The organism is Carnobacterium sp. AT7 (assembly GCF_000171855.1).
Classification (GTDB): domain Bacteria; phylum Bacillota; class Bacilli; order Lactobacillales; family Carnobacteriaceae; genus Carnobacterium_B; species Carnobacterium_B jeotgali.
Genome location: NZ_ABHH01000015.1, coordinates 1 through 57,671 on the forward strand (window position 1 = coordinate 1; position 57,671 = coordinate 57,671).

Here is a 57,671-nt window from a genome sequence, read left to right on the forward strand (position 1 = left end):
CCGTTCATATTGCCTTTAGACATTTGACTCATCATTTTTTTAGATTCATTGAATTGTTTGATCATTCGATTTACTTCAGCAATCGGACGAGCAGATCCTCGAGCGATTCTACGACGTCTGCTTTGAGATAAGATATCTGGATTCTCTCTCTCTTGCGGTGTCATAGACAACACGATAGCTTTCATTCGAGCCGTATCTTTTGGATCGATTTGAAGTTTATCTAATCCCGGGACATTATTCATACCTGGAATCATTTTTAGAATGTCTTCAATTGGTCCCATATTGCTGACTTGATCCATTTGTTCAATAAAGTCATTGAAATCAAAACTATTCTCACGTAGCTTCGTGATCATTTCTTCCGATTTCTTTTCATCAAAATCTTGTTGAGCCTTTTCAATTAACGTTAACATGTCTCCCATACCTAAAATACGGTTAGCCATGCGATCTGGATAGAATGGTTCTAAAGCATCTAGTTTTTCACCAGACCCTGTAAATTTGATTGGTTTCCCGGTAACTGCACGGATGGAAAGTGCAGCTCCTCCACGAGTATCACCATCTAATTTTGTCAAGATAACTCCAGTGATATCTAATTGTTCATCAAAAGAAGCAGCAACATTGGCAGCTTCTTGCCCAGTCATTGCATCAACAACCAAGAAGATTTCCGTTGGTTGTGTAGTTTCTTTGATATCACTTAATTCTTGCATCAACGTTTCGTCAATCTGCAAACGTCCAGCAGTATCAATCAGTACAAAGTCTAAATGTTCTGCTTTAGCTTTTTCAATCCCTTGTCTGGCAATTTCAACAGGACTTACTTGATCTCCCATAGAAAAAACGGGTACATCTAATTGTTTCCCAATCGTTTCCAATTGTTGGATAGCAGCTGGACGATAGATATCAGCAGCTACCAGTAAAGGGCGCTTGTTTTGATTTTTGCGTAAATAGCTAGCTAACTTACCAGCTGTAGTGGTTTTACCGGCTCCTTGTAGCCCTACCATCATGACAACGGTTGGTGCTTTTGCTGCCGTTTGGATGGTAGCTTGTTCTCCACCCATTAATTCTGTTAATTCTTCGCTAACAATTTTAATGATTTGTTGTCCTGGAGAAAGGCTCTCCAACACTTCTGCTCCTACTGCTCGGGCACTAACCGTTTTCACAAAATCTTTTACAACTTTGAAGTTAACGTCAGCTTCTAGTAAAGCTAAGCGTACTTCTCTCATCATTTCTTTTACATCAGCTTCAGTAACTTTCCCTTTGCGACGCATTTTCGTCATCGCACTTTGGAGACGTTCTGTTAAACCTTCAAATGCCATTACACTTCACCATTCCTTTATTTCTCGTCTCTATCTTTTTTTAATAATTGAATAAACTGTTCTAACGACTCATCTTTTGGATAATGACTTTTAATGTAACGCGACATATCCTCTACGACTGCCTTTGTTGTGTTGAAATCTTCTAATAAATGCAATTTCCGTTCATATTCCATTAAACTATTTTCAGTGCGCCTTATGTTATCATAAATTGCTTGACGACTCACTTCAAATTCTTCTGCAATTTCGCCTAAAGAAAAATCATCTGCATAGTATAATTGCATGTAACTTTTTTGTTTCTCAGTCAATAAAGAGCCATAGAAATCGAATAAGGCGTTCATTTGATTCGTTTTTTCAATTTCCATTTTAACCCTTCTTTCTTCGCTTAACAACTGTCAAGGAAAACACGTTTACACACCTTAATAGCGTACCTATTTTTGCGTCAATAGTCAATAGTTTGTCATGTTTTTGCAAAACATTTATTTCTTCTAATACCTATTGCTAGCTGAATAGAAAAGAACACCTTCGCAGTTAATTAACCAGTAGCGAAGGTGTTCTTTTTAATTAAATTTGCTTAGTTTTTACCATTACGGTACTCTTCAATATTTGATTTGATATTTGAAACTTTTGGACCATAAATCACTTGAGCGTTATTCCCTTTTACAACAACTCCAGCTGCTCCAGTTGCTTTCAGTTGAACTTGATCAACTAATTGACCATCTTTTACGGTAACTCTCAAACGAGTTGCACAGTTATCTACATCAATCAAATTTGCTTCTCCACCAAGTCCTTCAATAATACTGATAGACATTTCATCAGCAGGATTAACTGATTTTGTAGAAGTAGCATCACTTGCAGTTGATGTGCTAGCTAAATATTCATCAATATTTGATTTAATGTTCGAAACTTTTGGACCATAAATCACTTGAGCGTTATTCCCTTTTACTACCACTCCAGCTGCTCCAGTTGCTTTCAATTGAGCTTGATCAACCAATTTTCCATCTTTAATCGTAACTCTTAAACGAGTTGCACAGTTATCTACATCAATTAAATTATCTTTCCCACCTAGACCAGCAATAATGTCTTGTGACATTTCATCTTGAATGGGTTCGTTAGTTGCTTTTTCACCAGCTTTTTTAGCTTGGTAATCAGCTTTTGTATACATTTTTGACTCAGCCACTTCGTCTTCACGACCAGGCGTTTTTAAATCGAATTTCGTAATGAAGAAACGGAAAACGAAGTAATAAACAAGCGCATATACGATTCCTACTAGCACAACGGGTATCCAGTTTGTAATCCCTTGTCCTGGTAAAATACCATACAACACGAAGTCGAGTAAGCCACCTGAGAAGGTCAATCCTACTCCAACATTTAAGAAGTGCATAATCACAAATGAGAAGGCTGCTAATACACAATGTACTCCAAAGTATAAGAACGGTGAAGCAAATAAGAATGAAAATTCCAACGGTTCAGTAATACCAGTGAATATTGACGTTAAGGAAGAAGACATCATCAGTCCTTTAACATCTTTTTTACGTTCTGGTTTAGCCGTTTGATACATAGCATATGCTGCTGCTGGGAACCCAAAAATCATGAATGGGAACATTCCAGAGAAGAATTTAGCAGCTTCAGGATCTACTACTTGTCCATTAGCTAATTGTGAGAAGATAATATTTTGTGCTCCTTCTACTACTGTACCATTGATTTCAGCTGTTCCTCCAAGTGCTGTTTGCCAGAAGGGAAGATAAAACACGTGGTGCAATCCTAGTGGAATCAATGCACGGTAAATAAAGCCGTAAAGGAATGTTCCAACATATCCAAGATCTGCTACAACAGAACCTAACCATGCAATTGCTGCACCAGCGTATGGCCATGCAAAAGCTAAAATCATCCCAACGATTACAGCCGCAAACGCTGATACAATTGGTATGAAACGCGTTCCAGAAAAGAATGATAAAGCATCTGGTAATTCAATTTTATAATAACGATTGTGTAAAGTTGCAACCACTAGACCCATAATGATCCCACCAAATACCCCAGTGTTCATAGTTGTCTCAAAACCAAGCACAGATCCGATTAAACCGGGTGTTTGTTGCAATGTTTCAATACTTCCGAAGTTTGTTATGCTGCTTGTTAATGATGCATACATCATTAAGTAAGCTACAACAGCAGATAGAGCTGCTACTTCTTTAGCTGCCTTTGCCATTCCTAAAGCAACTCCAACAGCAAATAATAATGGCAGATTATCAAATATAATGGTTCCACAATCTTTAAGGACTGTTAAAATACCATACAAAATAGTACCTTCACCTAATAACCATTCTAAATCATATAGGCCAACAAATGATTCTCCTGTAAAAGAGGATCCTATTCCTAATAACAAACCTGCTACAGGAAGTAACGCAATCGGCAGCATAAATGTTTTACCCATTTTTTGCAAACCTTCAAATAATTTATCCTTCACTTCTTTTCCTCCTTGAATCTAAAATAATTGCTTGCATAGAACATGCATAAAGATGAATAATATCATACTGAACTATCCTATCACATTATTACGCTACATTCAAAATGAAAACGTACACATGTTCATTAAAAAAAACCTATCTCTAAAAATTGCTTTAGAGGTAGGTTTTTAAGTTAACTATTAAATAGAATTTTGAATTAATTCGCTGAATAAACCGTAGATGTATTCATTCGGATCGAATACTTGTAAGTCATCCATACTTTCACCTAAGCCAACGAATTTAACCGGAATATCTAATTCTTTACGAATGGCTAAAACAATTCCACCTTTTGCTGTGCCATCTAATTTAGTTAATACAATTCCTGTTACATCTGTTGTCTGTTTAAATTGTTTAGCTTGATTCATTGCATTTTGTCCAGTTGTTGCATCTAGCACTAACAATACTTCATGCGGTCCACCTGGAATTTCACGTTCAATGATTCGTTTCATTTTTTCTAATTCGTTCATCAAATTCACTTTATTTTGTAACCTTCCAGCCGTATCAACAAATAAAATATCCGCTTCTTTTTGTTTAGCTTCTTTTATAGCATCAAATACGACAGCTGCTGGATCTCCACCTGCCTTACCACTGACAACTTCTGCTCCAACACGATCACCCCAAACATGTAATTGTTCGATCGCTCCAGCTCTAAATGTATCTCCAGCTGCCAACATAACCTTTTTTCCTTCTTGTTGATACAGATGAGCCATTTTACCAATTGTGGTTGTTTTACCTACACCATTTACACCAACCAATAAAATTACTGTTAATCCTGCAGGGTTTATATTAATTTCAGGTTTATCAGTATTGCCTTTTTCATAAATTTCAACCATTTTTTCAATTATGACTTGCTGAACTTCATTTGAAGCTTTTGCATTTTTCAATTTCACTTCTTGACGTAAAGCATCAGTAATTTCCATTGTTGATTCAAAGCCAACATCTGCTCCAATCAACACTTCTTCGAGTTCATCAAAAAAATCTTCATCAACTGTTCTAAAATTTGCAAACAGTTCATTCATGCGTTGCGAAAATGTTTTTCTCGTTTTCTCTAAACCTTTTTCATATTTCTCCGTTACTTCTGTGGTCTCAACTTTTTCTTCACCGGTAAAAGCTTTCTTTATTTTATCAAATAATCCCATTTTACACCCTCTTCTCTTGGCATTGTTCCTATTTAATTAAGTACAAACTTTTGAATAGCATGTGCGACACCATGTTCTTCATTTGTTTTGGTGATGTATTGTGCCATAGCTTTGATTTCATCCGTTGCATTTCCCATTGCTACTCCCATACCAGCATATTCAATCATTGCTGCATCGTTAGCTTCATCACCTAAAGACATGACCTCAGAAGCTTCAAAGCCTAGCAAGTCAGCTAAAACGGCTATTCCGCTGCCTTTATCGACACCTTTAGGCATTAATTCTAGTAATACAGGTCGTGATTTCATAATAGTATACTTTTCATGGAAATGAACTGGAATTTTTTTAATGGCTTCGTCTAGACTAGTTTGTTCATAACAAAAAACGGTTTTATTGATTGCAATATCTTCAGACACATGTTCCATCTCAATTGGAACATACGGTAAGGCTCTCATAACCGTTGGGTAAAGTGAATCGCGACCTTCAGGATATGGTGGTTCATAAATTTTTTCTAAATCAATGAAGTTACAAGGAACATTGATTTCTTTACTTAGTGCAAAAATTTCTTCAATTTCAACTTTCGTTAATGTTTTTTTAGATAGGACTTCACCAGTATCCGTGCGTTGTACTAGTCCACCATTGTACGTAATGCCATAGTCTCCAACTTCTCTTAAGTTTAATTCTTCTAAATAAGAAATCATGCCTAATAAAGGTCTACCTGTACAAAGGACCACTTTAACGCCTTGTTCCTTTGCCTTCTTTATGACTTCTTTATTCTCATCTGATATGATGTGTTCTCTATTTAATAATGTACCATCTAAATCAATTGCAACTAATTTAATCATGATTTAACCCCAATCCTTTTTATTACTTGTTTAAAAAGAAAAAGATCGACACTTATCGACCTTTTTCTTTTTCCACTTGTCTAGTTTATCCCAGCGGGAACATCCGTTAATTCTTCCAAACGAACTGATACCACTTTAGAAACACCAGATTCTTGCATTGTTATGCCATAGAGCACATTTGCTTCTTCCATCGTTCCTTTACGGTGAGTGATGACGATAAATTGAGTATCCCCATCAAACTGTTTTAAGTACCTTCCAAACCTAACAACATTGGCTTCATCAAGTGCTGCTTCAACTTCGTCTAAAATACAAAATGGCACGGGACGAACTTGTATGATTGAAAACATTAAAGCAATCGCTGTAAATGCTCGTTCTCCTCCAGATAGTAAACTCAATTGTTGCAATTTTTTCCCTGGGGGCTGAGCAATAATTTCAATACCGGTTGTTAACAAGTTCTCAGGATCTGTTAAACGAAGTTCAGCAGATCCCCCACCAAACATTTGCGGGAAAACTTCAGAAAACTTCATGCGGATATCTTCAAATACTTCTGAAAAACGCACTTTAACTTCTTCATCCATTTCATTCATCGTAGTATACAAACTCGTTTTAGCTTCTAGTAAATCTTCACGTTGGTCAACAAGGAAAGTATAGCGCTCATTTACACGCTCAAATTCTTCAATGGCTCCAATATTAACAGAACCCAACTCTTGAATACTTTGTTTCAAAAGTTTCACTTTACGTGTTGCTTCTTCAATTGAAACATTAAGTAAATGACTCATTTCAGCAGCTTCAAATGTTAATTCATATTCTTCACTTAAATAACCCAAACGATTTTCAATGGCCACATCCGTCCGATTCATCGCAACTTCAGCTTTTGCTTTTTCTTCTAGCAGATAATGCTTTTGGTTATTCATTCTAGTAGTCAACTGTTCAATTTCATTCAATTGACTTTCTATCGTATTTTTTTCACTCTTTGTTTTAGATAATTGACTTTCTAAGTTGCGTTTTGTTTCGCTTAATTGTGCTAACTTATCGCTCAATTCTTGCTTAGTCATTTGATGAGTGCCATCAAATTGAGTCATTTGTTCCATGCGATTAGTGATGGATAAACTCTCTATTTGTTGATTCTCTAATTGACTAGATACCGTTTTTTGTTCTTTTTTCAATCCAACTAATTGCTCTTTTAAAGCAGCTAGCTTAGTTCGTAAATTTTGTTGTTTTTCATTGATTAATGTCTGGTTTTTTTCACGTTCTTCATTTTGAGAAGACGCTAATAAAATTTGATGGTTGATTTGTTCCATTTCATTTTTAATTTTTTGCAAAGATTCCATTAACTCCGTTTTTTTCAATTCATAGGATTCAACTTCTTCTTTAGCTTCTTGACATTCGTATTGCACTGCTTTTAATTCTCTAGTAAACCGTACTTGTTTTTCTTCTAACGTTTCAAATTGGTTTTTTAATTCTTGTTCTCTCAAGCGTTGTTTTTCACCAATTTCACGCAACTCGTTAAGTGTTGTTTCTTCTTTTTTAATTGCTTGTTTCATCGTACGAACTTCTATTTCTTTTTCGGTCAACGTTGCTTCCATTTGAGCGATTTGCTTCGCCAAATGAGTTAACTCATTCTTTCGAGCGAATAAACTCCCCTGATTGCCAGACTTACTTGCTCCACCAGTCATTGATCCACCTGCATTCATGACATCACCTTCAAGAGTCACAACCCGGTATTTAAATTGTATCTCACGAGCAATAGTGTTAGCAGAAGACAAGTCTTTCGCAACGATAGTTGTTCCTAACAAATTTTGAATGACCGTCGCAACCGTTTCAGGATAAGCAATCAATTGGCTCGCAATACCTAAGAAACCTTCACAATTACGGGCTTTAGTTTCTACAGATATTGGCAACTGCCGAGCTTTAATAGTTGTTAGCGGTAAGAACGTTGCTCTCCCAACTCTTTTTTGTTTCAAATATTGAATCCCTTTACGGCCACTTTGTTCATCTTGAACAATGATGTTTTGGCTTGCTGCACCAAGTGCTATGTCAATAGCCAGTTCAGCTTGTTTGGGTACTTCAATCAATTCAGCAACGGCTCCGATAATGCCGCCAATCTCTTTTTTTCGTTTTAAAACTTCTTTAACTCCTTGATAAAAGCCTGCATAGTCTTCATTTAGTTCTTTTAGACTTTCTTTTTTAGCTTTTGCTTGCTGTACCACTTTTAAAGCATCATACATGCGTGTTTCATTCGTTTCTAACGCTTGTCGTTTCATTTGTATACTGGCTTGTTGCTCTTGATAAAGCAATAATTTTTGAGCAATTTCTTGTTGAGTATCTGATAGCTCCTGAGCGATTTCCTTAAAATGGAGTGTTATTTCCGCTATATTTTTTTCGAGTTCAGTAACCGATGCATCTGATTTCAACGTTTTTTGTGCCAATTGATAAGAATTGCGTTCAAGGTAACTTTGCTCATTTCTTAAGCTAGTTTGTTTTTGCATCAAATCAACATATTCATCTCGCAAACTCTCAATCGTTTCTTTTGAATTCCCCGAAAGAGATAAAGCCTCTTTTTCTGCAGCTAGGAAGGCTATTTTTAATTGTTTTTCTTGTTCGCTTTTTACCACAAGCTCTTCATTGATTGTTTCTAATTCCTGCTCTAATTGAACGATTCTTTGATTTGATAGTTCTTTAGACGTTTCAAGTTGCTGAAGATTTTCGGTAGTGTATTTATTGCGCTCAGATAAAACATTTTTTTGGCCTTCCGTCTGTTCAAACAATTGAATCGCTTGGACTAATTGCAATTGAGTTTCTTCTATTGTTTCCGTCAAGTTCATCTTTTGTTCGCGTTTAACTTTTAATTGATTCTCACACTCTAATAAATTTTGCTTCTTTTCAGCCAATTGTTCTTCAAAAGAAAGCATTTCTTTTTTACTTTCATCCCAATCGACTTTCAATTGCTCAATCTCAACGACCATCAAAGCAATATCCATTTCAGACAATTGTTCTTTGTATAGTAAAAAGTCTTTAGCTACACTGCTTTGTTCTCTTAAAGGTTCAACTTGTCCTTCTAGTTCATAAACAATGTCTTGAACACGGTTTAAATTTTCTTCCGTTTCCGTTAACTTTTGTTCGGCCTTTTTTTTACGTGTTTTATACTTCAAAACACCAGCTGCTTCTTCAAATATAGACCGTCTCTCTTCAGGTTTGCTATTGAATATACTTTCAACTTTCCCTTGCGAGATGATTGAAAAAGACTCTTTGCCTAAGCCAGAATCCATAAATAGGTCTACAATGTCTTTTAACCGACAAGCTTGCTTGTTTAAATAAAATTCGCTTTCACCATTTCGATGCAAACGTCTAGTAATGCTTATTTCGCTAAATTCTAACGGTAAAAAATGATCTTCGTTTTCTAGTATCAAGGTAACTTCAGCTAAATTAACTGATTTCCTTGTATCTGATCCCGAAAAGATAATATCATTCATTTTTCCGCCACGTAAGTTCCTCGCTGATTGTTCACCCAAAACCCAGCGAATGGCTTCTGTTATATTGCTTTTTCCGCTTCCATTAGGTCCAACAACAGCTGTTACACCATCGTGAAACTCAATTGTCGTTTTATCTGCAAACGATTTGAAACCAGCGATGTCTATTCTTTTTAATTGCACAACTACTGGCTCCTTTCCCCTGTACTATTTTTCTTGTAAAGTAAGCAATGCATTTTCAGCTGCTACTTGTTCAGCCGCTTTTTTTGTTTTCCCTTGACCTTGGCCTAATAGTTGACCTTCAGCAAGTACTTCTACCACAAACGCTTTTTGATGTGCTGGACCTATTTCATCCACCAAATTATATTCAATTTCAATTTCACCTTTTTGTTGTAAAAATTCTTGTAAATTTGTTTTATGATCCATCACATGTGAGAAAGCACCGGACTTAATTTTTGGAAAGATTGTTTGTTCAAGAAAAAATAATACGCCGTCTAATCCTTGATCTAGGTATAATGCACCAACAAAAGATTCGAACAAATCGCAAAGCAAGGCAGGTCGTTTTCGGCCATTCATGCGTTCTTCACCTTTACCTAAACGAATAAATTGATCGAATTCGTACTCTTTTGCAAATTGACTAAAACTCGCTTCACAGACGATAGTCGCTCTCAATCGAGTTAATTTCCCTTCAGGTACATTAGGATATAATTCGTACAAAAATCTTGACACCGTTAATTCTAAAACAGCATCTCCTAAAAATTCAATTCTTTCATTATCTTTCAATTTAAGGTTCCTGTGCTCATTCACATATGATGAATGGGTAAATGCTTCTTCTAAATAAGAAAGGTCTTGAAAAACCAAACCAAATTTAGTTTTTAAATGTGTTAAAAATGCTTCATCCATTATATTCTCCCTTTCTTTAAATATTTCTTTACGCTTTATCATTATACTGTGTTTGTACACAAAAATAAACCATTTCTAGCTTAGTAGCGCTAACGAAGAAAATGCTTATTGAAAACTCAATCTTTTTTTTCGATAAAAAAAAGAGCCTCTGACTTATTGATAAGCTCAGGGGCTCTTGAAATTTCATTAATTTTTGTGTTCTTCGATGTAAGTTACTGCATCTCCAACTGTAGTAATTATTTCAGCATCTTCGTCAGATATTTCCGTTCCGAAAACATCTTCTAATTCCATAACCAATTCTACGATATCAAGCGAATCAGCACCAAGATCTTCTTTAAATGTAAGTTCTTTAGTAACTTTTTCTTCATCAATGCCAAATCTTTCAACAATAATTTTTTTTATTTTTTCGAAAGTTTCACTATTAGACAATATATATACCTCCGTTTTCAACTTTTTATATTTAAACACAAATTACGTCGCTTTATTTATTTTAACGATATTCACAGATATTGTCCAACTATTTTTTTTGAGCTGCCTTTTTCTTATAAAATAAGATTTAATCAGCAGATACTTGTTTCTCTTCAAAATGGTGAACTAAATCATCAATAACATGAGAATCTAACATTTCATGAATTTGTCTAATAGTATAATAGACCGCTTCTTTCTCCGTTGATCCATGTGTCTTAATCACTGGTGCTTTAACACCAAATAATACGGCTCCACCATGTGTAGAATAATCTAAGACATCCTTCATATTAGAAAAACTATCTTTTAATAACAAGCCACCTAATTTAGCTTTTGTCCCATTTTCATATACAGCATTTTTGATAAGTTTCATCATAGATAAAGCCGTACCTTCAATTGTCTTTAAGACAGCATTTCCAGTGTAACCATCTGTCACCACTACATCAGCTACACCACTAAGCAATTCACGAGCCTCTATGTTTCCAATAAAATTAATATCTGCATTGTTTGCTAAAAGTTGATAAGCTCTCTTAGTCACATCATTTCCTTTATTCTCTTCTGTTCCATTGTTTAACAAACCAACTCTTGGATTTTTTACTCCTCTAACAAATTGAGCATAATAACTACCTAATATTGCATATTGATTGATATTTTCAGGTTTGGTATCCGCATTTGCACCAACGTCCATTAAATTGAACGTTTCATCTTCTTTTCCAATTACAGGTAACGTCACCAATAAACCTGGACGATCAATCCCTTTGATTCTTCCGATAATCAATAAGCCCGCAGTCAATAATGCACCAGTGTTTCCCGCAGAAAATAGGGCATCTGCTTTTTTGTCTTTAACGGCTTGCGCAGCCAATACCATTGAAGCATTTTTTTTGCGGCGTACAGCGCGAACTGGGTCATCTTCACTCATAATTTTTTCATCTGTATGAACGATGGTAATGTTTGTTTCATCTGTTAAGTATTTTCTGATAGAGTCTTCTTTTCCATATAAAATAAATTCAATATCTTTATATTCTTTAACTGCCATCATAATACCTTCTACGATTGCTTTTGGAGCGTTATCTCCGCCCATAGCATCTACTGCAATTTTCAAATCATTTGCCTCCCTAGTGAACTTCCAATGTTTCTGAACTTTACGTTCTATTAAATTTTACCACTAATCATGATTGAATCTCAATTGAAATCTAATCCTTCTAATTCATTAAACCCAACCGCTTCTCTAAGTTGTTGGTACACTTCATTTGTAAGGAAATCTTTTTGATTAACCAGTTGATTCGCTTCTTGTCTTGCTGCTTCTAAAGCTCCAAAATCGCCTATAATATCTCCAATTTTAAAATCTGGCAAACCCGATTGTTTATTGCCAAATAAATCTCCAGGCCCTCTCAGCTCTAAATCTTTTTCACTGAGTATAAAACCATCAGTTGTTTCGGTCATTATTTTCATGCGTTCCATCCCATTTTCTGTTTTAGGATTTGCAACAAGAATACAATAAGATTCTTTATCTCCACGACCAACACGGCCTCTTAACTGATGCAATTGAGACAGTCCAAAACGATCGGCATCATAAATGATCATGGTCGTCGCATTAGGAACATTTACCCCTACTTCAATAACGGTTGTCGAAACAAGGACCTGTAGTTTTTTTTCTTTGAAATTTTCCATAGTGCTTTCTTTTTCGCTTGATTTCATTTTCCCATGCAACAACCCTACTTGAAAACGATCGCCATAATAAGCGGTTAGTTTTTCATAGATATCAGTCGCATTTTTAACATCCATGGTTTCTGATTCTTCAATCAAAGGACAAATAACATACGCTTGCGACCCTTTTCTTAACTGAAGTTCAATAAATTCTAACGTTTTTTCAAAATTTTGTGGTTTAATCCACGTGGTTTGAATTGGGATTCTTCCAGCAGGCATTTCATCAATAATTGATACATCCATTTCTCCATATGCTGTAATAGCTAATGTTCGAGGAATGGGAGTAGCCGTCATAAATAAGACATCCGCATCTTTACCCTTATCTCTTAATAATTTTCGTTGATTCACTCCAAAGCGATGTTGTTCATCTGTAATGACTAAACCTAATTTAGAAAAATAAACATCTTGTTGAATCAAGGCATGTGTACCGATTAGAACATCTAATTCGCCATTGGCCAATTGTTCTAAAATCAAACGCCGATCTTTTGTCTTCGTAGAACCCGTCAACAAAGCTATCCTGACTTCAAGAGGATTAAACAATTCCGACAAACTTTCCATATGTTGTTCAGCAAGAATTTCAGTCGGTACCATTAAGGCCGATTGGACACCGACGTTTGTAGCGGCGTATAACGCGATTGCAGCCACAATTGTCTTACCGCTCCCAACATCTCCTTGAAGCAGGCGATGCATATGAATAGGTTGTCTTAAGTCGCTACAGATTTCATTCACTACTCGTTTCTGGGCTTTTGTTAATTCAAAAGGCAATGTCTCAATAAAATTTCTCAAATCCGTTACATTGTAATTGAGTGTATTTCCTTTACCCATTGCTTTTTGTTTTTTACGTACAATTTGCATGCGCATTTGATACAATAAAAATTCTTCAAATACAACTTCTCTTCTAGCTTGTTTTTTTTGCTTCTCTGAAGCTGGAAAATGCATGGCATAAACGGCATCTCGATGAGAAATCAATCTGTATTTAATTCTTAATTCCGGTGGTACGACCTCCGGAATGTGATCTTGATAAAGGTTGTATGCTTCAGTAATCAACTGCAAAATAGTACTTTGCTTAATGTGTTTATTGGCGCTATATACGGATTCGAAATCTCCCTTTTCAGAATCTGAACGGGTTCCTAAGATTTTTATACCGGTTAAACTTTTTCTTTTTGCATCCCATTTACCAAAAACAGCTATTTCTTCTCCCGTCACGATTTTACTTTTCAAGTAAGCTTGATTAAAAAAAGTAACAGAAATCACAGCATGTTCAATTATTAAACGAAACGACAAACGATTCTTTTTAGGACCAAAGCGACTGACTACTGCTTCTGAAACAACATTTCCTTTTAACGTGACCTTTTCTTGATCTTCTATCTCTAATAAATCACGCTCTTGGATATCTTCATAGCGAATTGGATAATGAGACAGCAAATCATTGATTGTATGAATCCCTAATTGATGCAGAGCCTCTAAACGTTTTTCTCCAACGTAAGGGAGGACAGAAACAGAATCATAAATTGATTTAGTCATATATTTTCAACAGATTTAAAGCTATAAAATCTACGCTTAAATCTGTCTCTTACCTCCCTTATTGTATTCTTTTTGCACAGTAGACAACTACACATTAGTGTATGGAACAATCGAATCGATTTATCTACTACCACTAAAAAAGACAAAAATAGGAATGGAATAAAATCCCGATCTATTTTTGTCTTTTAATTATTCTACCGACAAGATATAAGGATAGACTGGTTGTTGACCATCATGAATTTCTACTTCTACTTCTTCAAATAGTTTTTCAATTTCAGCAGCGATTTCAGCAGCTTCACTTGCATCACTATCTTCTCCAAGTAAAATCGTCACAATTTCACTATCTTCTGATATCATTTGTTTCAAGGTTTCAATTGTAACAGTTTTACGGTTTGATTGAGAGACTTTGATTTTCCCTTCAATAATTCCCATAAAATCATCTTTTTTGATTTTCATGCCATCGATTTCTGTATCTCTTACAGCATTCGTAACTTGGCCACTAACAACATTAGCCAATTCATTCATCATTTCAGCCTTATTGGTATCTAAATCATTCAATTCATTGAATGCTAGCATAGCAGTCATGCCTTGTGACACTGTTTTACTAGGAATAACGACCACTGATAAGTCACTAACTTCAGCAGCTTGATCTGCTGCCATAAAGATATTTTTATTATTTGGTAAGATGATTACTTTTTCAGCATTCACTTCTTCAATCGCTTTAAGAATATCTTCTGTACTTGGATTCATTGTTTGTCCACCACTGATGACATAGTCCACGCCTAAACTTTTAAACAAGTTTTGAACGCCTTCTCCTGCAGCAACTGCAATAATGCCATAAGGTGTTTTAGCTGCTTTTACAACAGGTTGTTGCGACTCATTTTCAAGAATCGTTTCATGTTGAACACGCATATTATCAACTTTTATTTTGAGTAATGAACCAAATTTTTGACCATAATTCATAACTTCGCCTGGATGTTCTGTATGAACGTGAACTTTAATGATATCGTCATCAGAAACCACGAGTAAAGAATCGCCGATTTCGTTTAAATGGTTACGGAATGTATCATAGTCAAATTCGCTATCTACTGTTTCACCTTTGCCAATTTCAACCATGATTTCGGTACAATAACCAAATGTAATATCTTCAGTATGAATGTGATTTGAAACACTTTTATGGTGTTCAGCATTAACCAATTCTGACATTTCTTGAGCAGATGGTTGATGGATATCTTCTTCGATAACTTTTCCAGATAATACTTCTAAGAATCCTTCATAAATGAATAATAGTCCTTGTCCACCACTATCCACAACGCCAACTTCCTTTAGTACAGGTAGTAAATCAGGCGTTCTAGCTAAAGATTTCTTAGCTCCGCGTACAACTGCTTCCATTACCTCAACAACATCATCTGTTTCTTTTGCTTTCTTTTCACCAGCTTTAGCAGATTCACGAGCTACCGTTAAAATCGTACCTTCTACGGGTTTCATGACCGCTTTATATGCCGCTTCAACACCTCTAGTAAAGGCTTCAGACAAATCTTTAGAAGACAACGTTTCTTTATTTTCAATAGCTTTACCGAATCCTCTAAATAATTGAGACAAAATAACTCCAGAATTCCCACGAGCTCCCATTAATAAACCTTTAGATAGCGCCGCTGACAAATCGCCGACACTTTCAGAAGCTGTATTTGAAACTGCTTTTGCTCCACTAGCCAATGATAAATTCATATTTGTTCCTGTATCACCATCTGGAACTGGAAAAACATTTAATGAGTTTACATATTCCGCATTTTTATCTAAACGATTAGCTCCTGTTGCTATCATTAAGCGAAACTGTTTACCTTCTAATTTTGTAACTTTCACTACATATATCCTCCTAAGTTACTTTTCACTAACGTTATAGTAACTATTTCTTCTTTGATAATTCTTTATTAGTCATTTAATACACGAACACCTTGAACATAAACATTTACAGTATTAGCAGTAACACCTAACATGGTTTCTAAATTGTATTTTACAATCTCTTGCACATTACGGCTGACTTCAGAAATCTTTATTCCATAACTAACGATAATATAAATATCAACTGCTACACCATTATCTTCTTGTCGCACAATTACTCCACGTGAATAATTTTCTTTTTTTAATATATCATTTAAATTATCACGTATTTGGCTTTTACTTGCCATACCAACAATTCCAAAAATTTCGGTTGCTGCACCGCCGACAACAGTTGCTATAACTTCGTTTGAAATATCTATTGTTCCATATTGTGTTTTGATTTTAACTGCCATGTTAAAAATCCTCCTCTTGGCTAGCAAGCCATAAATTACTATTCTATATTTTATCATAGCAGACCGATTAAGAAAAGAAAAACTAAGTTTCCATAATTTAATCCTCATTTAAACGACAATAAGGAATTAAAAAAGACTGTCAAGTAAATTCCCTTGAAAGAAACTTGTTGCAAAGGCAAGTAAATTGTGATAAATTATTGAAGTATGAGTATTGATTGAAGCTTTGCTTCGATATATCGGCAAAGGAGGAAAGACTAATGGCTAAAGAATGTGCAATTACAGGACGTAAAGCAAGAAGCGGAAACAACCGCTCTCACGCTATGAACAAAACAAAACGTACTTGGGGTGCTAACTTACAAAAAGTTCGTATCATGGTTGATGGATCACCTAAAAAAGTTTGGGTATCTGCTCGAGCTCTTAAATCTGGTAAAGTTGCACGCGTATAATTTTACTGAAAAAAGAACCTTTCCCATCGTTATGGAGAAGGTTCTTTTTGTTTGGTTTTTTTCAACTATTTCATTCACTTAGAGCTCTTAGTCGTAGTGTTGCTACTTTAACTGCTTACAACCATGATAGATTTCGCCCTGAGTGCCCACAGGGCTAACCATCCTATTCCTCCAGAAATGTTGTGCATCAATTAAATTCATCTTTCTGCACTAAAAACACAGAGCCTCAATTTGTTACTCGTTATTCTTATGTTTCATTATCTTTACTTTGAATAACAGCTATTACTCCTGATTCAAAAGAAAAAGAAACTGTATTAGTGACAAATTCATTACTTGCCAAAGAAATCGGATGAACAAAATTTGTATTTGTTAAACGATACTTCGCATCTTTAATTGTCAATTGTTTCACTGGAGATAAACAGACAAACGCTAGATACTTTTTATCTTGTTCTTTCGTCAAACTATGTGTACCAGACGTAAAATAAGAAATCGTATTTTGGACGTCTAACAAGCGGATTTTAGAAGCATACTGGAAAAGTTTTGGCTGGAATATCATATAGATATTATTTAACAGATGATCCATTCTTCCACCAGTTGTTCCATAAATAGAGACACTTTCTGGTTTAAATTCATCAAAAGCAATTTGGACAGCCAATTCCGTATCAGTTTCATCTTTTTCAGCTTGGTAAATTCGAACATCAGCAATTTCTTTTTTTATGTGTTTTAATTCTTCTTTTGTAACAGAATCAAAATCTCCAAGTGCTATCTGTGGAACAATTCCTTGTTCTAATAAACGAACAGCTCCTCTGTCAACACCTATCCAAATGAGTTCTTTCGAATGGATGTCTTTTAGTGATGGAATTTGCTCACAAGGTCCACCTACCATAATAGCAAGATGTTGTCCCATTTTATTTTACCGCATCCCTTAGGATAGCCATTTGATTTGTCGGGTCTTCTGCATTATAAATGTAAGAACCAGCAACAAAAACAGATGCTCCCGCTTCTTTGCATTGCTTAGCAGTCTGTTCGGCTATCCCTCCGTCAACTTCGATTTCATAAGTATACCCTTCTCTATCCTTCAACTCTTTTGCTGCTTGTATTTTTTTAAGTGTTTCAAGAATAAAACTTTGTCCACCATAACCTGGATTAACAGTCATAACTAGTACCAAATCAACTAAACCTAATACATGAATCAATGATTCGATTGGTGTACCCGGATTAACTGCAATTCCGGCTTTAACACCTTGATCTTTTATCAATTGAAGCACCCGATGAATGTGAGGCGTACTTTCAGCATGTATCGTAATAATATCTGCGCCTGCTTTAGCGAAATTCTTAACGTGATTTTCTGGATATTCAACCATTAAATGACAATCTAAAGGTAGTTTAGTTACCGGACGAATAGCCGCTACTGTGTCAGCTCCAAACGTAATGTTTGGCACAAAATGCCCATCCATTACATCCACATGAATATAATCAGCCCCTCCGTCTTCTACTAAACGGATATCTCTTGCTAAATTTGCAAAGTCTGCACTTAAAATAGATGGTGCTAGTTTCATTATTTCATCCTCATTTCTTATCTTTATTATCATATCTTGGTTTTCGACTTTCAATTTCATTTAAAAATTGCAAATAATGCTGGTAGCGGTATTCTGGTATTGTATTTAATTCTACTTCTTTTTTCACCTGGCATCCAGGTTCCTTTTTGTGCATACATCCTCTGAATCGGCATTCATCTTGTACCTCAACAAATTCAGGAAAACAAGCAGAAAGTTCTTCTGGCTCAAGTTCTAAAAAATCGATTGAACTAAAACCAGGAGTATCTGCTACTAACCCGTTATATAAAGGCAATAATTCAACATGCCTTGTTGTATGTTTCCCACGTCCCAGAGAGCTTGAAATCTCAGCCGTTTTCAACAACAAATCCGGTGCGATGCTATTTAGCAGTGTCGATTTCCCTGCTCCTGATTGGCCCATAAAGACTGTTAATTTATCAGGAAAATAAGAAACCAATTCCTCTAATGATTTTTTATTGTCTTTTTGTTCCGGTACGACTATTGAATAGCCAATTTTTTCATATTCTCGTTGTTTTTCTTTTATTTGTTGCAACGTTTCATCTGTCAATAAATCAATTTTACTAATGTAGATAATGGCTTGGATTCTTTTACTTTCTAATGTGACCAAAAAGCGGTCTAATAAATTCGTTGAAAAATTGGGCTCAATAGCTGACATAACCACAACACCAATATCAACATTTGCTACAGGCGGGCGAACTAATTCATTTTTTCTAGGTAATAGTTCTTGCACGACACCTTCTTTTAAATTGCCACTTTCAAATAAAACATAATCGCCAACTAAAGGTGTTAGATCTCTTTTTCGAAAGTTCCCTCTCCCTCTAGTTTGATAGGTTTCACCTTTATAATATACATAATAAAATCCACTTAACGCTTTTCTAATTTGACCTTCCGGCAATAAAACCCCTCCTAATACGTGCTCTCAGTTCTACTCTACTGAATGAATCTCCAGAAAGCAAGATTTTAATCATACAAATTTCATTTATTTTAGACGAAAAAAAGATCAAAGAACTTGAAATCAGTTCTTTGATCTTTCGCATTTTAGTCAATTGTAACATTGGTATTTTCATCTATAACTTCTCCATCACGTTCAATCCGATACGTTCCAGTTTCACCTTCTTGGAGAATAAATGGAATGACAGTTTCAAAATTTTCAGTAATCGTAAATTTTTGAAATTCATTCTCTAAAGAGTGTTCTTTATCTTTGATGTAAATAACAATCTCATTTGGTATAGGAGCTGACTCTTGGGATTCGCTGCCAGATACCGCTGCTTCAGAATCTGTTTTTTTGGGTTTCGCGTAAGGAATCGTTACCGTTTTTGAAAATGTTTGTTCCGGTTCTTTACCCAATGAAATCACGACTGAGAACGAAGCGCCGCTAGACAACAGTTCTCCTGCTGCAGGGTCTTGCGAGATGACTTGTCCTTCTAAAATATCATTAGAATATTCTTCTTTAAAAGTTACAGACAACCCATTTTCATCTGCATAGACTTGTACACCTTTTTCAGAATAACCCGTTAGATCTTTCATTTCAAATCTAGCTTCGCCCGTGCTAACTGTTAATGTAACGGTTGTTTCACTTGGAACAACCTCTTCATCTTCAGCTATACTTTGTTCAATAATAGAGCCTTCTGGAACCGTATCACTGCTTTCATCAACTCGTTCAGTAGTAAAGCCTTGCTCCATCAGTTCAGCTCGAACTTCTTCATAAGGTTCACCTGTATAGTCTTTAAATGAAACAGTCTCTTTTCCAGAACTAATATATAAGTTAATATCCGTTTCCTCTTTAACAGTTGTACCGGTTTCAGGATCTGTTCTTGTTACAAGTCCTTCTTCGACATCTTCGCTTGTCTCTATGATAGTCTGGCTAACTTGCAAATTAGCGGTTGAAAGAGCCTCTTTGGCTTCCTTTTCGGACATTCCTATTACATCTGGTACAGAGATATCTTTTGGCGCTGAAAGAGCAAAAGCAACCATTCCACCTGTAACAATGAGTATGAGCAACAATACTGTAAGCCAAAATATCTTCCACTTCTTTTTCTTTGGCTTTTTATCTTTTTTTGTTTCTTTAGTTTGCTTTTCACTTTTAGACGGTTCTACTTTCTCTTCGGCTAAAGCAATAGGCGCTACAGGAACAATAGGTTCCAATATTTTTGTTTTCTCCATCAAACTGGCTGGGGAAAATTTTGATTCATTAATTCTTTTAGGCGATAAAGAGGTGGCTAAATCAGCAGCCATTTCTTGAGCGGAACGATATCTGTCAATCGTTTCTTTTGCCGTTGCTTTAAGAACAACATTTTCTAAAGACTGTGGAATACGATGATCAAAATCTTTCACTGATGGAAGGGATTCTTGGAAATGCTTTAAAGCAATCGACACAGCAGATTCGCCTTCAAAAGGAACATTTCCTGTTAACAATTCATATAAAATAATCCCTAATGAATAGATATCTGATTGGTTGGTTGCCATTCCTCCTCTTGCTTGTTCTGGCGAAAGATAATGGACTGATCCCAATAAAGAATTCGTTTGTGTAATAGACGTTTGTGATAACGCTACTGCTATACCAAAATCTGTTATTTTAACGACGCCTGACTCATCTATTAAAACATTTTGGGGTTTTAGATCCCTATGAATAATCCGATTATTATGAGCTTCTGCAACGGCTGCAAGAATTTGTCTCATAATATCTAGAACTTTTTGGTAGGGTATAGGAAAATTACTATGGATATAATGTTTTAAATCCATGCCTTTGATATACTCCATAACAATGTATTGGTTGTTTTCTTCTTCTCCTACATCATATACACTTACAATATTTGGATGAATCAATTCTGTTGCAGCTAATGCTTCCCGTTTAAATCGACGGATTGTATCTTGATCGTCTCTAAAGTCAAAGCGCAATACTTTAACCGCTACATCTCTTTCGAGAATAAGATCTCTTGCAAGATAAACATTTGCCATGCCACCAGAACCAACTGTTCCAATTATTTTGTAACGACCGTTTAGCTTTTTACCCATTTCCATGACTGCTGTCCCTCCCTTCTATTTTTGTCTGAACCAATATGATCGTTATGTTATCTAACCCTCCACGGTCATTAGCCACATCTATCAACGTATCTATTTTTTCTTCAGCCGATTTATTAGTGCTTAAAATATCTTTTATCTCTTGATCCTCAACCATATTTGTTAATCCATCTGAACAAAGTAACATTTGATCATTTGGCAAGGCCGGTAAAATCGTTACATCAATATCTATCTCATCTGTTACACCTAGAGAACGAGTCAAAACATTTTTTCTAGGATGATTTTCGGCATCTTTCAAAGAAATTTCGCCGCTTTTTACTAGTTCATTAACCAATGAATGATCTTCAGTTACTTGGTTAAAACGTCCGGCAGTGTAGTGGTACCCTCTGCTGTCGCCAATATTCGCAATCACAAATTCTTGATCGACCAATGCTGTTGCAACAAGCGTAGTCCCCATTCCTTCCAAATCAGAAAATTGACGTGATTTTTCTAAAATGCGTTTGTTTTCGCGACTAATTCTGGTCAACATCCATTGTGTGACTTGTTCAGCATTCTGAACAGTCGATTCCTCCCATGAATGTCCTAATTGAGATACGGCCATTTCACTTGCAACATCTCCGCCTCGATGCCCACCCATTCCATCACAAAGAATCGCTAGCATAATATTGTTTTTATTGATAAAGTAACCAGCAAAATCTTGATTATTCTTTCTCTTTTTACCAGTATCACTGCGAAATACAACTTCCATTGTTCCACCTCATACCTTTCACTAATTTGTTTCTTATTAAAATTTCGATTGGTTATTCACTCTCTGTATCATTTCACTACGGCTTGAATAAACAAGCCGTAGTGAAATGATACAGAAATAGACATACTCAACAATTACTTAAAAAACAAATCAAACGGGAAAAGAACTTCCCGTTTATTTGTTTTAACTTTTGAATCGCTTATTTCTGTACTTTTCTTAGACAGCTGATAAAAAAGCCATCTGTTCCAAAATCATGCGGATAAAGTTGAAGAGATCCATTTTTTATACATCTAGTTAGCGAGTCTTCAACTTTGACAGAAACTTGTTCAAAGTCAGTGTGTAACGATAAAAACTTGTCAACTGTATCTTTATTTTCCTCATTTGCTATTGTACACGTACTGTAAACTAAAAGTCCACCTACTTTTAGTTTTGGAGCGACTTGTTCTAAAATACCCAACTGAACTTTTTGCAAATTTAATAAGTCTTTTTCTTTTTTAGTATACTTAATATCTGGTTTACGTCTCATTAATCCTAGACCAGAACAAGGCGCATCAACTAATATGCGATCAAACTGTTCATCAGAAAACTCTTGGTCTACATTTCTAGCATCCAGTTTCATTGCTGTAACAACATCTTCAACATGCATTCTTTTGGCGTTTTCAGTAATCAAAGCTACTTTATGCTCATGCAGATCAAGTGCCGTTACTTTTCCGCCTTCTTCAGCAGATAAATATGAAGCAATATGAGTTGTTTTTCCACCTGGCGCAGCACAAGCATCTAAAACTTGATGATGTGGTTCTAGTTGTAAAGCAGGCGCAACTAGTTGAGAAGATTCATCTTGAATCGTTAATTGACCTGATTGAAATAAAGGAGAGGAAGCAAAATGTCCACCATCACTGACGATACCAACTGGTGAAATAGCACTTTTACGAACGTCAAATCCTTCTTCTTCCATAGCTTCTAAAGCTTCTTCCACTGTCAAAAACTTCTCATTTACTCGAGCGCTTGAATGGCTCGGACGAAGCAGAGATTCACCCATTTTTTTAGTTTCTTCTAAGCCAATGTCCTCAGTGAATTTTTCGACTAGCCATTTTGGCATGCTCAATTCAATGCTTAAACGTTCCATAGGATCCTTAATTGTTTCAATGCTAGAGAAACCTTTACGATCAGCGTTTCTTAAAACGCCGTTAATAAATTTACTGATTCCGATATGCCCTTTTTTCTTAGCTACTTCAACTGCTTCAAATAAAATCGCATGTACCGGTATTTTATCTAAATAAATCATTTGATAAATTGACAATCTTAATAGATTGCGAACCCAGATATCAATTTTTTTATCTTCAGCTAGAAATGAAGATAAATAAAAATCTAAAGTTAATTTCCGTTGCAAAACGCCATATACCAATTCGGTTAATAAGCGAGCATCAGCTGCACTCAACTTATTTTTTTGAATCGCCTCGTTAATAAGCAAATTAGAATATGAACCCGTTTTATCAGTCCGTTCTAAAATTGACATAGCTAAATAACGACTTGTTTTTTTGACATTTCTTTTTTGTGGCTCTTGATTAGTTTCCATATACCCCTACCATTTCTCCAACTTTTAGTTGGTTTCCTACTCCACTTAAGAAAGCCATAACAGTCATTTTACTTTTCCCAGCTGGTTGGACTTCGTTGATTTTTAAAACGGTTTGATTTCCACATGCCAAATAGATTGCCTCTTTTTCGATTCGTATAATCGTTCCAGGAGCAGCCGTTGTTACTTCTTCAGTAGGCGTTACATCCCATAATTTTAGTCTATTTCCTTCTAACTCCGTATACGCTACCGGCCAAGGACGCATGCCGCGAACTTGAAAATCTACTTCAGTTGCTGTTTTATTCCAATCTATCATCTCTTCTTCACGCTTAATATTGGGTGAAAAAGTAACTTTTGCTTCATCTTGTTTTACCGGTGTAATGTCTCCTGCTAATAATTTAGGCAAAGTATCCATTAATAATTCTTTACCTAACAGACTTAATCGATCAAATAATGTCCCAACATCATCATCTCTGGTAATTTCTAATGATTTTTGTGAAAGAATATCTCCTGCATCCATTTTTTTCTCCATATACATAATAGAAACGCCGGTCTCTTTTTCTCCTTGCATAAGAGCATAGTGAACAGGAGCTCCACCGCGATATTTAGGCAGTAATGAAGCATGCACATTAATCGCTCCGTATTTAGGAACTGATAATAATTTTTGCGGTAAAAATTGCCCAAATGCTGCAGTAACGATTAAATCTGGCTCTAGTGCAATTAGTGCATCCATTTCGGGTGAACCTGAAATTTTTTCTGGTTGAAAAATAGGCAATCCATGCTTAACTGCTGCAGCTTTGACTGGTGAAGCAGTTAATACTTTTTTTCTACCCACAGGTCTATCCGGTTGGGATACAACAGCAATCACTTCATATTCTGAATCAATTAATGCTTCAAGTATTGGGACTGAAAAAGCAGGAGTCCCCATAAATATGATTTTTATCATTCTAAATTCGCCTCCATATAACTTTCTAAATCTTCTGGGTTAATCTTTTGAATGATTTTATCAGTAAATAACTTTCCATCCAAGTGCTCCAACTCATGCTGAAAAGCACGTGAGAGGTAGTCATCTGCTTCGACTTCAAACTCATCCCCATTGCGATCGTAGTACCTTAAAACAATTGTATCTGCTCTTTTTATCGTCCCAAATACTTCTGGAAAACTTAAACAGCCTTCAACGTCAATTGTTTCCCCAGTAGCATGTACGATTCGCGGATTAATCATCTCATACAAGCCTGATTCTTCATCAATTTCTACGATAGCTAGTCTAAGATTGCTATTTACTTGTGGAGCAGCAATCCCAATTCCATCATTTGCAACCATTGTTTCATACATATCTTCCAATAGTTGAACAATTTCATCTGTAATTTCTGTTACTTCTTTTGTAGGTGTAATCAGCATTGGATCAGGGTATTTTAGAATCGGTAAAACGGACATAATTAGCCTTCTTTCTTTTCGTTTCTTTAGCTGAATCGAGTGTATCTGTTAGATAAAATTCATTGGTTCAGAGTCAATAGCAATCTGTAACCCTTTAGCCATTTCTCGTTGTGATTCCATTAAAATACTTTGCAGAATCGCTTTTAAATGCGGTTCACTCTTATATTTAATAATTGTTTGATAATAATACCGGTTATTCATGCGGGCAACAGCTTTTGGTGTTGGACCCAACAAGATGGTTTCTGGTTGTAATTGCGGTTTAATAAATTGAACGATTTGTTGCATTTTCTTCGCTGCTTCAAGTTCTTTCTCATGACTGGTCGTAATCAAAATCGTATAGAAATAAGGCGGATAGTTTCCACGGTGCCTTAATGACATCTCTTTTTTATAAAATGTATCGTAGTCGTGATCTTTTGCTAACTGAATTGCATAGTGTTCAGGATTAAAGGTTTGGACGATTACTTCACCGGTTAGCTCTGCTCTTCCAGCACGTCCACTCACTTGTGTTAATAACTGAAACGTTCGCTCACTGGCTCTAAAGTCTGGGAGACCTAAACCTGTGTCTGCATTTAAAACGCCAACAAGTGTGATATTAGGAAAGTCTAACCCTTTTGCAATCATTTGTGTGCCTAGTAAAATGTCTGCCTCACCTTTACCAAAAGAAGCTAATAATTTCTCATGTGCTCCTTTTTTCCGTGTTGTGTCGACATCCATACGGATTACTTTTGCTTCAGGCAAAACGTCTTTTAGTTCTTCTTCAATTTTTTGTGTTCCCGTACCATAATACCGAATCTTGTTGCTTTTACAACTTGGACAAGTATGCGGAATCTTTTCCTCATGACCACAATAATGGCATTTCATTGTCTTTGTATCCATATGCAACGTCAACGAAATATCACAATTTGGACAAGGTAAAACAAATCCACAATCCCGACACATGACAAAAGAAGAATAACCGCGTCGATTCAATAGCAAAACAATCTGCTCTTTTTTTGCTATTCGATCTCGAATTTTTTCTTGTAAAAGCATGGAAAAACTGCTGCGATTTGCTTGTTTAGCTTCCTCTCTCATGTCTACAATTTCAACATCAGGCAATTCTTTTTTATTCACTCGAGTTGGCAATTCCAATAATGTATAAACTTTTTTTTGAGCTCTAGCCCTTGATTCTAATGAAGGCGTCGCACTCCCTAAAATAACCGGACAATTGTGGTAATTTGCTCTCCAAACTGCTACATCTCTAGCATGATATCTGGGGTTCTCATCTTGCTTATAAGTCGCTTCATGCTCTTCATCGATAATGATGACTCCGATGTTTTTAACCGGGGCAAAAATAGAGGAACGAGCTCCTACGACTACACGTGCTTCGCCTCGTTCAATCTTACGCCATTCGTCATATTTTTCGCCAACAGATAAACCACTGTGTAGCACCGCTACTTCTTCTCCAAATCGGCCTTTAAAATGATTGACCATTTGAGGCGTTAAAGCTATTTCAGGCACAAGCATCAATGCACTCTTATTATTTTGAAGTGTTTGGGCAATAGTTTGTAAATAAATTTCGGTTTTGCCGCTACCCGTTACCCCTTTTAACAAAAATACTTCTGGTCGTTCCTCAGAAACAGCTTTTAATATAGGCTGAATTGCTTTTTCTTGTCCTTCATTCAGTTGGAAAGATACCGTCTGTTTAAACGAATGATCTTTAAAAGGGTCACGGTAAACTTCGACTTCTTTAATTGTCAACCAGCCTTTTTTCTCCCCTGCTCGAATATCCGTTGTAGTAAGAGTTGTTGCAGTAGTAATATCACTCACATTGATTGTTTGATCATTTAGCGACTGTAGAACATCTAAAAGCAATCGTTTTTTTGGACCACGTTTGCCTAAAGCAATTTTCTCATCCTCTAATTGTTCAAAAGACAAACTAGCTTGAATCGTTCGTTTCTTCTTTGTCTTTGCTTGGTTTTTGACTTCATAGATTACTTCAACAGCTTCTTTTTTCTTCAACTCAATCAGCTGTGGTAAAATGGCTCTTTCTTCTGCTTCATCCCAACTGATTTCATTTTTCCCTTTAAACAACTCAAAAAATAACTCTTCTGGAATTTCGTCAATCAATCGGATTCTTTTTTCATATTTCGCTTTCAATATTGCTGGCAACATTGTTTGGTAACACGTTATCTGAAAAGCATAGGTTTTGCTAGCCATCGCTTTTCCTAACAGCAGCATTTCTTCGTCAAGAACCGCTGTTAGATCCATCAACCCAACAATTGGTTTTAACTCGCCTTCATAATCTGTTGAGTGAGTAATTTCTACAACAAAACCTTGGACTTGTCTCGTCCCCTTACCAAAGGGAACAGCAACACGCATTCCTCGAACAATGTCTTGTTCGAATTCTTCTGGAATACGGTAGTCATAAGGTTTGTTCGTCTGCATTGTTGGAACATCCACAATTACTTTAGCAATTGAAACCACTCATTCTCACACCTTTATTTTTTCATTTTAGTAAGAGCAACAGCTAAAATTTCCTCAGCTATCATCTGTTTACTTTTCACTGTTAATTCGATAGGTTTTTCATCTACCATAAAAATAGTGACTTCATTTGTATCTTTGTTGAATCCTGCATGTGCTTTAGATACGTCATTTGCCACAATCATATCGGCATTTTTCTTAATCAATTTTCCTCTAGCGTATTCCTCAACATTCGTTGTTTCTGCAGCAAATCCTATTAAAAATTGTTCTTTCTTTTGGCTACCAAGTGTAGCTAGTATATCCGTATTTTTTATTAAAGCAAGTGTCATTTCTTGCTCATTTTTCTTGATTTTATTCGTTTCGACTTTTTTTGGACGATAGTCAGATACTGCAGCTGCCATAATAATAATGGAGGCTTTATCAAATTCTTTATTAATAGCCTGGTGCATTTGTTCTGCCGTTTCAACTTGGATTAACGTTACGCCATATGGTTTTTGTAATACTTTAGACGTCGAAATCAAACAAACATCAGCTCCTAGATTACGTGCAGCAATTGCTAAACTATAACCCATTTTCCCTGATGAATCATTTGTAATGAAGCGAACAGGATCAATTCGTTCTTTTGTTCCTCCAGCAGTTATAACGACTTTTTTATTTTTTAATGGCAAATCCATTTCTTTATTTAATAAAAATGCTTGAACCGTTTCAATAATTTTTTCTGGTTCAGGAAAACGGCCTTTGCCTTCATAACCTTCAGCTAAGAAACCTGTATCAGTTTCCATAATAAAATGCCCGTCAGCTTCTAGTAGTTGCATATTTCTAACTGTTGCCGCATTTTCAAGCATATGTTGATTCATAGCGGGAACAATAAAAATAGGTGCTGTCGTAGCCAATAATGCTGTAGTCACGAAATTATCCGCAATACCTTGTGCAATTTTAGCAATTGTATTGGCCGTTGCTGGCGCTACAATTGCTAAATCAGACCAATCAGCTAAGTGGATATGACTGACTTTATCTCCCTCACGTTCATCAAAAGTATCTGTATACACATGGTGCTTACTTAATATTTGAAAGGTCAACGGTGTAACAAATTCAGTTGCAGACATTGTCATTGCTACTTTCACAGTAGCTCCTGCTTTTATTAAGCGTCTTACCAAATCAGAGACTTTATAAACTGCAATCCCTCCGGTAACATACACTGCTACTTTCTTTCCTTTTAACAACTGATAACCCCCCTGATAGAGCCTTGAAATTAGTGATGTTTCTCTTCTTTATTTTACTAGAAATAGAACCATTTGTCTTAACTATCCTATAATTCTTAGCATTAACCCATTCTGATTGCATTTATTTTCAAGACAAAAGTGCTTCAAAGTAAGAAAAACATTACTTTGAAGCACTTTAAGTTAGATATCTTATTCTTCTGGTCCAACAGTTATTGGATCAATAACTAAATCACCATTATTAATTTCTTCTAAAGCACGTCCAACATTTTTGTGTGAACGGTATTTTTCTAACATTGGCATTGAACCTTCATCAAGTTCATGTGCTCGTTTGCTTGCTAATGTAACCAATGAATACTTAGATTCAATTTTTTCTAATAAGCTATCAATAGATGGTTCTAACATCATGATTTTTACAACTCCTCGATCATTTTTTTATAACGCTGTATGACGCGTGAAACTTTTAAGTGTTCACTTTCAATGATTTGCTTGATTTTTCTTACAGCATTTTCAACTTTATCATTTTCAACCGCATAATCATAATAACGCATTAAATCAATTTCTTCAATTGCTTTTGTCATACGTTGTTCAATTATAGCCATTTCGTCTGTCCCACGACCAACGATGCGCGATTTTAATTCTTTTAAATCTGGTGGTGTTAAAAAGATAAATATTCCTTCAGGCATTTTTTCACGAACTTGAAGGGCTCCTTGAACTTCTATTTCTAAAAACACGTCTTTACCGCTTTGTAACGTTTTTTCAACGTATTCAAGTGGAGTCCCGTAGTAGTTTCCTACATATTCAGCATATTCCAACAATCCTCCACTTTCAATTAAAGCTTCAAATTCTTTTTTTGTTCTGAAAAAGTAATCTACTTCATCTATTTCCCCTACTCTTTGCTTGCGAGTTGTCATTGAAATTGAATAATCAAAATCGTTGTCGTCGCTTTCAAATATTGCCTGTCTTACTGTCCCTTTTCCTACGCCAGATGGTCCAGAAAGAACAATTAAAAGTCCACGTTCAGTCATGTCAAAATCCTTCCTATCCTTAAAATGTTCGAAATATTTCTTACCCATTATCCAGATTCAACAAATTCCATTTTGTTTAAGTATTTAAAAATTGTTTAAGAACATCCATTTCCTCATTTGTGAACGTGATACCTTTTCCCATTTTTTCATGGTCAGGACTCCATTCACGAATGTCAAACTTAGGAGGATTTTCATTCCAACGCACTAAATTTAATTCTTTGCGCCATCCTTTAGTGTTTTCAGAAAGAACTGCTAATTCTTCCAAAATCTCAAATGAAATTTTTTGATTCATTATAAACACCTCAACAATCTATATCTACTTCTCATTTTTATCTGTTAAAGATAACTTATTCTCCAGTTTAGCATAAAATCCCATTTTCTTATAGCTTTTTATTTTTTTAGGTACTAATTCTATTTTTTAATTCCCCATTTACTAAGCCATACCAATCACGTTTCCCCAAAAAAATAAACATCAATTCAAGGATAAAACCCCTGATTTGATGTTTATTTTCACTTTTTTAACCCATGTCTTTAACTTTCATCAATCGAGTAATCGCAGCTCGTTCACTTTCATCTAATTTCATTTGAATGAAATAGATGGTTTCTTCATAACGAGGAATCGTCATGTATTCTAGAGCATTTACTCGACGACGAGTTTTTTCAATCTCATCAGCCATTAATTGACATGTCTTTTCTATTTCAGACAATTCCAATAGTTGTTTGAGCACATCTGCCATTTGCTCAATAGATGTATCTAATTCACTATTAGAATTAAGGTAACCATAGACCAATTCTTCAGAGTCTTCATTATCATCGTACTTGAAATTCATTACAGGCACTTTTACACTCATAATATTTTTTTCATACAAATCAAGACTAACACTCCGAGGTGGGATAGCTACTAACTCTTCAATAAATTTTTCGTTCAAGAGTGCTTTAGCCATTACAAAAGATTGCATCGCTTTGGTCAACTTCGTTTCAACTTCTGCACGTAACTCATTATTTCTTCGAATCAATAAAATAAATTGTCTCATTAATTCATCTTGTTTATCTTTTAATAATTTGTGTCCGCGATTTGCTGTACTTAGTTTTGCTTTTAATGTCGCTAATTCCATTCTTGTGGGATTTACATTTAACTTTACCATTTAGACTTACTCCCCTTTCGGCAGGTATTCGTCTAACATATCGTCTTTAATACGTTTCAATTCAGTCCGTGGCAGAATAGATAACAATTCCCATCCTAAGTCCAATGTTTCCTCAATTGTACGATTTGTGTAATTCCCTTGATTCACATACTCTTTTTCAAAACGATTCGCAAATTCTGCAAACATTTTATCTTCTGCTGATAATGCAGAATCTCCTAAAACAACCGCAAGCTCTTTCGCTTGTTTTCCTTGAGCGTAAGCAGCGAATAATTGGTTCATCGTTGCTGCATGGTCTTTTCTAGTCTTACCTTCACCTGTTCCTTTATCTTTCAAACGAGAAAGAGAAGGCAGTACATCAATTGGTGGTTGAACACCACTATTGTATAGTTCACGAGACAAAATCAATTGTCCTTCAGTGATGTATCCTGTTAAATCTGGAATCGGATGAGTTTTATCATCTTCCGGCATTGTTAAAATAGGAATTTGAGTTACTGATCCTTTTCCTCCTACAAGGCGACCCGCACGTTCATATAAGGTAGCCAAGTTAGTATAAAGATATCCAGGGTAACCACGACGACCAGGAACTTCACGACGTGCTGCTGAAATTTCACGTAAAGCTTCACAGTAGTTTGTCATATCAGTCATAATAACTAGTACATGCATATCTTTTTCATAAGCTAAATATTCTGCTGCAGTCAATGCCATTTTAGGCGTTGCGATCCGTTCAATAGCTGGATCATCCGCTAAATTGATAAACATAACTGAACGGTCGATTGCGCCAGTTTTACGGAAGTCTTCCATAAAGAACTCGGCTTCTTCAAAAGTGATTCCAATAGCTGCAAAGACAACGGCAAATTTTTCATCTGAATTTTTTACAGTCGCTTGACGAGCAATTTGAGCGGCTAATTCTTTGTGTGGCAGACCAGAACCTGAAAATACAGGCAATTTTTGTCCACGAACTAATGTATTCAAATGGTCAATAGAAGAAATACCTGTTTGAATAAATTCATCTGGATAGTCACGAGCCATTGGATTGATTGCTTCACCATTGATATCTAAGGTTTTTTCAGGAATTAATTCTGGGCCATTATCATTTACACGTCCCATTCCATCAAATACACGCCCAACCATATCTTCAGAAACATCTAAAGATAACGGTCTTCCTAAAAAGCGGACTTTTGTATCTTTCAAGTTGATTCCGCTTGATCCTTCAAAAATCTGAACCATAGCTTTATCGCCATCAATTTCAAGTACTTGTCCACGTCTTTTTTCGCCATTTTGCATTTGTATTTCAACTAACTCATCAAATTTGACACCTTCTACGCCTTCAACAGCCATCAAAGGTCCTACAACTTCATTTATTGTGCGATATTCTTTAAGCATCTATTCCATACCTCCTTTTGAAACAACTTCATGTATAGCCTCTTTAATGTCATTTCTTAACACTTCAAATTTACTGATTTGTTCTTCAGGGAAGTATTTAGATTTAGCGATTTGTTCGCGAACAGCTGATGTACCTTTCATAATTTCAGCAAAGTAAGCACCAAGTTCCATACCTGCTCTTGCTTCATCTTCAAAGTTCAAAATGGTCGCTAACATTTCGTATTGTTTTTCTCTTGAAGTATACGTATCAACATCATCAAAAGCATTTTGTTGCAAGAAGTCTTCACGAATCATTTTAGCTGTTTCTAATTTCAAACGGTCTTTTTCAGATAAAGAATCCACTCCGACTAGACGTACAATTTCATCTAATTCAGACTCATCTTGTAAAAGTGCTTTTGTTCTTGTAACCATAGCAGACCAATCTTTATCAAGAGCTTTTCCTATATAAGCATTTAATTCATTTGAGTAAAGAGAATAAGAAGTCAACCAATCAATTGAAGGGAAATGACGTCTTTGAGCCAATAAATTATCTAAGCTCCAAAAAACTTTTACAACACGTAATGTATTTTGAGTTACCGGTTCAGATGTATCTCCTCCTGGAGGGGATACAGCACCAATAGCTGTTATACTGCCTTCTCTGCCTTCAGAACCTAATGTGATTACTTTACCCGCACGTTCGTAGTATTCTGCAATACGGCTACCTAAATAAGCGGGATACCCTTCGTCTCCTGGCATCTCTTCTAAACGTCCAGACATTTCGCGTAATGCTTCTGCCCAACGAGAAGTAGAATCCGCCATGATAGCTACACTGTAACCCATGTCACGGAAGTATTCTGCAATAGTGATTCCGGTGTATATTGAAGCTTCACGAGCCGCAACTGGCATATTAGAAGTATTGGCAATCAAAATTGTTCTTTCCATGATTGATTCTCCTGTATTAGGGTCGATCAATTCTGGAAACTCATTGATTACGTCTGTCATTTCGTTTCCACGTTCACCACAACCAACATAAACAACTAAATCAACATCCGCCCATTTTGCAATTTGATGCTGAACAACCGTTTTACCCGCTCCAAATGGACCTGGTACAGCTGCTGATCCGCCTTTAGCTACTGGGAATAACGTGTCAATAACACGTTGCCCAGTTACCATTGGTTCAACTGGATTTAATTTTTTAGCCGTTGGACGACCATGACGAACAGGCCATTTTTGCATCATCGTAAACTCTTTTACACCATCTGTAGTTTCAATACTATAAATTGTTTCATTAATATCAAATTGACCTTGTTCAATAGTTTTTATTGTTCCTTCAATACCATGTGGAACCATGATTTTATGAGAAATTACTTTAGTTTCGGGAACTGAACCTACGATATCTCCTGTAGATACTTTTTGTCCAATTTCAACAGTTGGTGTAAATTCCCATTTTTTTGTTCGATCTAAGGCTTCAATACTTACTCCGCGAACTAAAAAGTTACTTTCTGTTTTTTCCATAAATTTATCTAGAGGTCGTTGAATTCCATCAAACATTTGTGCAATCATCCCAGGAGCCAATTCAACCGATAACGCGTCTCCTGTCGTTTCAACTGGTTCTCCAGGTCCAATCATAGATGTTTCTTCATAAACTTGAATAGAGGCTACATTTCCGCGCATTTCAATGATTTCGCCTATTAGACCTAATTTGCCGACTTTACAAATATCTTGGATATTTGCTTCTTCCATTCCTTCAGCTGTAACTAAAGGACCGGAAACACTAACAATTCTTCCTATTTTCAAACTCGTAACCCCCTATAAAATATTTTGACCGACAGCTTTTTCAACATTTTCTTGAATCCGATTTTTACCAATATCTAATGATCCTAAATGATTCGGAATCAATATAATAGCAGGCGAAATCTCTTCGTCGTATCGTTTTATGGTATCTGGAATCAACTTACCTAATGGTTCAGTCAAGTAAATAATGCCATAATTTTCTGTTGCTAATCGATTGATCGTTGTTCTAGCTTCTTTTGCTTCAGATGCGAAGAAAACATCAAAGCCTAACATTTTAAATGGTAAGATAGAATCTTTATCTCCTACTACACCAATTTTATGAGCCATAGTTCATTCGCATCCTTTCTCTAATAGCTTCAATGGGAAGATTATTTTCTTTACCAACTAAAATTAGTCTTAAATTCTTCACTTCATTCTCTTTAGCATAGAGATAAGCAATCGTTGGTAAGGGACCAAAAACTTCAAGTTTAGCATCTTTTATGCGATTAATAAAAGCATTATCCGTTTCTAAATCTATTTTTTCTGGAGATAATTCTTTTGTTTCATCATTAATTGATGCTAATATAATGTTTTTATATTTAGATTCCGCAAGTTTTTTGCCTGCATTAACTAAATTATCCGCTCCTATTTGTACTAGTTGATCCTTAGGTATAGTCCCAGAGCTGGATAGAACAGTTGTTAAAAAATTACGTGTTCTTTTTTGTCGAATCGCTCTTGTTAAAGTAGAGAGATTATTCAAATCAATATAAAAAGTCACTAGATCTAAAATCTTAGCATCATCCAGACTTTCTGCCAGGTGCCTTAAATGAGTAAAATAACGGCGATCTAGAATAATATCAACGGCTTGGCTATCTTTATATTCCTCATAAGCATCAGTTGCTTCTTGGATACTGATTAAATAATCGTTATCTAAATCGCTTGAACTCTTTGTTTCGACTGCTTGTCTTAATACTGAAGTAGGTACGCTGCCTATATCTATAAGCAATGTATCGAAATCTTTTTTAGTAACCATTTCTTTTAACAAAACTTTTAAATTATGATAAGAGTAACGCAATGAAAATAACTCAATTAACTTAGGATTAGGAGAAATTTTAAATAAATCAGTATAGACAGACTGCAATTCATTCATCAACAGCGTATCATAATTTTTAGTCTCCTTTAACTCTTCAACATCATTTCGATAAGGAGTATCTTTTAAAACATTCACTGCTTCTTCAAAATTGCTTGCTTGTAACATCCGTTCATATTGATCATTTCTAAGGAGACTACTTTCATATACGCGAATGCGTGTATTTGCGCCAACAAAGTCTGTTGATTTCATTTTTTCCTCTCCTTTTTAATCAAATAATTGTTTTGAAACTGATGAAACAAGTTGTCCCTTAATATCTTTAACCAATTCATCAAAAAGATAGTTGTATTCTATTCCGGTCTTTTTAAGGATAAATCCATTCTTTTTAGAAATAGTTTCAGTAGACAATTGAATATTGACCTCTTCTTTAGCTACTTTATTAATCCAGTCGTCTGATACTTTATCGATAGAATATTGGCCTAGTATCAATTCAATAGATTCACTATCTTTATGCTGTTTTAGAACAGACAATAAAAACTGTTGGAACTCCGTATCAGTCCATTGATTCATTTGTTCTTCAGCTTTATTAAAAACAAGCTTTAACATTTTTTGCTTTTCAGAAAGCAATTCATTTCGCTTATTGATTTGCAACGTATGCTTGTCTTGTTCAAACTTCCTTGCCAACCGTGAATCAATTAAACTGATTTGTTTCGCTTTTTCTTCAGCTAGACTCCGAGCTGACTCTTCAAGCAACTGAGCTTTTTCAGCTTCGGCTTCTTTGATTTTTACTTGTACTTCAGCTTTTTTATTTTCAATCAAACGTTCTGTCAATAGTTTTAAATCTGACATTTCCACGCCTCCATTCTTTCTATTTTCACTATAAATGGAATCATTATGATTAAGCGTTAAATATCATTAAGAATGAAATAACAAAACCTAAAATAGCGTACGTTTCTACCATGGCTGCATACACAATCCCTTTAGTTGCATGTTCTGGTCTTTTAGCTAAGATTTGGATACCTGCAGCTGCAACACGTCCTTGTGCCACACCAGAAGTTAAACCAGTAAATGCAATAGGTAAAGAAGCCATAAACATGTACATACCTTCAGCTAAACTTGTATCTGCTCCAGTATTTAAGAAAATTAAAAATGCAATAACAAAACCGTATAAGCCTTGAGTTCCTGGTAATAACATTAAAATTAAGGATTGTCCAAATTTTTCAGGTTGTTCTGTCGTCAATGCTGCTGCTGCTTCCCCTGCAATTCCGACACCTTTAGCAGAACCAGTTCCAGCAAAGAATGTAGCAAAAGCTATACCTAAAGCTGCAAATACTAATCCACCATTTTCAATTAAATAACTTGTAAAAGTTTCCATTATAAAATTCCTCCATTTAAATTCGTTTTTTTATTTGTTGGTTCTATTTTTTAAATAAATATGTTTTTCGAAGGTTTTAAAAGGATCTAATGATCGTCCTCCACCTTCATAAAATTTACCGAAAAACTCAACATACTGAAGTCTTATTGTATGAATATAAGCACTTAAGTAGGTTAAGAAAATGTTTAATGAGTGTAAGACGATAAACAATAATGCACCTATCGTAAATTTCATTACTGGTGGGAAAATGTCTACAATAGAATTAAAAGCTACCGCAATACTTCCACCTGAAACGCCTAATGCCATTAAACGAGTATAGCTGACTAAATCTCCAACATAATTGGTTGCTCCATAAATATTATAAAGCCCTAGTCCAAAACCCATTGCTTTATTGTCAGATGCCAACATAGTTACCAATACAATTCCAATAACATTGGCAATGATTACAACTAAAGAAATCATTTGTACAAGGTCATTATTCCAAATGACCATATTGATTACTAAAAGACCAATACCTAATAAGATAAGAGCCCATGCTGTTCCATCAATATAACTAGATGATCTTTGTTGTTTACGCCATTTTAGTCCACCATTTAAAAGCAATCCATATACTAACTGGATAAAACCAAATACTACAGATAAAATCAAAATGGTTATGACATCATTCGTAATCGACAATAGTTGGAATGGCAGGTCATATCCAAAGAAACTTCCATAAATAACTCCCCAAGCAATTACTGAATAAGACAAATAGTGAAAGAGTTGGACAAAGTTCTTCATACCCTTATCAAACTTGAACACTTTAGATCCAATTAGAGTTGCCAACCAAAGTAATACTCCATACCCTAAATCTGCACTCATCATTCCAAAAAAGACAAAGTAAAATGGCATCATAAATGGAGTAGGATCGACATCATCATATTTAGGCATACTATACATTTCTGTAATACTTTCAAACGGTTTAACTAATTTACTATTTTTCAATACTACAGGTACTTTAGCATAGTTCTTAAATTTTATTTCATCCGCAAGAACGACATAACCATCTTTTCCAACATGTTCATCTAAAAGGCTGTTTAATTCCGGAATTCGTTCCTCTTCTAGCCAACCATTCAAAATAAATAAATCACTACCATTTAGTAATAAAGTTTTCCCTATTTCTCTTTCAACTAAATTGTAGTAATATTCTTCACCAAGTTGGAGATCTATGACTTTTTCTTTAAATGTTTTTATTGTGTCTTTTAATTTAGCTTCTTCTTTACGTAAATCACTAACTTCTTTAAGAACTACTTTCAATTCATCTAGAGGAGTCTGTTTATAAGGATAAAACAATTTAGATAATTGGAAACGTTCAAAAACTTCTTCCATTAAAGAGTTTAATTTTTTTGGTACTAATACTAGATAGGAAGCTTCGTCTTTATAATGAAATATTTTTTCTAAATAACTATTTTCTATTGCTTCAACTTCTTTTTCAAAGTTCTCTACGTTACCAGAAGATATACTTCCAACCGTTCCAGACATTAATTGAAAGGTTTTTAAATCATTAGGATTAAAAGTCATATTTTGCCATTTCCGAAGAAATTCTTCTTTTTCTCCAAGATTTTTTTTCTTCTGATCTAATTCAACCAGTCTTTTTTCTATTTTTCCTAACTCAATGATAGTATGATTAAGATCTGAATGACAGACATGACTTTCAAGTTCTTCGAGAGTGTACTCTTCACGACCTTTTTTCAACTTAGCAATCATACCTGGTTGAGAAATATGTTGATTTAAGAAATTTAGAGTTGCCTGAATTTCTTTTAACTTTTCTTCATACTCAACACGTTTTTGAGGCGCTGTATCGGTTGAATAGTAATCAAGAAATTCAGATTCTTCTAATGTAGATAATTCAACCATTTCAAGCTTTTGTAATTCTTGTACAGCTTTTAATAAAGAATCCTTATTTTCTTGCTCCGCTAAAAGTGTCATTTGTTTCATCTTAGCTATTGCCATAGTGAGTGCTTACCTCCTTTACAATATGATCAACAACACTGTTTTGTCTATTCTCAACAGATCGAAGTATTGCTTCGACCTCAAGAGACTGTTCTTGATCAACAGCTTGTTTTTCTATTGCTAAACGATCACGAAACAGTCCTTGTTGATCTGCTTCATACGCGTCTAATTCCTGTTGCATATTTTGACTACTTTTTTTAATTTCTTCATTAATGGATTGACTAATTTCTTGAATCTTTTTTTCTCCATTAACTTCTATTTTCTGGGCTCTTTCTTCCGCTTCTTTAACGTATTCAATTGCTTCTATACTCATTCATACACCTCCTTAAAATGCAAAAAAAGGCATCACTAAGAACTATTCTTCTCACCCCTTGAAGAATTTATCCTTGAAAGCAAATGCCCAACCATTGTTTTTTATTCAACTAAGCCTAACTTAACATAGCACTCTCTACTTGTCAAATTATAAACACCTTGACATCAACGTATAAAGCGTTTTTTCACCAACTATCTTTATACGTTTAATCTTATTTTTAGATAAAAAAGGTCCATAAATACTTAGATAAATAAAAAAAGCAAATAATCTACTTTCATTAGTATATCGACATTTTTTCTTGTTTATTAAGACATTATTAAATTTTAAATACTCCTTATTTTCTTACTTCACCAAAAGAAAATAAGGCAATAGATCCGAATCCAGTATGTGATGCAATAGTTGGACCATACGGATATACTTGTATATCTTTCACTTTGATTTTCGAGTTAATTTCTTCCTTGATCCATTCAGCTTCTTCTGGAACTCCTACATGACCAATAAAAATGGTTTGATTTTCAGGATTGATTATTCCCTCAACTGTTTTATTAATTAAATAAAGCAACGATTTTTTTCTGCCTCTTACTTTAGCAAAAGGTACTAAGCCACCCTTTTCATTCATAACTATAATTGGTTTAACATTTAAAACACTCCCTAGTGTAGCTGAAACTGAATTTACTCTCCCAGTTCGTTCAAGATGTTTGATATCGTCAACGGTTACCCATGAATGAAGTTTCATTTTGTATTCTTCTAGCCAACTAACGACCTCAGCTAAAGATTGTCCTTCTTTTTTTCTATTTACAGCTTCGTAGACTAATAACCCTTCGCCTAAACAAGCTGCTTTAGTATCGATTATCGTTATATCTACGTTATCATATTCTTCTTCTAACATTTTGACAGCTGTTACCGCATTATTATATGAACCACTTAGTGCAGAAGATAGTCCTAAAAATAGAACCGGTTGCCCTTTTTCGACATACTTCTTAAAAGTTTCCATAAATGTTCCAATATTAACTTGGGAGCTAGTAGCCATTGAACCATTTTTTAATTGCTCAAAAAAAGCATCTCTATCGAATGTTCCTCCCATATCATCTACTAAATCTTTCCCATCAATATTAATGATTAAACTAATAATTTCAATATCATTTTCTTTTATAAAATCTAATGGCAAATCACAACATGAATCTGCGATAATCTTATAATCCATTGCTAAAACCCCTTTTTTCATAAATCTATAGATTCTTCTTTTTCATTATGCCATTTTTTCAAGAAAATAGAAACTTTTAAAAAATAATTAAACAACTTGCTTTGTTGAACGTTTGTTCGTATAATATAATTATCAAACAAACGTTCGGAGGAATAAAGATGAAAAAAAATACTTTAGAAGAGCAAGTTCATCCATTTACCTTTCTTCAAAAAAAGTTTTTCTTATTTAATACAACTAATGAACTAGCTCTTTTACCCCAAATGCCCGAAGAGCAACTTACTTATTTCTTAAATCAAGCCTTTACTAAAAAAAGAAAAATTATTTTACAATTAAATCAATTAAATTATGATTCTGATTTTACTGAGGTTACAGGTTATATCCGATCTACGTCTTCTAAAAGACCTCAAATCATTTTAGAAAACCCACTAAATCGTATGACTTATCTGGTTCTTCCTAGTGATATAAGACATATTCGTTTACCTTAATTTTCCCACCTTCTCATACCTAAATCCATTGGTCAATAAAAAAACTCTCCTTTGCAGTGAAAGGAGAGTTTTCAAGTATTTTATTTTTTATCGCACGGTCGCCTAGTTATTTAATAGCATTAAGAAAATATTTTTTTATTTTTTGTTGGATCCAATTTTTTCTCAATCCATCCTAAGAATAGATCACTAATCACTGCCATAAGTGCCGTTGGGATAGCACCTGCAAGAATAATAGCCCCACCACCGGTCACATTGACTCCTCTAGTAATGATATCACCTAAACCACCAGCTCCAATAAAAGTTCCAATTGCTGTTACTCCAATACCCACTACCATAGCATTACGAATTCCGGCCATAATAATAGATAAAGCTAGCGGAAGTTCCACTATATAGGTTAATTGCCATCTTGTCATACCCATTCCTTTACCAGAATCTAAAATATTTTTATCTACGCTTTGAACTCCTGCGTAGGTATTTTTTATGATTGGCAATAATGAGTATAAAAATACTGTTGTAACAACGGTATTCACACCTAACCCTAAACCTAACATTAGAATAGATAGCATGGCCAGTGAAGGAATCGTTTGGATAACATTAGCCGCTCCAATGACCCAATCTGCTAGTTTGCCATGACGAGAAATCCAAAAACCAAGAGGGATTCCAATAATTCCAGCAAAAAGCACACCATAAATTGATATCAAGAAGTGACGAATAAATTGGGTCCAGATGTATAACCCATTTTCAGAAAAATAAAAAATTAACTGTTCCCACATATTCATTTGTGTCATATCCATTATTGGGTGCCTCCTTCTTCATTTACATTTACAGCTTCAAAATAGTTGTTTTCTTTCAAAAAATCATCGGCTACAACTTTTGGCTCAATTAAATTGTTATCTGAAATGAAGTTTAATTCTTGCATTTTTTCATCTGTAATAGAATTTTGTAATTTCAATAATACTTCATTTAACTCAGGGTATGCTTCTAAAACTTCAAAAGTCGCAACTGGGCTGGCATCATAAGGAGGAAATAATTGCTTATCATCTTCCAATACTACTAAGTCATAGCTTTTAATACGTCCATCCGTTGAATAACCTAAAACGACATCCATTTCATTTGCTTGCAATGCATTATAAACCAAACCAATCTGCATAGGATACACACGATTGAAATCAAATTTATACGTTTCTAAAAACGCATCATAACCGTCTCCCTCGCGTTCCATCCAAGAGGTATCTACTCCTGCATCTAGTTCTCCAGCGATCTTTTCTAAATCACTTATAGTGACTAAATCATACTCATCTGCAAGTTGTTTTGTCACCATAAAAGCATACGTATTTGCAAAACCATATGTTGGGAACCATTTTTGGTCAAATCTATCAGCAAATCCATCAATAACTAAGTCTAATGCTTTTTCAGGATCAGTTATAGGCGCTTGTCCTAATTCACCTGTTAAAGAAGTTCCAGTATATTTTATAGCAGCTACATTTGCATCCCCGCCAATTAATGCTTGATGATTTAGAGAGGATGAACCTAAATTATTTACGATTTGAGCATCAATATCAATGTAATGTTCAACCATTCCTTCAACAATGTAGCCTACAATTTGTTGTTCGGTAGTAGAACCACCAGTAATCGTAATACCTTCTTCGTTAAATCCGCCACCTAAACCAGGTAACGAACAACTGCTTAATAGTAGTACTGCCAAAAAAAGGGCAGCAATTTTTTGAATTTTATTCATAGTTGAAGCCCTCCTATTCATTTTCTTGCACGGTTCTAGGTGTTACTTTTTTTTCTAGTTTTCCTAGTCCAAAATCTGCCAATAATGCAAGAAGAGTCACAGGAATGGTTCCACCAATAATCAAACTAGGTATAAAAAGATTCAAACCATTGAAGATAAAATCACCTAACCCACCAGCACCAATATAAGAGGCTAAAGCAGCCCATGATATTACATAAACACCGGATAATCGTATCCCTGCCATAATAACGGGTGCCGCTTGAGGCAATTCAACATTACGAATCATTTGAAAATTTGTCATACCCATTCCTTTGCCTGCGTCTCGTAAATTAATATCCACTCCATTCATCCCTATGTAAGTATTTCTCAGTATAGGCAATAATGAATAAATAAATAATGCAACGATTGCAGGAACTTTACCAACCCCAAAAAGAGGAATCATTAAAGCTAACAGTGCTAGTGAAGGAACCGTTTGTAAAATCGTTGCTAAACCAATAATGAATTTAGCACTTTTTTCAAACCTTGTTAATAAAACTCCTAAAGGGACCGCTACTATTACACCTAGCGCCAATGCAAATGCAGAAATATAAAGATGTTCCCATGTTTTCAGGAGTAAATCAGAGCCATTTGTTGCAAAAAATTCAGCCATTATTTTTCCCTCCTCTATTCTTTGATTTCTTCAGGAATGGTCGTTTCAAAAACACCAGCTTTTGCCAGTTCTTCTTCTTCCTCACCCCAGATTGTATCGTAAACAACATCTACTAATGATGTACGAGTAACCAAACCAATTAAGCGATCTTTATTATCCACAACTGGAATGTTCTTAAAACCACGTTTTAGAATTCTTTGAACTGTGTCTCTCAAAAGAGTTCCTTCTCGAACAAAGTAAACTTTATCTATCATAATGTCACCTACGCTTGTAGCACGTTTACGGTTACGGTCAATTCTTTCAATATCAACATAGCCTTTTAAAACACCAGCATCATCCGTGACAAATAGCGAATCCACTCGTTTATCTCTCATGATACGGATAGCTTCTGAAAGTGATTTTCCAGGAGTCACAGAAATCGGATTTTTTATCATCACTTGATCAACCGTTTGGATATTTGGTCTCGCTTGAATTAAACGGTCTTCTCCAATAAAATCTTCAACAAATTGATTGGCTGGTTCAGCCAAAATATTATCTGGAGTATCAAATTGCACGACTTCTCCATTTTGCATAATAACGATACGATCAGCTAATTTTAGAGCTTCATCCATATCATGTGTTACAAAAATAAAGGTTTTCCCCATCTCTTCTTGCAACTCTTTTACTAGTTCTTGCAAAGCATCTCTAGTGATTGGATCTAGCGCACCAAATGGTTCATCCATCAAAATAATATCTTGATTAGCCGCTAAAGCACGAATGACACCAATTCTTTGTTGTTGTCCTCCAGATAGTTCAGCTGGATAGCGCGTCAAAAAATCTTTTGGCAAATCTACCTTTGCAAGCAAACGTTCCGCAGATTCACGTTGTTTATCTTCAGGCCACTTTAGCAGCTTAGGAACCATAACAATATTGTCATAGATTGTCATATGAGGCATTAATCCAATTTGTTGAATAACATAGCCTATTTCTCGTCTTAATTGAACAGGGTCTCTTTTCATGATGTCTTCCCCGTTAATCAAAATCTGACCTGACGTCGGTTCAATCATTCGGTTGATCATACGCATTGAAGTTGTTTTTCCACTTCCACTTGTCCCAATAAATACAATGAACTCGCCATCATTAAATGTGAGATTAACATTGTCAACGGCTTTTTTACCACCTTTATATACTTTGGAAACATTTTTAAATTCTATCAAACCATTCACCTCATTATATAGTTTCTTTTTTTGACCATAAGTAATTTTATTATCTCAAACATCCAACAGCTATACAAACATGACGATTTCCAGATTAGAATCCCCTCATAAAAAAAGTGAGACTCGAGCAAATTATAGCTGCTCTAGTCTCACTTAATTTAAATTTTTTTAATAAAAATGCCACTTTTCACTTTATTCATTTTTATTAAAATTTTACAATATAGGCGAAAATAATCGTGAAAATGTTTGTTTGAATTTTAACCATTTAGACTGATTATCTAATATTTCTTGCGTTAATTGATAACTTTTCTTCATATCTTCATAGAAAAATTGTTGTTGTTGTTGCGCAATTTTTTGATCATAGATAAATGTATTTACTTCAAAATTCAGTTTAAAACTTCTAATATCAAAATTAGCGGTACCTATTGAACAAATAGTTCCATCGACAACAACCGTTTTAGCGTGTAAAAAACCATTATCGTAAATATAAACTTCTGCACCAACAGCTACCATAGCTGCTGCGTAGTACATAGTTGCACGGTAGATAAACGGATGATCGGGTTTATTCGGTATCATGATTTTAACATCTATACCTGACATTACAGCAATCTGGATTGATTCCAAAACAGAATCATCTGGAACAAAATAAGGTGTTTGAATAAAAACAGATTCTTTTGCCATACTAATCATCTTGATATACCCTTTTTTTATTTGTTCAAGATCTGAGTCAGGTCCGCTTGATACAATTTGAATATTAGAATGTCCTGCTTTATCAATCAATGGAAAATAATTTTCTTCATATTCTAATTTGTGTTTAGGAACTGCTGCATTCCAATCCATCAAAAAGCGACTTTGCAAAGCGAGAACTGCATTTCCTTGAATTTTTAAATGAGTATCTCTCCAATAGCCAAATTTCTTGTATTCTCCGAGGTATTCGTCTCCTACATTAAACCCACCAGTATAGCCAATTTTCCCATCAATAATTACAATTTTACGGTGATTACGATAGTTAAAACGTAAATTAATAATAGGAAATTTTGATCCAAAGAAAGGTTCTGCTTTCCCACCTAATTTTTCCAACTTTTTGAAAAAATTAGGTTTTAATGACCTGGAACCTAGCGCATCATATATCACTAATACATCAACCCCAGCAGCTGCCCGTTCTTCTAATGCGTTAAGCACTCGTTTGCCTATTTTATCATTATGGATAATATAATAAATCATATGGATATGGTGTTCCGCTTTAGAAATGTCTTGTATTAAAGAATCGAATTTTTTTTCACCATCCGTAAATAACTCAACCTTATTCCCTTTTGTTAAAATAGATTCATCACTTTCTAAAAATAAACTAGCCATTTCTTTTGAATTTTCTGTAGCTTGTTTATCTGATAATAACCCTTCATCATCAGCCAACATTTCTTTTTGGGCTTGAACGAGCTCTGGCATTCCGATATTCTCTTGAGACTTAATGTCGAATATTTTTTCGCGATTCATTTTTTTTCCAATAAATAAATAAAAAATAAAGCCTATTCCTGGTAAAAGAATTAATACAAGCAACCACGCCCAAGTAGCTGCAATATCGCGTTTTTCACGAAATACGGTAATAATGGAAAGAAGGGTATTTAAAAAATAAACTCCCAAAAGTATGTAAATAAGTATGTTCATCGATTTATTCCTCTCCAACTTTGTTATGGTCTAATCTTACTATGCTATTTTTTTTTTAGCTACTAGAAACTAACCGTTTATTAGAAATAATTTGTCAAAAAAAAGAGATTAGACGATCATCTAATCTCTTTTCGTTCATTTTAGTCAGTTCCGTATTAGCCTTTTTTGGTAACTATTACTCATCAACAAAAGCTATAACTACGCCTAGTACTATTTTTTATAATTTGTTGTAAACAATGTCGGAGTCGTTTTGGCTATGACACATAGCACTATACATGTAACAATTCCCGTTGCTAATGCACTTCCACCATTCGCAATAAAAGAATACCATACCGGGTTCATACCTTCTGGTGCGTAGCTCCCCCAAAAGTAGTAACCTGCAATAAAATGCCAGAAAAACCGAGCAATTGTCCCAACTATTGTTCCTATTATGATGTATTGATACTGCTTCACTCTATTGTTCTCTTTAAAAGCTGCCTGCAAGGGTTGCATAACAATACCCGCAAAACCAACAAATGCAAATGCAACAAAATATTCTATAAAACCTTGCAAAGGGTGTAAGATGCTCGCAATTCCCAGTAAAAAATGCAATACTCCCCATAAAAAACCCGCTGCTGTCGCTGCTAAAATGCCCTGTCTAAAAGCGAATAGCGTTAGTGGAATCATACCTAAAGAGATCGTAAAAGCTGTTCCAATATTTGTTGGAATCAAAGACAATACAATAGCTAAAGCGGCAAAAAGTGTCCCTTCTAGCCAAACGCGTAATCGATTATTATTCAAAAAAAGCTCCTCCTTCAATGTGTTGAACAGTGCCACACATCAAAGGAGGAGCTCGAATTATCATTTTAAAGAATAATAGTTCGTCCCCGTCACAATCCCTACGCTCGTACTAACGAACAGGTTCCAAGGGTTAGAATCATTGGATTCAATCTCAGCTTTTAACAGCACCCCTTTGTGATGGTTGTTCATTCAATTTTTCTTACATATCTTATAATACGGTGATTACAAAAGATTGTCAATCCTCTCACTACTATTTTCTCATTCTTTTCTTTAATCATTTAGCTAGTTAATGATTTAGAATAGATAAATTTATACCCATCTAACTCTTTCACTTTATTTGTAGTATCTTTAAAGCCTGATTTTAAATACATCATTTGTCCACTAATATTATCATAATCAATCAATAAAATGATTTCATTAATAGAAGGAAAATGTTCTTTTATAAATTCAGGCAATTTTTCCATTGCTAGTTTCCCATAGCCTTGTTGCTGATAACGCTTATCAACTGAATGGGCTTTCAATAATATTGCTTGAGGATTTGACGTATATCGTAGAATAGATTCTCCAGTTTGAAGGATAAAAAAACCAACCATTTTATCTTCGTATAACATTAAAATTGGGTGTTTTTCATATTCATGCAAACTTTCAGTCATCCCGTCCATGGGCGCAACTGTATATGAATTTTCTTCTATGCCATAATTCTCTATTCTATAAATATCGCCTACAGTTGCTTCAACCAATATCAGTTCTTCTGCTCCATCCATAAATTTACCTCCTATAACGCATGATTTCAAATCAGATTAATCTTTTCATCCAACTCTTATCTTTCCCCATCCCATTCAGCGTAAAATTCAGTTAAGTAATTTTCCATATAAGCGTGTCTTTTTTCCGCTAATTGTTTTCCAATAGTTGTATTCATACCCTCTTTTAATTTTAACAATTTTTCATAGAAATGCATAATCGCAGTATCTTCCCCTGAACGATATTCTTCTATTGTAAGATTTTCCCGCGCTACTTTAGCTGGATCATGGATCAGACGATTTTTTGAACCCGAGTAAGCCATTGTTCGTGCAATTCCAATCGCACCAATTGCATCTAAGCGATCTGCATCCTGAACAATTTTGCCTTCTATAGAAGACAATACTACTTTATTGGTTCCACCTTTGTAAGACATATGAAGAATAATTTTCAAAATCTCTTCCTTTTCTTTTCCAGTCAATGAATAGCGTGAAAGCCAATTTCTAACTTTTTTTTCGCCTTCAGCTTCTGTTTTATTTAGTTTGCCATCCGCTACGTCATGCAACAAAGCCGCCATTTCACAAACAAAAAGATCAATCGTTCCTTGCTCCTTTTCTGCGATATTTTTGGCTAAATTTCTAACACGCTGGATATGCCACCAATCGTGACCACTAGGATCATCTTTTAATAATTGATAAACATATTCTTCTGTCTCTTTTATGATTATTTTCTGCATTTTTGTTAACATCGAACATTCACCTCTTTTTACCCATTAGACTACTTAAATAAGTCTAACAATCAGACTAAAAAACCACAAGTTTTATGTCTAAATTATGCCTGTTTTTTTTTTGGAGAATTTCACTATAAAAGAAGAAAAACAACCTCAAAAAAAGTTTTTTCTTTTTTTTCGTCCCTCCTCTAAGGTCTGTTATTAAGGCAAAACAAAGGTGTTAAAGCTTATTTTTGAAAATGGTTTGGTTTTTCATTTTTATCTATTCATGTTACACTAATTATTGCGTGTCATTTGGAACTATTTTTTTTGTGAATAGTTGTCGTTTTTTTCAGGGGAAAAAATTTGAAATAAACCGCCTCACAGGATGGTTTGCTAGTCAATTTATGTTTGGATTCTCTCTTAATCATTTTTGATTTACTAGTTGACACTCATAAATAAAAAGAAAAGAAAAGGAGCTGTTATTTTGTCAAAGATAACTATTGAACATGTAACAAAGGTTTTTGGTAAAAAGACAACACAAGCCTTAGAATTGTTAGAACAAAAAAAATCTAAGCAAGAAATCCTCAAAGAAACAGGGGTCACAGTTGGTGTTAATGATGTTAGTTTTACCGTTGAAGAGGGTGAAATTTTCGTTATCATGGGCTTATCCGGTAGTGGAAAATCAACACTTGTTCGTATGTTTAATCGCCTAATTGACCCAACTAAAGGAAATATTTTTATCGATGGCGAAAATTTATCAACGATGGATAAAAAAGCTTTACGTCAAGTCAGAAGAGAGAAATTAAGTATGGTTTTCCAAAACTTTGGTCTCTTTCCTCATCGAACTATTTTAGAAAACACCGAATACGGATTAGAAATTCAAGGCATGGATAAAGCTGAAAGACAAAAAAAGGCTCAAAAAGCTTTAGATAATGCTGGTTTAGGCGACTACAAAGATCAATACCCTAATCAACTATCTGGCGGAATGCAGCAAAGAGTTGGATTAGCACGTGCTCTAGCTAATGACCCTGAAATTTTATTAATGGATGAAGCTTTCTCTGCATTAGATCCTTTAATTCGTCGTGAAATGCAAGATGAACTAATAGAACTTCAATCCAATGTTAAAAAAACGATCATTTTTATTACACATGATTTAAATGAAGCTTTAAGAATCGGTGACAAAATTGCCTTAATGAAAGATGGCTCAATTGTACAAATCGGCTCACCTGAAGAAATACTCACTCATCCTGCAAATGATTATGTTGAAAAATTTGTTGAAGATGTTGATCGTTCTAAGGTGTTAACAGCCGAGAATATCATGCAACGTCCTGAAACATTAAACATTAAAAATCACGGACCTCGCTTTGCCTTAGAGCAAATGCGTAATGAAGGAATATCTAGTATGTTGGTCGTAGATGGCCAACGCAATCTTTTAGGTTACATCACTGCTGAAGATGCTTCGGATGCTCGCAAGAAAAATATTCAATCAATTGAAAGCATCGTTAAAAGTGATATTCCAACTGTTACTAGAACGACTTCGATGAATGACATTTTTTCAGTTATCCATGACTCAACTACTCCAGTAGCAGTTGTCGATGAAGGGAAATTAGTTGGTATTATTGTAAGAGGTGCTGTAATAGCTGCTCTTGCAGGAGAAAGTGAGGTTCTTGAAAATGTCTAGTTTATTAGATGCAATTCCAAAATTACCTGTAGCAGATGGGGTTGAAAACTTTACAAGTTGGTTAACAGATACATTTGCCTTTTTGTTTGATCCCATTCAAAAATATTCTGAAATAGCTATGGAATTTGTAACAGAAACTTTATTACTGGTTCCACCCCTATTGTTTATTTTGATTGTTGCTGTAATTGCCTTTATTGCTTCAAGAAAGAAATTCGGGCTAGCAGCATTTTCAATCGTAGGTCTTTGGTTTATTTATAACCAAGGTCTTTGGTCAGATTTAATGAACACGTTGACCTTAGTCTTAGTTGCCAGTTTATTGTCAGTTATCATCGGAGTTCCGTTTGGAATCTTGATGGCTAAAAATAAAGTAGCAAATACGATTATTGCTCCTGTTCTTGATTTCATGCAAACAATGCCTGCGTTTGTTTATCTCATTCCAGCCGTTGCTTTCTTTGGGATTGGTATGGTTCCTGGGGTATTCGCTTCTCTAATATTTGCTATTCCACCAACTGTTCGTTTTACTAACCTTGGAATCAGACAAGTTTCGGATGAATTAGTTGAAGCTGCTGAATCTTTTGGGAGCACTGGTGCTCAAAAATTATTTAAAGTCGAATTGCCTTTAGCAAAATCAACTATTATGGCTGGAATCAACCAGACTGTTATGTTAGCTTTATCAATGGTCGTTATCGCTTCAATGATTGGCGCTCCTGGTCTTGGTAGAGAAGTCTTATCTTCCTTACAACGTGCTCAAGTCGGAACAGGATTTGTATCTGGTTTAGGTTTAGTTGTTCTAGCTATCATCATTGACCGTTTGACACAAAAACTAAATAAAAAGTAATATGTTTTAGACTACTAAAGTTCGTTTATTTAAAGACTTAATTACAAAGGAGAGATTTACCCGTTATGAAAAAATTTAACTGGAAACATTTAGGTCTTACAGCAGGCTTAGGATTATCATTAGTTGCAGCAGGTTGCTCAACAGAAAAAACATCAACAGAGGATCAAGCTTCTTCTGTTGGACAAGGAAAAGAAATTGAACTAGCATATGTAGAATGGGATACTGAAGTCGCTTCTACTAATGTTATCGGTAAAGTTCTAGAAGACTTAGGTTATGACGTAAAGTTAACACCTTTAGATAACGCTGTAATGTGGCAAGCTGTAGCTAGCGGTGACGCTGATGCTATGGTAGCTGCATGGTTACCCGCAACACACGGTTCTCAGTTTGAAGAATACGGCAATCAAATGGTTAACTTAGGACCTAACTTAGAAGGTGCTTTAGTTGGTTTAGTTGTTCCTGAGTACATGGATGTTAATTCTATTGATGACCTTACTGATGAAGCTAAAATGACGATTACAGGTATTGAACCAGGTGCTGGCGTTGTTGCAGCAACTGAAACAGCCTTAACGGATTACGATAACTTGAGTGAATGGAAACTTGAAACATCTTCATCTGGAGCAATGACAGTTGAATTAGGTCAAGCTATTAAAAACAAAGAAGAAATTGTTATTACTGGTTGGTCTCCACACTGGATGTTTGCCACTTATGACTTGAAGTATCTTGAAGATCCTGAAGGTTCATTTGGAGAATCAGAAACAATCAATACTATGGCTCGTGAAGGTCTTGAAGAAGATATGCCTGAAGCTAACCAAGTGTTAGACCAATTTAATTGGACTACTGAAGAAATGGAAAGCATCATGCTAGAGATTTCTGAAGGAGAAGATCCTGAAGTTGCAGCAGAAACGTGGATTGAAGAAAATCCTGAACGTGTTGCTGAATGGACTGAAGGCGTAGCAAAATAGTCTGTTAGTAAGAACAAAAAAGAGCATTCACATTTTGTGAGTGCTTTTTTTTGTCCGATGCCAAAGAAAAAGAACTCTTCTCGCCTTTAGAGGCAATAAGAGTTCTTTTTTCTACTTAAATTTTGCGGTTACGTGAACTTGTTTCCATAATAATTGGTAAGATTACTGGACGTCTACGCGTTTGTTCATAAAGATGTTTGTTTAAAGCATCTCTAATTTCTTGTTTAAGACGGCTCCATTCAAATTCTTTTCTGTTTAAATTTTCTTCTACTACTTCTCGAATAATTTCATTACTTTGATTGATTAAATCAGTGTTTTCTTTAACGTATACGAAACCTCTAGTCATAACTTCAGGACCTGAGATAATTTTGCTCTTTCTGCGGTTAATAGTAACTACTGCTACAAATATACCGTCTTCAGATAACAACTTACGATCACGTAAAACGATATTTCCAATATCACCGATTCCAATACCATCAACCATTGTATTGCCCACGGTCACTTGACCTGCTACGTGCATGCGGTCATTTTTGTATTCCATGATGTCACCTTTACCAGGTATAAAAATGTTTTTGTAAGACATTCCTACTTCGTGAGCAAGTTCTGCGTGAGCAGAAAGCTTACGATATTCGCCTTGTACGGGAATAAAATAAGTCGGCTTGATCAAGTTGATCATTAATTTTAAATCGTTAGGAGTAGCATGTCCAGAAGCTTTCAAATTATCTGAAATTTGCTTAACTGTTCCTCCAGCACGATAAATCATATTTTCTGTTTGAGCAACGGTTACTTCCATTGCCGTTGAAGGACTTGTTACGATGTAAACTAAATCGCCCTCTTTTATGTTTACTTGAGTGTGCTTCCCTTTTGCCATACGTGACAATGTTTTAATCGGTTCGCCTGTTGCTCCTGTTTCTAACACAACGATTTCTTGATCAGTGTATTTTTCAATATCTGTTATAGGAACAATTAAATCTTCATTTGGTAACTGCAATTTATTTAACTCTATTGCTATTTGAACGATTTCTTCAAGGTTGCTTCCAGTAATAAAAATTTTCTTATGTGATTTGTGAGCAGCATCTAGTACTTGTTGAATACGTAAGATATTGCTTGCAACACTTGCAACAATGATTCGGCCAGTAGCATTTTGGAATGTATCCAACACTTCTTCGGCTACTTTTAAATCACTTATGTTTTCTACTGGACTTTCAGCTTCACTTGAATCGCTTAACAACGCCAAAACTTTGCTTTTTCCAATATCAGCGATACGAGATAAATTACTTTGATACATTGGTTTCGCACTTTGATCAAATTTAAAATCACCAGTGTAAACAATGCTTCCTTCAGTTGTTTTAAGTGCTATTCCAACAGAATCAGGAATGGTATGAGTTGTTCTAAAGAAACTAGCAATCACATCTCCAAATTCAATTTCAGTGTTTTCATCAATAATATGGTAATCATCAAATGTACTTGTTTGACTATCTTTTTCAACAAATAATTTTGCTAAAGCTATTGTTAATTCAGTTCCAAATACCGGAACATCAAATTTTTGAAGAAAATAAGGCAATGCTCCAATCGCATCTTCGTGTCCGTGTGTTAGAAATACTCCAGTAACACGGTTTCTATTTTCTTCTAAATAACTAAAGTCAGGAATGACTACATCAATTCCTAGTAATTCTGTTTCAGGATACATTAATCCACAGTCTAAAACAAATATGTCTTCATCCACCTCAACCGCGTACATGTTTTTTCCATTTTCGCGTACACCGCCTAGTGGGATAATTTTGATTGTGCTCATTTCTTCACCTCTCTTGCTTTCAATTTTTTTAGTTTTATTTTGTCCAATTTAATTCTTTCAATATATGGGCTTCTTCTTCTTTTGTACATATCACTAATGGCAATCTTGTTCCGCCTACATGAATACCTAAATGATTCAATGCAAATTTCACAGGCGCCGGAGATGGCACAGTGAACAAACTAGTCATTTTTGGTACTAATTGACGATGCATCGATGCTGCTTCAGCTAGAGAACCTTCTTCTAAAAGATCATACATTTTAGCAATATCATTCCCTAATACATGACTGGCTACAGAAATAACACCAGTTGCACCGATACATTTGGCAGGGAAAGCATTTCCGTCTTCACCAGTATAGACTAAAAAGTCATCAGACGTTTTTTCAATTTCTTCACTCAAAGCATCTAGACCCAAACATTCTTTTACACCAATTATATTTTTTATAGCAGAAAGTTTAATTGTCGTCTTAGGATCAATAGAAACACTCGTACGTCCAGGTACATTATAAATGATAATTGGCAAGGTTGTACTAGCTGCTACAGCTTCAAAATGAGCATATAAACCCGCTTGATTAGGTTTACTATAGTAAGGAACGACTACTAATGCTGCATCAATACCCGAGATAGCTTCAACTTCTTTGGTAAAAGCAATCGTTTCAGCCGTGTTGAATGATCCCGTACCAGCAATGATTGGAACACGTCCTGCCGTTAACTCGACCGTTTTACGATATAAAGCAATTTTTTCTTCATGAGCTAATGTAGGAGATTCGCCGGTTGTTCCGCCCACTACTAATCCTTCAGTTCCATTTTCAAGTAAAAAATTGATTAGTTTTTCTAATTGTTCATAATCAACTAATCCTTGTTCATTAAATGGAGTTGTCATAGCTGTTATAATGCGAGCTTTTCTTAAATCCATCAAAATCACCCTTTATTTTAAATTTAGTTACTTACTTTGATTAACCCTAGCTTGTGTAGACTTTCAGCAATTTGAACTGAGTTCCAAGCTGCCCCTTTTAATAAGTTATCAGAAACAATCCACATGTGAAAACCTTTATCTTCATCTCTGTCTTTACGGATTCTTCCAACAAACGTTTCTTTCTTACCTGCTGCTGCCAATGCTGTTGGGTAAATTTGATTAGATGGATCATCTTGAAGGACTACACCAGGTGCATTTCTCAAAATATCTTGGAGAGCAGACACACTAGCTCCATCTTCTTTTACTTCAATATAAACAGATTCTGAGTGTCCTGAAACAACTGGAATACGAACACAAGTAGCAGAAACTTTTATTTTATCATCGCTCATAATTTTTTTGGTTTCATTGATCATTTTTAATTCTTCAAATGTGTAACCATCTTCCGTAAATAAATCAATTTGTGGCAAAGCATTAAAAGCGATTGGGAAATGTTTTTTATCTCCACCAGATGGCAAAATAGTTGCTTCATAAGGTTCCTCATTTAGCATCTTCTGTGCTTGATCTTTCATTTCTTTCACCGCAGAAATACCTGCTCCACTTACTGCTTGGTAAGTAGAAACAATAATACGATCTAAGCCATATTGCTTACGAATAGGTTCAAGTGCGACCATCATTTGGATAGTTGAACAGTTCGGATTAGCAATGATTCCATTGTGCGAACGAATAGCTTCTTCATTTACTTCTGGAACGACTAAGGGTACTTCTGGATCCATTCGATAAGCGCTCGTGTTGTCAATAACAACTGCCCCACGTTTTACAGCTTCCGGTGCAAATTGTTTTGAGATTGATCCGCCAGCACTAAACAAGGCAATATCAACATTTTCAAAAGATTCAGCTGTTGTTTCTTGAATTTCTGCTTCTTCACCTTTAAAAAATATCTTTTTTCCAGCAGAACGTTTAGATGCTAAAAGTTTCACACTTTTTATCGGAAATGTAGCTTGCTCCAACATTTGAATCATTTTTGTTCCCACAGCTCCAGTTGCTCCCACAACTGCAATAGTATATCCAGTCATATTTTTATCTCTCCTAATTACGAAATTAAATTTTCATATTATCTATTAACTACGTGTGCTCCCAATATACATTTTAGCACAATTCCAAAGAAATTTATATAAATGTAGGTTATTCGCCTTTTTTTGTTTCATTTATCTAACGAATTTAAAAAAATTGTGCTACACTTTTTGTATATCACTCTATTCAATTAAGATGAGAGGAGAACCTATGAAGCGCAAATACAAAGTTTTAATCATTTGTTTAGTACTGTTGGTGTTACTCTTTTTAGGTGGTCTGTTTCTGTTACACACTAGGACTTATCAACCTTTAAACGAAACGCTAAAAGAAACTGAATCTACCAGTCAATACACCGTTAAAGAAACAAACGATGCACTTATTTTTCTCCCCTTGAATAATAAAGGTCAACAGGATACATCTGTCATATTTTATCAAGGAGGATTAGTAGAAGAAAAAAGTTATAGCACAATTGCAGCTAAGCTAGCTACACAAGGTTACCCCGTTTACCTTGTTAAACATGCTTTAAACCTTGCCGTTACTGATAAAAACAAAGCGGAAGCTGTTATCGCTGATGAAAAAATTGGCGATTACGTTATTGGTGGCCATTCCTTAGGCGGTGTTATGGCTAGTCGTTTTGCACATGCAGCAACTACCAAACAATTAAAAGGCGTTTTCTTGTTAGCTAGTTATCCAGACGAAAATGGTCGTCTAGATAATTTACCATTGTCCGTTATTTCTATAATCGGCTCTAATGATGGTGTAGTTGATAAAGAAGCCTATCAAGATGGGAAAAAATACTTACCAGAATCCACTCTATTTTACACTATTGAAGGAGGCAATCATGCTGGATTTGGCGATTACGGAGACCAAGAAGGCGATAATCCTGGTAGTATTTCAGCTGAACAACAACAAGAAGAGACCGTTAACCAATTAGTAGAATGGTTAACATCGCTTGAAGAAAATTAAGTCCAAAAAAAAAGAACCCAATTAAAAAAATTGGGTTCTTTTTTTACTCATTTTTACTTTTCTTCAGTTTTCAATAATACTTTACGAGAAAGGTTAATTCTTCCTTGTTTATCGATTTCGATAACTTTAACGTCCATTACTTCTCCTAAAGCCAAAACATCTTCAACTTTAGCAACACGTTCGTTAGCTATTTCAGAAATATGAAGTAAACCATCTTTGCCTTTAGCAATTTCAACAAAAGCTCCAAATTTTTCAATTCGTTTTACTTTTCCAGAATAAACTTTACCGACTTCGATGTCTTTTGTTAACTCTTCGATAATTTCTTTAGCGCGTTTAATCATAGCAGCATCTTCAGAGGCAATACTAATTTTTCCTTCTTGATCGATATCAATTTTAACGCCGGTTTCATCAATAATCGCATTAATTTGGTCGCCACCACGGCCAATAACAACTTTGATTTTTTCCGGTTTAATTTGCATCATTTCAATTTTAGGAGCAAATGCACTTAACTCTTCATGCGGTTCAGCAATTGTAGAAGTCAATTCATTTAAAATTTCCATTCTTGCTTTCTTAGCTTGAATTAATGCTTCTTCTAAAATTTGTTCAGTGATACCTTCTATTTTAATATCCATTTGAAGAGCCGTAATTCCTTTGCTTGTACCGGCTACTTTAAAGTCCATATCGCCTAAGTGATCTTCCAACCCTTGGATATCTGTTAAGACAGTATAATTTTCGCCTTCTTTAACTAGACCCATAGCGATTCCAGCAACTGGAGCTTTGATTGGTACACCAGCATCCATTAAAGCTAATGTGCCCGCACAAATACTTGCTTGTGATGAAGAACCGTTTGATTCAAGAACTTCAGCAACTAAACGAATCATGTAAGGGAAATCTTCTTCACTTGGAATAACTTGTGACAACGCACGTTCTCCTAATGCTCCATGTCCAATTTCACGACGACCTGGTCCACGTGATGGTCCAGTACTTCCTACAGAGTATTGAGGGAAGTTATAGTGATGAATGAAACGTTTGCTGTTTTCAACACCAAGGCCATCAATAATTTGATGTTCGCCTAATGGAGCTAACGTAGCAACTGATAAAGCTTGTGTTTGCCCACGTGTGAACAAACCAGAACCATGTGCTCTTGGTAAAAGTCCAATTTCAGAAGCTAAAGAGCGAATTTCATCGATTTTACGGCCATCTGGTCTAATTTTGTCGACTGTAATTAAACGACGCACTTCATTTTTTTCCATATCTTCAACAATTTGTTTTACTTCTTTGTTGATTCGTTTAGCTTCAGCATGTTCTTGATAGTGCTCTTCATAAAAAGCCATTGCTTCTTCTTTAACAGCTTCAATATTTTCTTCACGAGCTAATTTTTCTTCTGTTTGAATAGCTGCAATCATTTTAGATTGGTAAGCATCATTTACTTCTTTTTCTAAATCTGCATCAATTTGCAACAATTGAATATTCATTTTTTCTTTTCCGACAGCAGCCACAATTTCTTCTTGGAAAGCGACTAGTTCTTGAATCGCTCTGTGTCCAAACATCAAAGCACCTAGC

Annotated in this window: 51 protein-coding genes, 1 pseudogene, 1 riboswitch and 1 other annotated feature (1 of these 54 running past the window's edge); of the genes and pseudogenes, 5 read left to right on the forward strand and 47 right to left on the reverse strand. The window is 35.2% G+C overall.

All coding sequences use genetic code 11. The features are described 5' to 3' along the window. The 12 genes from ffh to CAT7_RS07005 all read right to left on the reverse strand — a co-directional run. The coding region (gene ffh / locus CAT7_RS06950) for a signal recognition particle protein (protein WP_007723717.1) at nucleotides 1–1,310 on the reverse strand (1,310 nt) is incomplete at its 3' end. Nucleotides 1,311–1,327: 17 nt separating this feature from the next. After that, complete coding sequence (locus tag CAT7_RS06955) at nucleotides 1,328–1,672, reverse strand: putative DNA-binding protein (RefSeq protein ID WP_007723719.1); 345 nt, start codon at nucleotides 1,670–1,672, stop codon at nucleotides 1,328–1,330. A gap of 209 nt (nucleotides 1,673–1,881) precedes the next feature. Further along, entirely contained in the window at nucleotides 1,882–3,771 is a 1,890-nt protein-coding gene (locus tag CAT7_RS06960) for a PTS transporter subunit EIIC (protein ID WP_007723721.1), read from the reverse strand. Between the two features lie 180 nt (nucleotides 3,772–3,951). Further along, nucleotides 3,952–4,950, reverse strand: a complete 999-nt coding sequence (ftsY, locus tag CAT7_RS06965; RefSeq protein WP_007723723.1) for a signal recognition particle-docking protein FtsY — start codon at nucleotides 4,948–4,950, stop codon at nucleotides 3,952–3,954. A gap of 32 nt (nucleotides 4,951–4,982) precedes the next feature. After that, nucleotides 4,983–5,792 (reverse strand): sugar-phosphatase, encoded by an 810-nt coding sequence (gene yidA, locus CAT7_RS06970; protein ID WP_007723726.1) that lies wholly within the window; start codon nucleotides 5,790–5,792, stop codon nucleotides 4,983–4,985. Between the two features lie 80 nt (nucleotides 5,793–5,872). Then, a complete protein-coding gene (gene smc / locus CAT7_RS06975) occupies nucleotides 5,873–9,445 on the reverse strand; it encodes a chromosome segregation protein SMC (RefSeq protein WP_007723729.1) in 3,573 nt (1,190 codons plus the stop codon). A 24-nt stretch (nucleotides 9,446–9,469) separates the two neighbouring features. Further along, complete coding sequence (gene rnc / locus CAT7_RS06980) at nucleotides 9,470–10,165, reverse strand: ribonuclease III (protein WP_007723731.1); 696 nt, start codon at nucleotides 10,163–10,165, stop codon at nucleotides 9,470–9,472. Nucleotides 10,166–10,351: 186 nt separating this feature from the next. Continuing rightward, a complete protein-coding gene (gene acpP, locus CAT7_RS06985; protein WP_007723735.1) occupies nucleotides 10,352–10,594 on the reverse strand; it encodes an acyl carrier protein in 243 nt (80 codons plus the stop codon). A gap of 127 nt (nucleotides 10,595–10,721) precedes the next feature. Beyond that, nucleotides 10,722–11,732, reverse strand: a complete 1,011-nt coding sequence (gene plsX / locus CAT7_RS06990) for a phosphate acyltransferase PlsX (RefSeq protein ID WP_007723738.1) — start codon at nucleotides 11,730–11,732, stop codon at nucleotides 10,722–10,724. 80 nt (nucleotides 11,733–11,812) lie between these two features. Then, nucleotides 11,813–13,861, reverse strand: a complete 2,049-nt coding sequence (gene recG, locus CAT7_RS06995; protein ID WP_007723742.1) for an ATP-dependent DNA helicase RecG — start codon at nucleotides 13,859–13,861, stop codon at nucleotides 11,813–11,815. Between the two features lie 189 nt (nucleotides 13,862–14,050). After that, entirely contained in the window at nucleotides 14,051–15,724 is a 1,674-nt protein-coding gene (locus CAT7_RS07000) for a DAK2 domain-containing protein (protein ID WP_007723744.1), read from the reverse strand. Nucleotides 15,725–15,792: 68 nt separating this feature from the next. Further along, nucleotides 15,793–16,155 (reverse strand): Asp23/Gls24 family envelope stress response protein, encoded by a 363-nt coding sequence (locus CAT7_RS07005; RefSeq protein ID WP_007723746.1) that lies wholly within the window; start codon nucleotides 16,153–16,155, stop codon nucleotides 15,793–15,795. Between the two features lie 257 nt (nucleotides 16,156–16,412). On the opposite strand from CAT7_RS07005, the gene rpmB reads away from it, so the two are divergent. Then, the gene (gene rpmB / locus CAT7_RS07010; protein ID WP_007723748.1) at nucleotides 16,413–16,601 is read left to right on the forward strand and encodes a 50S ribosomal protein L28; all 189 of its coding nucleotides are present in this window, start codon (nucleotides 16,413–16,415) and stop codon (nucleotides 16,599–16,601) included. A 247-nt stretch (nucleotides 16,602–16,848) separates the two neighbouring features. On the opposite strand, the gene CAT7_RS07015 is transcribed toward rpmB, so the two are convergent. From CAT7_RS07015 to CAT7_RS07130, 23 genes are all read right to left on the reverse strand, one after another. Further along, nucleotides 16,849–17,508 (reverse strand): thiamine diphosphokinase, encoded by a 660-nt coding sequence (locus tag CAT7_RS07015; RefSeq protein WP_007723751.1) that lies wholly within the window; start codon nucleotides 17,506–17,508, stop codon nucleotides 16,849–16,851. Nucleotide 17,509: 1 nt separating this feature from the next. Then, nucleotides 17,510–18,160 (reverse strand): ribulose-phosphate 3-epimerase, encoded by a 651-nt coding sequence (gene rpe, locus CAT7_RS07020; RefSeq protein ID WP_007723757.1) that lies wholly within the window; start codon nucleotides 18,158–18,160, stop codon nucleotides 17,510–17,512. Nucleotides 18,161–18,170: 10 nt separating this feature from the next. Further along, complete coding sequence (gene rsgA, locus CAT7_RS07025; protein ID WP_007723758.1) at nucleotides 18,171–19,073, reverse strand: ribosome small subunit-dependent GTPase A; 903 nt, start codon at nucleotides 19,071–19,073, stop codon at nucleotides 18,171–18,173. A 143-nt stretch (nucleotides 19,074–19,216) separates the two neighbouring features. Then, nucleotides 19,217–21,199 carry a Stk1 family PASTA domain-containing Ser/Thr kinase gene (gene pknB / locus CAT7_RS07035; protein ID WP_007723760.1) on the reverse strand — a complete coding sequence of 661 codons (1,983 nt, stop codon included), beginning with the start codon at nucleotides 21,197–21,199 and terminating at the stop codon, nucleotides 19,217–19,219. Next, nucleotides 21,186–21,947: a Stp1/IreP family PP2C-type Ser/Thr phosphatase gene (locus CAT7_RS07040; protein ID WP_007723762.1), complete on the reverse strand. Its 762-nt coding sequence runs from the start codon at nucleotides 21,945–21,947 to the stop codon at nucleotides 21,186–21,188. The genes pknB and CAT7_RS07040 overlap by 14 nt, the downstream gene beginning before the upstream one ends. A gap of 199 nt (nucleotides 21,948–22,146) precedes the next feature. Further along, entirely contained in the window at nucleotides 22,147–23,523 is a 1,377-nt protein-coding gene (gene rsmB, locus CAT7_RS07045; protein ID WP_007723764.1) for a 16S rRNA (cytosine(967)-C(5))-methyltransferase RsmB, read from the reverse strand. Further along, on the reverse strand, nucleotides 23,513–24,466 hold the full coding sequence (gene fmt / locus CAT7_RS07050) for a methionyl-tRNA formyltransferase (RefSeq protein ID WP_007723766.1): 954 nt from the start codon (nucleotides 24,464–24,466) through the stop codon (nucleotides 23,513–23,515). The genes rsmB and fmt overlap by 11 nt, the downstream gene beginning before the upstream one ends. Continuing rightward, nucleotides 24,463–24,957: a peptide deformylase gene (def, locus tag CAT7_RS07055; RefSeq protein WP_007723768.1), complete on the reverse strand. Its 495-nt coding sequence runs from the start codon at nucleotides 24,955–24,957 to the stop codon at nucleotides 24,463–24,465. The genes fmt and def overlap by 4 nt, the downstream gene beginning before the upstream one ends. 48 nt (nucleotides 24,958–25,005) lie before the next feature. Then, nucleotides 25,006–27,420: a primosomal protein N' gene (priA, locus tag CAT7_RS07060; RefSeq protein ID WP_007723770.1), complete on the reverse strand. Its 2,415-nt coding sequence runs from the start codon at nucleotides 27,418–27,420 to the stop codon at nucleotides 25,006–25,008. A gap of 14 nt (nucleotides 27,421–27,434) precedes the next feature. Next, nucleotides 27,435–28,640 (reverse strand): bifunctional phosphopantothenoylcysteine decarboxylase/phosphopantothenate--cysteine ligase CoaBC, encoded by a 1,206-nt coding sequence (coaBC, locus tag CAT7_RS07065; protein WP_007723771.1) that lies wholly within the window; start codon nucleotides 28,638–28,640, stop codon nucleotides 27,435–27,437. Between the two features lie 189 nt (nucleotides 28,641–28,829). Then, the gene (gene rpoZ / locus CAT7_RS07070; protein WP_007723774.1) at nucleotides 28,830–29,045 is read right to left on the reverse strand and encodes a DNA-directed RNA polymerase subunit omega; all 216 of its coding nucleotides are present in this window, start codon (nucleotides 29,043–29,045) and stop codon (nucleotides 28,830–28,832) included. A gap of 5 nt (nucleotides 29,046–29,050) precedes the next feature. Continuing rightward, nucleotides 29,051–29,665: a guanylate kinase gene (gene gmk / locus CAT7_RS07075; RefSeq protein WP_007723777.1), complete on the reverse strand. Its 615-nt coding sequence runs from the start codon at nucleotides 29,663–29,665 to the stop codon at nucleotides 29,051–29,053. A gap of 76 nt (nucleotides 29,666–29,741) precedes the next feature. Continuing rightward, the gene (locus CAT7_RS07080) at nucleotides 29,742–29,957 is read right to left on the reverse strand and encodes a YdbC family protein (protein ID WP_007723781.1); all 216 of its coding nucleotides are present in this window, start codon (nucleotides 29,955–29,957) and stop codon (nucleotides 29,742–29,744) included. Between the two features lie 226 nt (nucleotides 29,958–30,183). Further along, nucleotides 30,184–30,810 (reverse strand): V-type ATP synthase subunit D, encoded by a 627-nt coding sequence (locus CAT7_RS07085; protein WP_007723784.1) that lies wholly within the window; start codon nucleotides 30,808–30,810, stop codon nucleotides 30,184–30,186. Nucleotides 30,811–30,816: 6 nt separating this feature from the next. Continuing rightward, nucleotides 30,817–32,193 carry a V-type ATP synthase subunit B gene (locus CAT7_RS07090; protein WP_007723787.1) on the reverse strand — a complete coding sequence of 459 codons (1,377 nt, stop codon included), beginning with the start codon at nucleotides 32,191–32,193 and terminating at the stop codon, nucleotides 30,817–30,819. Beyond that, the gene (locus tag CAT7_RS07095; protein ID WP_007723789.1) at nucleotides 32,194–33,969 is read right to left on the reverse strand and encodes a V-type ATP synthase subunit A; all 1,776 of its coding nucleotides are present in this window, start codon (nucleotides 33,967–33,969) and stop codon (nucleotides 32,194–32,196) included. Nucleotides 33,970–33,981: 12 nt separating this feature from the next. Further along, nucleotides 33,982–34,293: a V-type ATP synthase subunit F gene (locus CAT7_RS07100; protein WP_007723792.1), complete on the reverse strand. Its 312-nt coding sequence runs from the start codon at nucleotides 34,291–34,293 to the stop codon at nucleotides 33,982–33,984. After that, nucleotides 34,283–35,287 carry a V-type ATP synthase subunit C gene (locus CAT7_RS07105; protein ID WP_007723794.1) on the reverse strand — a complete coding sequence of 335 codons (1,005 nt, stop codon included), beginning with the start codon at nucleotides 35,285–35,287 and terminating at the stop codon, nucleotides 34,283–34,285. The genes CAT7_RS07100 and CAT7_RS07105 overlap by 11 nt, the downstream gene beginning before the upstream one ends. A 15-nt stretch (nucleotides 35,288–35,302) precedes the next feature. Further along, nucleotides 35,303–35,884 carry a V-type ATP synthase subunit E gene (locus CAT7_RS07110; protein WP_007723797.1) on the reverse strand — a complete coding sequence of 194 codons (582 nt, stop codon included), beginning with the start codon at nucleotides 35,882–35,884 and terminating at the stop codon, nucleotides 35,303–35,305. Between the two features lie 49 nt (nucleotides 35,885–35,933). Beyond that, the gene (locus CAT7_RS07115; RefSeq protein ID WP_007723800.1) at nucleotides 35,934–36,410 is read right to left on the reverse strand and encodes a V-type ATP synthase subunit K; all 477 of its coding nucleotides are present in this window, start codon (nucleotides 36,408–36,410) and stop codon (nucleotides 35,934–35,936) included. Nucleotides 36,411–36,440: 30 nt separating this feature from the next. Then, nucleotides 36,441–38,402: a V-type ATP synthase subunit I gene (locus tag CAT7_RS07120; protein WP_007723803.1), complete on the reverse strand. Its 1,962-nt coding sequence runs from the start codon at nucleotides 38,400–38,402 to the stop codon at nucleotides 36,441–36,443. Further along, on the reverse strand, nucleotides 38,389–38,715 hold the full coding sequence (locus tag CAT7_RS07125) for a hypothetical protein (RefSeq protein WP_007723805.1): 327 nt from the start codon (nucleotides 38,713–38,715) through the stop codon (nucleotides 38,389–38,391). Before CAT7_RS07125 ends, CAT7_RS07120 begins: the two co-directional genes overlap by 14 nt. 45 nt (nucleotides 38,716–38,760) lie before the next feature. Further along, nucleotides 38,761–38,808, reverse strand: a sequence feature (sodium ion sensor (DUF1646 type); this cis-regulatory element may regulate processes involved in with the transportation of sodium ions). Nucleotides 38,809–39,049: 241 nt separating this feature from the next. Continuing rightward, nucleotides 39,050–39,919, reverse strand: a complete 870-nt coding sequence (locus CAT7_RS07130; RefSeq protein ID WP_035019499.1) for a DegV family protein — start codon at nucleotides 39,917–39,919, stop codon at nucleotides 39,050–39,052. Nucleotides 39,920–40,077: 158 nt separating this feature from the next. Here CAT7_RS07130 and CAT7_RS07135 point away from each other — a divergent pair, with 158 nt between their 5' ends. Then, nucleotides 40,078–40,404, forward strand: coding sequence for a hypothetical protein (locus CAT7_RS07135; protein ID WP_007723810.1), 327 nt, complete (start codon nucleotides 40,078–40,080; stop codon nucleotides 40,402–40,404). A 119-nt stretch (nucleotides 40,405–40,523) separates the two neighbouring features. Here the strand turns inward: CAT7_RS07135 and CAT7_RS07140 are convergent, their stop codons facing one another. From CAT7_RS07140 to CAT7_RS07175, 8 genes are all read right to left on the reverse strand, one after another. Beyond that, on the reverse strand, nucleotides 40,524–41,192 hold the full coding sequence (locus CAT7_RS07140) for an ABC transporter permease (protein WP_035019502.1): 669 nt from the start codon (nucleotides 41,190–41,192) through the stop codon (nucleotides 40,524–40,526). A 5-nt stretch (nucleotides 41,193–41,197) separates the two neighbouring features. Next, the gene (locus tag CAT7_RS07145; RefSeq protein ID WP_007723817.1) at nucleotides 41,198–42,142 is read right to left on the reverse strand and encodes an osmoprotectant ABC transporter substrate-binding protein; all 945 of its coding nucleotides are present in this window, start codon (nucleotides 42,140–42,142) and stop codon (nucleotides 41,198–41,200) included. Nucleotides 42,143–42,155: 13 nt separating this feature from the next. Then, nucleotides 42,156–42,791 carry an ABC transporter permease gene (locus CAT7_RS07150; protein ID WP_007723819.1) on the reverse strand — a complete coding sequence of 212 codons (636 nt, stop codon included), beginning with the start codon at nucleotides 42,789–42,791 and terminating at the stop codon, nucleotides 42,156–42,158. Between the two features lie 14 nt (nucleotides 42,792–42,805). Further along, nucleotides 42,806–43,987, reverse strand: coding sequence for a betaine/proline/choline family ABC transporter ATP-binding protein (locus CAT7_RS07155; RefSeq protein WP_007723822.1), 1,182 nt, complete (start codon nucleotides 43,985–43,987; stop codon nucleotides 42,806–42,808). A gap of 213 nt (nucleotides 43,988–44,200) precedes the next feature. Continuing rightward, a complete protein-coding gene (gene cls / locus CAT7_RS07160) occupies nucleotides 44,201–45,652 on the reverse strand; it encodes a cardiolipin synthase (protein ID WP_007723825.1) in 1,452 nt (483 codons plus the stop codon). Between the two features lie 210 nt (nucleotides 45,653–45,862). Next, complete coding sequence (thiT, locus tag CAT7_RS07165) at nucleotides 45,863–46,432, reverse strand: energy-coupled thiamine transporter ThiT (protein WP_007723829.1); 570 nt, start codon at nucleotides 46,430–46,432, stop codon at nucleotides 45,863–45,865. Between the two features lie 78 nt (nucleotides 46,433–46,510). After that, a riboswitch (TPP riboswitch) is annotated at nucleotides 46,511–46,614 on the reverse strand. A 96-nt stretch (nucleotides 46,615–46,710) separates the two neighbouring features. Beyond that, nucleotides 46,711–47,196: a GNAT family N-acetyltransferase gene (locus tag CAT7_RS07170; protein ID WP_007723830.1), complete on the reverse strand. Its 486-nt coding sequence runs from the start codon at nucleotides 47,194–47,196 to the stop codon at nucleotides 46,711–46,713. Between the two features lie 56 nt (nucleotides 47,197–47,252). Beyond that, nucleotides 47,253–47,918: an HD domain-containing protein gene (locus CAT7_RS07175; RefSeq protein ID WP_007723831.1), complete on the reverse strand. Its 666-nt coding sequence runs from the start codon at nucleotides 47,916–47,918 to the stop codon at nucleotides 47,253–47,255. 448 nt (nucleotides 47,919–48,366) lie between these two features. Between CAT7_RS07175 and CAT7_RS07180 the strand changes: the two genes are divergently transcribed. Together CAT7_RS07180 and CAT7_RS12555 are read left to right on the forward strand one after the other, a co-directional pair. Beyond that, the gene (locus tag CAT7_RS07180; protein WP_007723841.1) at nucleotides 48,367–49,563 is read left to right on the forward strand and encodes a quaternary amine ABC transporter ATP-binding protein; all 1,197 of its coding nucleotides are present in this window, start codon (nucleotides 48,367–48,369) and stop codon (nucleotides 49,561–49,563) included. After that, nucleotides 49,556–51,363, forward strand: a pseudogene (locus tag CAT7_RS12555) (ABC transporter permease/substrate binding protein). Before CAT7_RS07180 ends, CAT7_RS12555 begins: the two are co-directional and overlap by 8 nt. A gap of 115 nt (nucleotides 51,364–51,478) precedes the next feature. On the opposite strand, the gene CAT7_RS07195 reads toward CAT7_RS12555, so the two are convergent. The 3 genes from CAT7_RS07195 to CAT7_RS07205 are packed head-to-tail and all read right to left on the reverse strand — an operon-like array spanning nucleotide 51,479 to nucleotide 55,144. Continuing rightward, the gene (locus tag CAT7_RS07195) at nucleotides 51,479–53,158 is read right to left on the reverse strand and encodes a ribonuclease J (protein ID WP_007723847.1); all 1,680 of its coding nucleotides are present in this window, start codon (nucleotides 53,156–53,158) and stop codon (nucleotides 51,479–51,481) included. Between the two features lie 34 nt (nucleotides 53,159–53,192). Next, entirely contained in the window at nucleotides 53,193–54,071 is an 879-nt protein-coding gene (dapA, locus tag CAT7_RS07200; RefSeq protein ID WP_007723851.1) for a 4-hydroxy-tetrahydrodipicolinate synthase, read from the reverse strand. 23 nt (nucleotides 54,072–54,094) lie between these two features. After that, a complete protein-coding gene (locus CAT7_RS07205) occupies nucleotides 54,095–55,144 on the reverse strand; it encodes an aspartate-semialdehyde dehydrogenase (protein WP_007723853.1) in 1,050 nt (349 codons plus the stop codon). 208 nt (nucleotides 55,145–55,352) lie between these two features. On the opposite strand from CAT7_RS07205, the gene CAT7_RS07210 reads away from it, so the two are divergent. Beyond that, nucleotides 55,353–56,108 carry an alpha/beta hydrolase gene (locus CAT7_RS07210; RefSeq protein ID WP_007723856.1) on the forward strand — a complete coding sequence of 252 codons (756 nt, stop codon included), beginning with the start codon at nucleotides 55,353–55,355 and terminating at the stop codon, nucleotides 56,106–56,108. Nucleotides 56,109–56,161: 53 nt separating this feature from the next. Here CAT7_RS07210 and pnp read toward each other — a convergent pair whose 3' ends face one another. Further along, a protein-coding gene (pnp, locus tag CAT7_RS07215) for a polyribonucleotide nucleotidyltransferase (RefSeq protein ID WP_007723859.1) crosses the window boundary here: on the reverse strand, nucleotides 56,162–57,671 show its 3' portion. It continues 599 nt past the right edge of the window; 1,510 of the gene's 2,109 nt are visible here — the last part of the coding sequence; its start codon lies beyond the right edge, outside the window; the stop codon is at nucleotides 56,162–56,164.

Bases quoted from the DNA above. Each gene is read 5' to 3' on its own strand.
- CAT7_RS06955 (WP_007723719.1), bottom strand. From the start codon at position 1,672: ATGGAAATTGAAAAAACGAATCAAATGAACGCCTTATTCGATTTCTAT.
- ftsY (WP_007723723.1), bottom strand. From the start codon at position 4,950: ATGGGATTATTTGATAAAATAAAGAAAGCTTTTACCGGTGAAGAAAAA.
- yidA (WP_007723726.1), bottom strand. From the start codon at position 5,792: ATGATTAAATTAGTTGCAATTGATTTAGATGGTACATTATTAAATAGA.
- rnc (WP_007723731.1), bottom strand. From the start codon at position 10,165: ATGGATGAAGCATTTTTAACACATTTAAAAACTAAATTTGGTTTGGTT.
- recG (WP_007723742.1), bottom strand. From the start codon at position 13,861: ATGACTAAATCAATTTATGATTCTGTTTCTGTCCTCCCTTACGTTGGA.
- CAT7_RS07005 (WP_007723746.1), bottom strand. From the start codon at position 16,155: ATGGCAGTTAAAATCAAAACACAATATGGAACAATAGATATTTCAAAC.
- rpmB (WP_007723748.1), top strand. From the start codon at position 16,413: ATGGCTAAAGAATGTGCAATTACAGGACGTAAAGCAAGAAGCGGAAAC.
- CAT7_RS07015 (WP_007723751.1), bottom strand. From the start codon at position 17,508: ATGGGACAACATCTTGCTATTATGGTAGGTGGACCTTGTGAGCAAATT.
- rpe (WP_007723757.1), bottom strand. From the start codon at position 18,160: ATGAAACTAGCACCATCTATTTTAAGTGCAGACTTTGCAAATTTAGCA.
- pknB (WP_007723760.1), bottom strand. From the start codon at position 21,199: ATGGAAATGGGTAAAAAGCTAAACGGTCGTTACAAAATAATTGGAACA.
- CAT7_RS07040 (WP_007723762.1), bottom strand. From the start codon at position 21,947: ATGGAAGTTGTATTTCGCAGTGATACTGGTAAAAAGAGAAAGAATAAT.
- rsmB (WP_007723764.1), bottom strand. From the start codon at position 23,523: ATGGAAACTAATCAAGAGCCACAAAAAAGAAATGTCAAAAAAACAAGT.
- fmt (WP_007723766.1), bottom strand. From the start codon at position 24,466: ATGATAAAAATCATATTTATGGGGACTCCTGCTTTTTCAGTCCCAATA.
- def (WP_007723768.1), bottom strand. From the start codon at position 24,957: ATGTCCGTTTTACCGATTCTAAAATACCCTGATCCAATGCTGATTACA.
- rpoZ (WP_007723774.1), bottom strand. From the start codon at position 29,045: ATGATGTTAGAACCATCTATTGATAGCTTATTAGAAAAAATTGAATCT.
- gmk (WP_007723777.1), bottom strand. From the start codon at position 29,665: ATGACTGAACGTGGACTTTTAATTGTTCTTTCTGGACCATCTGGCGTA.
- CAT7_RS07080 (WP_007723781.1), bottom strand. From the start codon at position 29,957: ATGAATCAAAAAATTTCATTTGAGATTTTGGAAGAATTAGCAGTTCTT.
- CAT7_RS07085 (WP_007723784.1), bottom strand. From the start codon at position 30,810: ATGGTAAAGTTAAATGTAAATCCCACAAGAATGGAATTAGCGACATTA.
- CAT7_RS07090 (WP_007723787.1), bottom strand. From the start codon at position 32,193: ATGCTTAAAGAATATCGCACAATAAATGAAGTTGTAGGACCTTTGATG.
- CAT7_RS07100 (WP_007723792.1), bottom strand. From the start codon at position 34,293: ATGGCTCATAAAATTGGTGTAGTAGGAGATAAAGATTCTATCTTACCA.
- CAT7_RS07105 (WP_007723794.1), bottom strand. From the start codon at position 35,287: ATGAAATCAACAGACTTTGTTGGCGCAAATACACGCATTCGCGTATAT.
- CAT7_RS07110 (WP_007723797.1), bottom strand. From the start codon at position 35,884: ATGTCAGATTTAAAACTATTGACAGAACGTTTGATTGAAAATAAAAAA.
- CAT7_RS07115 (WP_007723800.1), bottom strand. From the start codon at position 36,410: ATGGAAACTTTTACAAGTTATTTAATTGAAAATGGTGGATTAGTATTT.
- CAT7_RS07120 (WP_007723803.1), bottom strand. From the start codon at position 38,402: ATGGCAATAGCTAAGATGAAACAAATGACACTTTTAGCGGAGCAAGAA.
- CAT7_RS07125 (WP_007723805.1), bottom strand. From the start codon at position 38,715: ATGAGTATAGAAGCAATTGAATACGTTAAAGAAGCGGAAGAAAGAGCC.
- CAT7_RS07130 (WP_035019499.1), bottom strand. From the start codon at position 39,919: ATGGATTATAAGATTATCGCAGATTCATGTTGTGATTTGCCATTAGAT.
- CAT7_RS07135 (WP_007723810.1), top strand. From the start codon at position 40,078: ATGAAAAAAAATACTTTAGAAGAGCAAGTTCATCCATTTACCTTTCTT.
- CAT7_RS07140 (WP_035019502.1), bottom strand. From the start codon at position 41,192: ATGACACAAATGAATATGTGGGAACAGTTAATTTTTTATTTTTCTGAA.
- CAT7_RS07145 (WP_007723817.1), bottom strand. From the start codon at position 42,142: ATGAATAAAATTCAAAAAATTGCTGCCCTTTTTTTGGCAGTACTACTA.
- CAT7_RS07150 (WP_007723819.1), bottom strand. From the start codon at position 42,791: ATGGCTGAATTTTTTGCAACAAATGGCTCTGATTTACTCCTGAAAACA.
- cls (WP_007723825.1), bottom strand. From the start codon at position 45,652: ATGAACATACTTATTTACATACTTTTGGGAGTTTATTTTTTAAATACC.
- CAT7_RS07170 (WP_007723830.1), bottom strand. From the start codon at position 47,196: ATGGATGGAGCAGAAGAACTGATATTGGTTGAAGCAACTGTAGGCGAT.
- CAT7_RS07175 (WP_007723831.1), bottom strand. From the start codon at position 47,918: ATGTTAACAAAAATGCAGAAAATAATCATAAAAGAGACAGAAGAATAT.
- CAT7_RS07195 (WP_007723847.1), bottom strand. From the start codon at position 53,158: ATGAGCACAATCAAAATTATCCCACTAGGCGGTGTACGCGAAAATGGA.
- dapA (WP_007723851.1), bottom strand. From the start codon at position 54,071: ATGGATTTAAGAAAAGCTCGCATTATAACAGCTATGACAACTCCATTT.
- CAT7_RS07205 (WP_007723853.1), bottom strand. From the start codon at position 55,144: ATGACTGGATATACTATTGCAGTTGTGGGAGCAACTGGAGCTGTGGGA.
- CAT7_RS07210 (WP_007723856.1), top strand. From the start codon at position 55,353: ATGAAGCGCAAATACAAAGTTTTAATCATTTGTTTAGTACTGTTGGTG.